Source organism: Corynebacterium sp. (assembly GCF_030152825.1).
GTDB lineage: Bacteria > Actinomycetota > Actinomycetes > Mycobacteriales > Mycobacteriaceae > Corynebacterium.
The window spans coordinates 1-57671 of record NZ_JASLIP010000006.1; the positions used below are offsets into that span (position 1 = coordinate 1).

A 57671-nucleotide genomic window follows, 5' to 3' on the forward strand; every position below is an offset into this window, starting at 1 on the left:
GTTCTCCGGGATCTGGGGAACGCGATGCCCTTCGACGTGGGTGACGTAGCGGTACGTCGGTTCGGTCACCCACCTGCGGCCCAGGTGCAGCATAAAAACCTGCATGCGGCCACTTTTCAGCTGCGGGCGGCTCATCGCCAACGGGGTGCCCGCCAGCTCGCGGGCGATCTCGCGGAGCTGGGAGACGACCGCGGCCTGCTGCCCAAGCTCGAGCCATCCCGGAAGGTGCACGACGCCAGGGGTGATGCGGGCGTCATCGCGCGGGAGGTCGTCGAAAAGCATGATTCCCGATTCTAGGACGCCTCGGCGTCCAGGCTCGATAACCACAATCCTGTTCCTCGACAAAAGGATGCGCGGCAGAAGTTAACGTCGTCACCCCTCGGCTAGGGTATGTGTCGTGACGCTACATACTCTCGAGGAATTCCTCGACACTGTCCCTGAAGGCGCCAAGCGCGAACGCATGGTGGAAGTCCTGGACTGGGTGAAGGAAAACTATCCCCAGCTGGGTTTCCGCATGGGCTGGAGCCAGCCGATGTTCACGAACAATGGCACCTTCATGGTCGGATTCTCGGTCTCGCAAAAGCACATGAACATCGGCACCGAGGGGGCCGTGGTTGAGCACTTCGCCCCGACCATGAAGGAGCGCGGCATCAAGCACGGGAAGATGATCGTGCCGATGCCCTGGAATAAGCCCTTCAACTACCAGCTGCTGGGGGAATTCATCGACTACCAGATCGCCACGAAGGAGGGGGTTAAAACCTTCTGGCGACCGAATGCGTAGTCATCGCTCCCCGGAGGTCATCGGCCACGGGTTCTTTGTGGGACGCCCTCTGTTTTAGGTTTAGGCCCACTCCGGGTTCTCGAGATCTACCCCATTCGCGGCGGCGACGTGCTCAATCGCGTCGGCGAGCCACTGCGCCAGGCCTTCCTGCTGGCGCTCGTAGTACTCCGTGAATCGCGGGTCCGTGATGTAACCGCGGGAGATTAGGTAGTGCTTTACGTAGCTGACCGGGAAGAACTCGCTCAGTACCTCTCGGTGCTCGGCGACCAGCTGGGCGGCCCCGTCGCTATCCGGGGCGACGCCACCAGCCACCGCTGCGGCGAGCCGGGCATCCACGGCGTCGAACTTCTGCTTGTTAACGGCCCAGTCCTGCGCGCCCCAGTTGCCGGTGCGCTGCTGGCTGATCTGCCAGTCGTCGGTGCCTTCGTATTGCTCCTTGGCCTCGGCCTGGTGCTCGGCGAAGTTCGCGTCGCCGATGATGCGGCCGATCTCGTTGAGATCTGGCTTGTTGTTTGTCATTTCCTTCTCCAATAGTTCGTCGATGGCGGTGAGCATGTCCGTGAGATGAGCGCGCTGATCGATCAGGCTTTCGCGCTGCCTTCGCAGGTGCTCGACGGCGGAGGATCCGCCGCTGAGCAGCTTCTTGATCTCAGCGAGCTTCATCCCAGTGGCTCGGTAAATCAGGATGTGCTGGATCCGGTCCACATCCTCAGGGGTGTAGAGGCGGTAATTGGACCAGCTTCTTTCGGTCGGAGTTACGAGCCCCTGGCTTTCCCAGTGGTGCAAGGTGCGCACTGTGATTTCCAAAGCCTCGGCTACCTCTCCGACGGTGTAGAGAGTGTCTTCTGTAGCCATGGACCTCATTGTGCTGCCTGACGCAGCGTAAGGGTCAAGCCTTCATCGCAAATATTTTTGCGCAACAGAAAACCCGTGGTGCCCGACTCTTTACAGTCAGGCCCCACGGGTTTTTAGCCTCGGTGGGCGGAACCGGGAACGGCAACCAGCTAGACCAGCCGGATGTTGCTCAGCGCTTCCTCAACGTCGATGTTCTCCGGCAGCTCGCGGTACAGCTGGAGCTGATCCTTCACGCTCGTGTTCTTCAGCTCCGCGCGCGGGTCGCGGAAAGCCTTGTACTTCCGGGACCCATCAGCCAGCACGAAACCAGTCATCAGGCCACGCACCGTCTCTTGTGCCGCGAACTCCGGCAGACCGGAGCCCATCACCAGGCGGCGGCCGTAGTTCTCGTGGAACCCAGCCTGGGAGGCCTTATCCATCCGGCGGTACACAACCTCGCCCTGCCAGTTCGCGGCCAGGCGCTCCGGGTTACCAGCCGGTGCGGCGTGAATACCGCCAGGGGAGAGTACCAGACCCGGGGCGTCCACGTGCTGCGCGGCGTCGTACGGGCTCGGGTTCGCATCGGCCGGGTACACGGCCATCACACCAGCAAGCCGCGGCTTGTCCCCATAAGAATCGAAGCCGTCGTTGACGTACTCGCGGGCCGTCGCCGCCAGCACCGCTGCCGCCGCACCCATGCCGTGGCCAGCCAGGTACAGCTTCGACGGGTGCACCGTCACATTGCCCTGACCCAGCTTCACGCCAGCCAGGATCTGCAGAGAGGTCTCCAGGTCGGAGGCGAAGCCGCGGTGGTTCGGCAGCACGCCGCGCTCCGTATCGGGAGCAGCCACGGCGAAACCCCAGCTCGCAAGGTGCCGCAACGTCGCGTGATAGGCCTTCACACCCACCCGCCAGTCGTGCCCGAACGCGATGCCCGGGATGCCCTTGCCCTCGGCAGGCGTGTACACGCGGCCCGGGATGCCAGCGAAATTAAGATCGCCGGTGAGCACCCGGTGCGGGCCACGCTTGCCGAGCCTTGAAACGAGGTTTTTCAAACTATCAGCCACGCAACTCACACTAGTAGAAACTGCTTCCGCATGGGCCAAGCGGGCGTGTATCGTTTCCATTTATGTGCGCAATCGTTGGATACGTAGGAAAGAAGCAAGCCCTGGAAATCGGGCTCGATGCACTGCAGAGGATGGAGTACCGCGGATACGATTCCGCCGGTATCGCCGTCAATAACGCAGAGGGTATCCGCGTAGAAAAAGCAGAAGGCAAGCTCAGTAACCTCGTCGAGCGCATCGACATCATTGGTCGCGACACCCTGACCGGAAACACCTGCCTGGGGCACACCCGGTGGGCCACCCACGGTCGCCCGAACGACGTCAACGCGCACCCGCACCTCTCCTTCGACGGCAAGGCCGCCATCGTCCACAACGGCATCATCGAGAACTTCGCCACCCTGCGCGACCAGCTCGAATCCCGCGGCATCGAACTCGTCTCTGACACGGACTCCGAGGTCGCCGCCCATTTGCTCGCCATCGAGTACAACGAGGGCGAGTTCGCCGGGGACGTCAAGGCCTCCGCGCTCGCCGTCCTGCGCCGCCTGGAAGGTGCCTTCACCGTCCTGTTCACCCACGCCGACGAGCCGGATCTCATCGTCGCCGGTCGCCGCAACACCCCGCTGATCGTCGGGGTCGGGGAGGACGGCATGTTCCTTGGTTCGGACGTCGCCGCCTTCATCGCCCACACCAAGAACGCCGTCGAGCTCGGCCAGGACAGCGCCGTCGCCATCACCGCAGATAACTACGAGATCATGGACTTCGACGGCGCCCCAGCCGAGGGCAGCCCGTTCACCATCGACTGGGACCAGGAGGCCGCCGAGAAGGACGGCTTCGACTCCTTCATGATGAAGGAAATCCACGAGCAGCCCGCCGCCGTCCGCGACACCCTGGCCGGCCGCTTCGTCGACGGCAAGGTCGTCCTCGACGAGCAGCGCCTCTCCGACGACGACCTCCGCAACATCCAGAAGGTCTACGTCGTCGCCTGTGGTTCCGCCTACCACTCCGGGCTGCTGGCGAAGTACGCCATCGAGCACTGGGCCCGCATCCCGGTGGAGATCGAGGTGGCATCGGAGTTCCGCTACCGCGACCCGGTGCTGAACCAGCAGACACTCGTCGTCGCCGTCTCCCAGTCCGGTGAGACCGCCGACACCCTGGAGGCCGTGCGCCACGCCAAGACTCAGGGCGCGCGCGTGCTGGCGGTGTGTAACACCAATGGTTCCCAGATCCCGCGCGAATCCGACGCGGTGCTCTACACCCACGCCGGCCCGGAGATCGGCGTGGCCTCCACCAAGGCCTTCCTCGCGCAGGTCGCGGCGAACTACGTGGTCGGCCTCGCCCTGGCCCAGGCGCGCGGCACGATGTACCCCGACGAGATCGGTGACATCTACGACACGCTGGCCGAGCTGCCCGCCAAAATCGAGAAGACCCTGGCGCTCGCCGAGCCGATCGAGCAGCTCGCCGAGGAGCTCGGACCGGTCAAGACCATGCTCTTCCTGGGCCGTCACGTCGGCTTCCCGGTCGCGCTCGAGGGCGCATTGAAGCTCAAGGAGCTGGCCTACATCCACGCCGAGGGCTTCGCCGCCGGCGAGCTCAAGCACGGCCCGATCGCCCTGATTGAGGACAACCTGCCGGTGGTCGTCGTCGTCCCGTCCCCGACGGGCCGCCCGGTGCTGCACTCCAAGATCGTGTCCAATATCCAGGAGATCCGCGCCCGCGGTGCGAAGACGATCGTCATCGCGGAGGAGGGCGACGAGGCGGTGCGTCCGTACGCCAACTGGCTGCTAGAGATCCCGGCGACGGGCACGCTGATGCAGCCGCTGCTGTCCACCGTCCCGCTGCAGTTCCTGGCCGCGGACATCGCCCGCCAGTGCGGCAACGAGGACATCGACAAGCCGCGCAACCTGGCTAAATCCGTCACCGTGGAGTAGTCCTTAGGCCACCCCGGGCTACTCCGGCATTAACTCACCACTCACCACCCAGGAGCTTCGCCCCATGCCGAATTTTTTGGACGACACCCCACCCGGCGAGCTGCTCGCCGCACGCGACTGCCTGGCCGCGGCCGGGGAAGTCTGGCCGTCCCCGCAACCACAAGAAGATAAGTACGCCGGTGTCGTGGGCATTTTCGCCGGCTCCGATACCTTCCCAGGTGCCGCGCTGCTGGCGCTCAAGGCGGCGGTGAAGTCCACCTCGCCGATGGTGCGCTACGCAGGCCCCGTGGACCCGCGCCTGATCGCCCTGGCCCTGCCCGAGGTGGTCAGCGCCCCACGCCCGGAGAAGGCCGGGAGGGTACAGGCCTGGGTCGCAGGCCCCGGGATCGACGAGGAGTCGCCGGAAGCGCTGAATATTCTGGACTGGCTGGTGCGCCAGCCCGAGCCCCTGCTGCTGGACGCCTCGGCGCTGCAGCTGGCGGCGAAGAATACGCATCTACTGCGCGGAATCATCAACCGCCACACCACGGGCCGGGCGACCGTCCTGACCCCACATGCCGGGGAGTTCGCCGCCCTCGCACGGGCACTGGGCAACGAGGCACAGGCCGAGGCCGCGGCCGTCGACCAGGACTTTGATCGCCGCCGCACCGCGTGCGCCTGGCTTGCCCGGCAGACCAAGTCGGTGGTTCTGCTCAAGGGCCGGCACACGATCGTCTCTGACGGTGATGTCGCCTGGGGCGTAGACGCAGGCCACTCCTGGTCCGCGACCCCTGGCTCCGGGGACGTGCTGGCGGGCATCGCTGGTGCTGTGATTGCGGCGGCCGAAGAGGCCCCGCTGCTGCACTGCATCCTCGGCGCGGTGGCGGTGCACGCCGTGGCGGCACGTCACGCTGCGGAGACCCCGGAGGGCTTCGCCCCGATTTCGGCATCCGACATCGTGGAGAGCATCCACGCCGTGGTCGCCGTCGCGCTCCGTCACGCCCATGAAGACGCCGACGGCGACTAGCCTGGAGGCCATGACCCACACCCCGAAGGACATAACGGGTCGCGGCGAGCTCATCCAGCTCATCGTCGATCTGGGAGCACTGGCCAATAACACCCGCTTCTTCGCAGACTTCGTCGCCCCCGCCCAACTCATGGCGGTCGTGAAAGCCGATGGCTATAACCACGGCGCGCTGCGTATCGCGCAGACCGCACTGGATCACGGTGCGGCCGTGCTGGGGGTGGCCACCGTCCCGGAGGCTCTGTTGCTGCGCGACGAGGGCCCGTTGAGGGACGGCGAGCCGGCCACCATCTTCGCCTGGATGTGGGAACCAGCCATGGACTTAAGCCCGGCCTTCGACGCCGAGCTGACCCTGGGCGTGCCCTCCCTGGCACACGCCCGCAGCCTCATCGACCAGGCCCGCCTCCGGCAGGCTAAGCCATGCCCCGTGGTGGGCGTGATGTCCGATACCGGTATGTCCCGCTCCGGGATCAGCCCGGCCGAATGGCAGGAAACCATCGCGCTGCTGGCCGCCGCAGAGCAAGAAGGCCTCATCGCGGTGGACGGGGTGTTCACGCACTTGGCCTCCGCGGACGAGGACGCGAAGCGCGCCGTGACGGACCGCCAGCACCAGCGCTTCCAGCAGGCCATCGCCGACTGCCGCGCTGCCGGCATGGCGGTGCCCCGCAACCACATCGCCAACACCCCGGCAACGCTAACCCGACCGGACATGCACCATGAGCTCGTGCGTCCCGGCCTCGGTGTGTATGGCGTGGACCCGGTGGCAGGCGGAACCCCGACCGGGGAGGCAGAGAACGCAGTACCGGGACTGCCGGACGTCCTGCCACTGGAGCGGACGATGAGCATGCGGGCGAAGGTCATCACCACCCGGGTGGTCCCGAAGGGGGAATCCGTCAGCTACGGCGGAATCTGGACCGCCCAGGAGGACACGCGCACCGCCGTCGTCGCCGCGGGGTACGCGGACGGGGTACCACGGTCGGCGTCCGGAAAGATGCAGGTCAGCATCAATGGCGAGAACTACCAGCAGGTCGGGAGGATCTGCATGGACCAGTTCGTCGTCGCCCTGGGGCCGGCCGAGAGCGCCGCCGCAGAGGCCGTGCAGCCCGGCGACTGGGCCGTAATCTTCGGCGACCCGGCAGCAGGGGAACCCGGCGTGGAGGACCTGGCTGCCGCCGCCGACACCATCCCCTACGAGATCATCACGATGCCACGCGGGCCACGCGTCCAGCGGGTCATCGTGGACGTGGAAGGGCAGGAACACGTTGTCGAACGCTAAGGCTGGCAGCGGGATGGACCTGGGTGAGGTGCAGGGTCACGCGCACGCCCGCACCCCGGAGGACATGCGCGTCATCGGCCGCGAGCTGGGCGAGCAGCTGGCGGCGGGCACCGTCGTGATCCTCACCGGCCCACTCGGGGCGGGCAAAACCACCATCACGCAGGGCATCGCCGAAGGGCTGGCGGTCAAGGGGCGTGTGCAGTCCCCGACCTTCACCATCGTGCGCACCCACAAGCCCGGGGCGCGTGGCATCCGGCTGCTGCACATGGACGCCTACCGCCTGCTCGGCGAGGGCGTGGCCGAGTCCATCGCGCCGGGCGAGCAGCTCTCCCGCGACGACGTCCTCGACACCCTGGAGTCCCTGGACATCGACGCCGACCTGGACGACGCGGTGCTCGTCGCCGAATGGGGGCGCGGGGTCGTGGAGGAGCTCGCGGACCGGGTGCTGGACGTGGAGATCACGCGTGCCGTGGGCGCCGAGGGAGACGGTGACGGCGACGTCGCGACCGCGGACGTCAAGGGTGATGGCGCGGACGTCGTAGATGGTGACCTCGCGGACGGCGGGGTCATCGACATGACCGACGGCGACGAGGACGACCCGCGCGAGGTCCACTGGCGCTGGCGCGAGTAGCTGGGGTCGCCGAGGGGGACGTCGGCGTCCTACCGTGCGCTGATGGAGCGCGAAAGGCGTGTCTGCGCGGGGTAGTACACTAACCCCCATGCTCGTGCTCACGATTGATACCGCCACGTCCTACGTTGTTTCTGGCCTCGTTGAGGTCAACCGTCGGGCGGGCAGTTGGGGCACGTTTGAGTACTCCGCGACCACGCTCTCGCAGCGGGTGCAGCGCAACCCGCGTGGCCACATGGAGTTGTTGGTCCCGCATATTCAGGAGTCCCTTGCGGAGGCGGGACTGCGGCCGCGGGACGTCGAAGCGGTGGTCGTCGGAACTGGTCCGGGGCCGTTTACGGGGCTGCGCGTCGGGATGGCGACGGGGGCGGCGTTCGCGGACGCGATCGGTGTTCCGGTGTTCGGGGTGGATTCGCTGTCCGCCACCGCCGCCAGTGTTGCGGCTGGTCACCAGGAATGTCTCGTTCTTTCCGACGCCAGGAGGCGCGAGTGGTACTCCGCCACCGCCACCGAGGCGGGTCGGCTGGTCGCTGGGCCGGCCGTGGGCAAGCCCGCGGACGTGCTGGCCGAGCACGGCTCCAAGCCCATCGCGGTGGCGCTGACTGCCGAGGTTGCGAGTGCGATCGAAAAGCTTGAGGGGGATGAGAAGGCCGCAACCGAAGCCTGGCGGATCATCACGGAGGATGCTTACCCCACGCCCGAGGGGCTGGCGCTGGCGGGCGCGGATCAGCTGTGGTGGCTCGAGGGGGAGGGGCACTTCGTTCAGCGGCTGCGCCGCCCGCTGGTGGCGCAGTATTTGCGCCGGCCGGATGCCGCGGAGCCGAAGCGCAAGGAGCGCACTGCCGCGGTGAACTTCGCCGCGGCGGCCGAGGACGTGGCGGCTTTCGATCGGCTGGAGGCCGAGCAGCGGGAAGCCGAGGCCACGCTGGAAGGAGATGCGCCGGAGAAGACTGCTGGTGCTGGGGGCTCGACGGGTGCTGCCGCGCAGGCGACCAGCGGGGCCGGGGCGGAAGAAGTGCCAGCTGAACCTGCGAATGCCGAACCTGCAAACGCCGAACCAACGGTGGAGCTGCTGACACTGGACAGCGCCTCCCTGGCTGACCTGGAGGCGATGGCGCGGATCGAGCAGGAGCTGTTCAGCGAGGAATCTCCCTGGTCCCTGGAGGCCTTCCGCGCCGAGCTGGCTAACCCCCGCAACTATTACGTCGCCCTGCGGGTGGCCGGTCAGCTGCTGGGCTACGCGGGCATCGCGCTCAACGGGCCGACCGCCGATCCCGAGTGGGAGATCCACACCGTCGCGCTGTCCCCGGAGCAGCAGGGCAAGGGCTACTCCCGGCTGCTGATGGACAAGCTCCTCGAGCCCCTGCAGGTCATCGGCGGGCCAGTGTACCTGGAGGTTCGCGACGGCAACGCCCCGGCCGTGGGGCTCTACGAAAGCTATGGCTTCGAGGTCACCGGCCGGCGCAAGGGCTACTACCAGCCCTCGGGCGCAGATGCCCTCACCATGTTCCGGCCCGACGAGAAGCGCCCGAGCCAGGCGGAAGGTGGGGCCCAGGACACGGGGACCCAGGACGCCGCTGCGCAGGGGAGCGCTACCGATGTCGCAGAGTCCATGCTGGTCATGGGCATCGAAAGTTCCTGCGACGAGACCGGCGTGGGCGTCGTCCGCATGAGCACGCCCGCCGCTGAGCAGGAGGAAGCAGGCAGCGCCCCGGTCGTCGAGGAGCTCGTCAACCAGGTCGCCAGCTCCATGGAGCAGCACGCCCGCTTCGGTGGCGTGGTCCCGGAGATCGCCAGCCGCGCCCACTTGGAAGCCATGCAGCCCACAATGCGGGCGGCGATGCGCAGCCTGCAGAAGCAGACCCGCATCGGGCAGCGCCCGGACGCCGTCGCCGTGACCATCGGCCCGGGGCTCGCCGGCGCGCTCATGGTGGGCGCCGCCGCAGCCAAGGCCTACGCCGCCGCCTGGGAGGTGCCGTTCTACGCCGTGAACCACCTGGGCGGGCACGTCGCCGTCGAGGCGCTCACGGAGGAGGGCCACGAGCCGCTGAAGAATGCCATCGCGCTGCTCGTCAGCGGCGGGCACACCCAGATCCTGCAGGTCGACGGCGTGGGCAAACCCATGACGGAGCTTGGCAGCACCCTCGACGACGCCGCTGGGGAGGCCTATGACAAGGTCTCCCGCCTCCTCGGTCTCGGCTACCCGGGCGGGCCCGTCATCGACCGCTTGGCCCGCCAGGGCAACCGCAAGGCCATCGCCTTCCCTCGCGGCATGATGCGCCCGCAGGACTCCCGCTATGACTTCTCCTTCTCCGGCCTGAAGACCGCCGTCGCGCGCTTCGTCGAGCGCGCCGAGGCCGCCGGGCAGGTGGGGGAGAACGCGATCCCCGTGGAGGATGTCTGCGCCTCCTTCCAGGAGGCCGTGGCCGACGTGCTCACCGCCAAGGCTCTGCGCGCCTGCGAGGACACGGGCGCGAATGTGCTGCTGCTCGGCGGCGGAGTTTCCGCGAACTCCCGGCTGCGCGGGCTGGCCGCCGACCGCTGCCACGACGCCGGGGTGGAGCTGCGCATCCCGCCGCTGCCGCTGTGCACCGATAACGGCGTGATGATCGCCGCCCTGGCTGCACAGCTCATCAGCGAGGGCGCCCAGCCAACCGCGATGTCCGCCGGTACCGATCCGGCCCTTGAGGTGGAGGTTCCGATCCTCACCGACTAGGCGGAAGGTGCGGGCCAGTCGAGGCGGGGACGTCGTCCGGGCGGGGCGTCGAACCCCACTGCCGAAACAGACGGACTAGCGGCGGTGGGGGCGTCGTCGTTAAAGCAAAAAGGGAGGGGGACAATAGACGGGATCTGGAGCGGCTGCGCCGTCGGTCGACGCGCGATGAGCGACCGCGGCGGCAAGACAGAGCGGGGCAGAGCAGGGCTGAGTAAGCCCGACTCAACCGGCGCTGTTGAGGGTTAGCACTTGGGTGGGTAGAGTGCTAGTTAGGTTGTTTGACACACAGTTGTTCACCCGCGACGACGGCTGTGCACGGAAAACAAACCGGCAGAAAAGAACCAAGCCCCAATCAACGGGGCGAAAAGAAAACCTTGAGGAATACACGGAGGTATTCAACGTGGCTAACGTCAACATCAAGCCGCTCGAGGACCGCGTTCTGGTCCAGATCGTCGAAGCAGAGACAACCACTGCATCCGGCCTGGTGATCCCAGATTCCGCACAGGAGAAGCCACAGGAAGCAACCGTCGTCGCAGTCGGCCCAGGCCGTTGGGCAGACGATGACGACCGCATCCCGATGGACGTCAAGGAAGGCGACACTGTCATCTTCTCCAAGTTCGGCGGCACCGAGCTGAAGTACGAGGGCCAGGAGTACCTGCTGCTCAACCAGCGCGACATCCTCGCCGTCATTGAAAAGTAAGCGGGTAACGCATGTCCAAACTCATCGCATTTGATCAAGAAGCCCGCCAGGGCCTCCAGAAGGGTGTCGACACGCTCGCTGACGCGGTGAAGGTGACGCTCGGCCCGCGCGGCCGCAACGTCGTGCTGGACCGTGCCTTCGGTGGCCCACTGGTCACCAACGACGGCGTGACCATCGCCCGCGACATCGACCTCGAAGACCCCTTCGAGGACCTCGGTGCACAGCTGGTGAAGTCCGTCGCCATCAAGACCAACGACATCGCAGGTGACGGCACCACCACCGCCACCCTGCTGGCACAGGCGCTCATCAACGAGGGCCTGCGCAACGTCGCCGCCGGTGCTAACCCGATCGCGCTGAACCGCGGCATCGCCACCGCCTCCGAGAAGGTCGTGGAGCTGCTGAAGGAGCGCGCGCAGGAGGTTTCCGACGCCGCTGCGATCGCCAATGTCGCGACCGTCTCCTCCCGCGACGAGTCCATCGGCAAGATGGTCTCCGACGCCTTCGAGAAGGTCGGACGCGACGGCGTGGTCACCGTCGAGGAGTCCCAGTCCCTCGAGGACGAAGCCACCGTCACCGAAGGCCTGTCCTTCGACAAGGGCTACCTGTCCCCGTACTTCGTCACTGACACTGATTCCGGTCAGGCCGTCCTTGAAAACCCGCTGGTCCTGCTGGTCCGCGAGAAGATCTCCAGCCTGCCGGACTTCCTGCCGGTCCTGGAGCAGATCGCCCAGTCCGGCAAGGAAGTACTGATCATCGCCGAGGACATCGAGGGCGAGCCCCTGCAGATGCTGGTGGTCAACTCCATCCGCAAGTCCCTGAAGGTCGTGGGCGTGAAGTCCCCGTACTTCGGTGACCGCCGCAAGGCATTCATGGATGACCTGGCCATCGTCACCGGCGCCACCGTCGTCGACAAGGAGCTCGGCGGGAAGCTGTCCGCCGTCACCCTGGACGACATGGGCACCGCGCGCCGCATCACCGTCACGAAGGACGAGACCGTCATCGTTGACGGCGGCGGTTCGCTGGACGCCGTGGCCGAGCGCCGCACCCAGCTGCGTCGGGACATCGAGAACACCGACTCGAACTGGGACCGCGAGAAGCTCGAGGAGCGCCTCGCGAAGCTGTCCGGCGGCGTGGCTGTGCTGCGCGTCGGCGGCGCGACCGAGACCGAGGTCAACGAGCGCAAGCTGCGCGTCGAGGATGCGATCAACGCGGCCCGTGCCGCGGCGCAGGAGGGCGTGATCGCCGGTGGTGGTTCCGTGCTCGTGCAGATCGCTGAGGAGATCGACAAGCTCGCTGCTGCCGAGACCGGCGACGAGGCCGTGGGCATGAAGACCCTGGCCAAGGCGCTGCGTCGCCCGGCGTTCTGGATTGCTGAGAATGCTGGTCTCGATGGGGCAGTGGTGGTCTCCAAGACCGCGGAGCAGGAGAATGGCTCCGGCTTTAACGCTGCGACCCTCGAGTACGGCAACCTGCTGGAGCAGGGCATCATCGACCCGGTGAAGGTCACGCACAGCGCCGTTGTGAACGCCACCTCCGTGGCGCGCATGGTGCTGACCACCGAGACCGCTGTGGTTGATAAGCCAGAGAAGGCTGAGCCTGCAGCCGGTGGCCACCAGCACTAGTTGCTAGGGCGCTCTGGGAAAGAGTGCTCGGAACGCGCGCTCTAGGAGCACGTAACCCGCGAGCGCGTAACCCCCGGGACTAGTTCAATCGCGAGCTGTCCCGGGGGTTTCGCTTTGCACATTGCTCCCGCCGGTGAGGCTTGGGCGGAGGGGATGCATGTTTTGCAGAGTTTGATGTCGGAAAATCGTGAAAAACCGGCATTAAACTCTGCAAAACATAAAGAGCGCCGGGGTTGGGGACCAGCGGAGGGGGGTGAGGGGCAGGCCCCGGGCACTTGTGCGGTTTTGGGCCGTGGCGTGCCAGGAAACGTGCGAATTGTGGCACAGCACAGCCCAAAACGGGGATCCTTGGGGCCCGGGCAGAGCGAAAGCCCCGCCAGGAAAGGTCGGGGCTTTCGGATAAGAACTACAGCCGCCCGGTCCAGGGGAAGCGGGCGCGCAGCTGCTCGTTGGCGAAATCCATCGCATCCGCGTAACCCAGGCAGTAATCCCAGGTCACATAATCCTGCGGGGATGGCGCAGCCGAAGGCTCGTGCACCGGCAGGTGCTGGTGGTTCAGCATCGAGAGGATATTCGACTCGATGATTCCCCAGTCGTAGTAGTGCTGCTCATCGCAGTCCTCGCAGAGCATCGCCACGCCCCGCACACCGTGCGGCTCCAGCAGCTCCCGGAAGACCCGCACGTTCGCAAGGTCTTCACGCAGCGCGGCTTCCTCAGCCGCGTCGATCGGCTCCATGACTTCATCGCCCTCGACGGGCCCCAAAAGGGACGCCGGATCGTTCGGATCATCCGCGAAGGGATCCGGCGGCATCTGATAGTTACTAAAGCTCACGAAACCCACCGTACCCGCAAGCCAACCCGGAAAACACATTCGCAACGTTTAGCGCTAAAGTAAGGACTAATAAAAGCTCGTAACCGAAGCTGCGCTAGCGAATCTGGCACAACCCGCAGGCAGGTGCGTGTCTCGCGGGGAAAGCGGAAGACCTTCGCCGGTGCGGATCGTGCGCTGACAACGCGATGGAAGGATCAGGCCTTATGGCAAACCCACAGTCCACTAACAACTCTCAGGCAGCCCAGCGCGTGGAGACCGGGGGCGACGATCCGAACAAGGTTGCTCTCACCGGACTCACTTTCGACGACGTCCTTCTGATCCCGGACGCTTCCGAGGTCATTCCTTCCGCTGTGGATACCGCGACCCAGTTCTCGCGCAACATCAAGCTGAACGTCCCGATCGCTTCCGCAGCGATGGACACCGTCACCGAGGGGCGCATGGCCATCGCCATGGCTCGCCAGGGTGGCATCGGTGTGCTGCACCGCAACCTCTCCGTCGAGGCGCAGGCCGAGCAGGTCGAGATCGTGAAGCGTTCCGAGGCCGGCATGGTCACCAACCCGGTCACCGCCAGCCCGGACATGACGATCGAGGAGGTCGACGAGATCTGCGGCCGTTTCCGCATCTCCGGCCTGCCGGTCGTCGACGAGGACCAGACCCTGCTGGGCATCATCACCAACCGCGACATGCGTTTCGAGCGCGACATCAACCGCCCTGTCCGTGAGGTCATGACGCCGATGCCGCTGATCGTCGCCGAGCAAGGTGTCTCCGCCGACGCCGCGCTGCGCCTGCTGTCGGAGAACAAGGTCGAGAAGCTGCCGATCGTCGATGGCGCGGGTAAGCTCACCGGCCTGATCACCGTCAAGGATTTCGCGAAGCGCGAGCAGTACCCGAATGCAGCGAAGGACTCCTCCGGCCGTCTCGTCGTCGCTGCTGGTATCGGTACCGGTGAGGACGCCTGGAAGCGCGCCACCGCACTCGTCGACGCTGGGGTGGACGCCCTCGTCGTCGACACCGCGCACGCCCACAACCGCGGCGTGCTGGACATGGTCTCTCGCGTGAAGAAGGAATTCGGCGACCGTGTGGACGTCATCGGCGGTAACCTCGCGACCCGCGAGGCTGCGCAGGCGATGATCGACGCTGGCGCCGACGGCATCAAGGTCGGTATCGGCCCGGGCTCCATCTGCACCACCCGCGTCGTCGCTGGTGTCGGTGCCCCGCAGATCACCGCGATCATGGAGGCAGCCGTTCCAGCCCGCGCTGCTGGCGTCCCGATCATTGCGGACGGCGGCATGCAGTACTCCGGTGACATCGCCAAGGCCCTGGCCGCTGGCGCATCCACCGTGATGCTGGGCTCCATGCTGGCGGGTTGCGCCGAGACCCCGGGTGAGGTCGTCACCGTCGGTGGCAAGCAGTACAAGCGCTACCGCGGCATGGGCTCCCTGGGTGCGATGCAGGGCCGTGGCCTGACCGGCGAGAAGCGTTCCTACTCCAAGGACCGTTACTTCCAGGCCGATGTGAAGTCCGAGGAGAAGCTGGTGCCGGAGGGCATCGAGGGGCGCGTGCCATTCCGTGGCAGCCTGGACCAAATTCTCCACCAGCAGGTCGGTGGCCTTCGCGCCGCCATGGGCTACACGGGTGCCGCCACTATCGAGGAGCTGAACAACGCTCGCTTCGTGCGCATCACCTCCGCTGGCCTGCGCGAGTCCCACCCGCACGACGTGCAGGGCATCGCCACCGCACCGAACTACGACCCGAACCGCTAATCCCACCGGTCGGCTTCGCACACAGCGGAAGCCGGCCACTACCGATTAGCCTCGTTCTAGAGATAAGCCTCCCCCCCCTGGCCAGCGGGGTGCGCCGCCCACACCACCGCAGCGCACCCCGCTGACCCACGAAATAAGGACCAACATGCAGGAATACAAGGACATCGGCCGCGGTCGCTCGGCACGCCAGGTCTTCGGCCTCAACCAGATCGACATCGTGCCTTCGCGGCGCACTCGTTCCTCGCGGGACGTGGACACCTCTTGGCGCATCGATGCCTATGATTTCGACTTCCCGATCATGACGCACCCGACTGACGCCGTGGTCAGCCCGGAGTTTGCCATCGAGTTCGGCAAGGCCGGCGGGCTGCCCGTCATCAACGCGGAGGGCCTGTGGGGCCGTGCGAAGGATCTTGACGCCGCCTTCGGCGAGATCGTTTCCGCGGCCGAGCGCGGTTACTTCGGCTCCTTCAATGAGGGTGCGGACGAGGACGTCGCGGCCGAGGCGCTGGAGACCCCGGAGTTCGCCGCGAACCAGGTGCTGCAGCGCCTGCACCAGCAGTCGCTGGATCTGGATCTGCTTCAGGAGCGCCTGCAGCAGGTGCGTGATTCCGGCGTGCGCTTCGCGGTGCGCGTTTCCCCGCAGCGTGCTCGCGAGCTCGCCCCGACGCTGATCGCCGGCGGGCTCGACCTGCTGGTTATCCAGGGCACCCTGATCTCCGCGGAGCACGTGGACACCGACGGTGAGCCACTGAACCTCAAGGAGTTCATCGGCTCCCTGGACGTTCCGGTCATCGCCGGGGGAGTGGTGGACTACACCACCGCCATGCACCTGATGCGCACCGGCGCGGCCGGCGTGATCGTGGGCGCGGGCCCGGTGACCAACAGCCAGTCCTTGGGTATCGACGTCCCGATGGCCACCGCCATTGCCGACGCCGCTGCTGCCCGCCGCGACTACCTGGACGAGACCGGTGGCCGCTACGTGCATGTCATCGCGGACTCCGAGCTCTCCTGCTCCGGCGATATCGCCAAGGCGATTGCCTGTGGCGCGGACGCCGTTGCCCTTGGCGCACCCCTGGCCGCGGCGGAGGAGGCCGGCGCCCCGAACTGGTTCTGGCCTTCCAGCGCGGCACACCCGAAGCTGCCACGTGGCACCGTGGACGCGCTGCTGCCGCCGACCTCCGTGCCGCTAAATCAGCTGCTCTTCGGTCCGACTCCAGACCCGCTGGGCCACGAGAACCTGGTGGGTGGCCTGCGCCGCTCAATGGCGAAGTGCGGCTACACCGAGGTCAAGGCCTTCCAGAAGGTGGATATCGCCGTCCGCTAGTCGCGAAGACAGCGCGCAGAAATGGCTGATTAAGCGCGCAGCGGCGCCTGACTAATGGCGCCACACGCTGCCGGAAAATCAGAAGAATAAAGCGGTCGAACTCCTGCTTGCGAGTTCGACCGCTTTATTCATGCTTAAAATGGCAATCGAATGTTCGCTCGGTAAGTTGAAAACTGTCTGCCTTATTGCAATGGGCGATTGATTCAACTTCTTTTGGAGGAACATTATGCAGCGCGCACACAAGCTCCGCCCCGCTGGAGGGCTACGAGAATGAGATGAAGAAGTCCACGGAGATCTCCCCGGAGGTCGCCACCGCCGAGCAGATCCGCACGGTGGACCCGGACGCCATCGTCTCCCCGTTCGAGTCTGTCTACACCGACGATGGTGCCGGCACCATCGAGGAGTGGAAGGATCTATCCGGTGCCCTGCTGTACTCCATCTTCGACGGCGCACCGTACGTCGGAGGCAAGCTCTCCATCGCACAGGACATCTTCGAGCTCACCGGTGTGAAGAATGTCTTCGACGACGCCAACGAGGCATGGCCGGAGCTCAGCTGGGAGGCTCTGGCTGACAAGGACCCGGACTTCATCGTCCTGGCTGACCTGCCGGGCCGCGGCGCACCGGGAGACAAGGCCGAGGAGAAGATCGAGATGCTGGAGAAGGACCCAGCAACCCGTAACCTCAAGGCCGTGAAGGAGAAGCGCTACGTCATCGTGAAGGGCATCGGCCTGTCCGGCTCCGTCCAGTCCTACGAGCCGCTCGAGGACGTCGCGGAGTACGTGAAGAACTGGAAGAACTAGGTATGGCATCGAGCACTGACACTCGCCGCGAGCCCGGAAAGGGCGCGAAGGCATCCCCCTGGAGGGCACGAAGCTCGCACCCGCGCGCCGCGTGCCCACCTGGGTGGCGTGGGTCGTCGGGCTGATCCTACTGGCCCTGGTCTGCTACATGGCCCTGTTCATGGGCGCGGCCACCCTGACTCGCGACGAGGTCTGGGGCTCGATCACCCACAAGCTCGGCATCCTCGCCAGCGATTCCCGCCCCGCACCCAGCCTGATCCGACAGTCGATTCTCTTTGACCTGCGCATTCCGCGCATCGTCATGGGGATCTTCGTCGGCGCGGGCCTCGCGGTCGCGGGTGCCTCGCTGCAGGCGATCACCCGCAACGATCTTGCGGAGCCGTACCTGCTGGGTGTCTCCTACGGTGCGTCCACCGGTGCGGTCGTGGCCCTGCTGCTCATGCCCGTCAGCTTCGCGCTGGGCCTGACCGGTGGTGCGGCCATCGGCGCCCTGCTGAGCTTCGGTCTGCTGATGCTTCTCCTGCGCGGCACGGGATTCGTTTCCACCCGCGTGGTGCTCACCGGTGTGCTGGTTGGCCAGTTCTTCTCGGCCATCACCAGCCTCATCCTGGTCGCCCGCGGTGACGCGGAATCCGTCCGCGGCATCACCTTCTGGCTGCTGGGTGCGATGGGTGCCTCCCGCGCCAACACGATGTGGATCGTGCTGATCACCGTGGTTATCACCAGCCTGCTGATCTGGATGATGTCCCGCTACCTGGATGCCATGAGCTTCGGTGACGAGACCGCGAAGTCGATGGGCGTGCCCGTCGTCGGCGTGCGCGCCACAGTGCTGATTCTGGTCGCCCTCATGACGGCAGCGACGGTCTCCGCCGTCGGTGCGATCGGCTTCATCGGTCTGCTCGTGCCCCACGCGGTGCGCATGATCGTGGGTTCTGCCCACGCGCGCCTCATCCCGCTGTCCGCGCTAGTCGGTGCGATCCTGCTGGTGTTCACCGACGCCCTGGCCCGCAGCGTGTTCCAGCCGCAGGAAGTCCCGGTCGGTGTGTTCACCGCGCTGCTGGGCGTGCCACTGTTCTTCTTCATCCTGAACCGGGGGCAGCGAGTATGAGCATCGTGGAAATCCAGAACGTCTCCATCACCTAGCACCGCAAGTCCACCCCGACGGTAGCCAACGTGGACGCCTCCTTCGATGCGGGGACGATCACCGCGTTGGTGGGGCCGAACGGTGCCGGTAAGTCCACCTTGCTGAAGTCCGTCGCCGACGTCGTCGACTTCGACGGCGAGGTCATGATCGACGGCGCCCCGCTGCGCAGCTACAGCCGACGCGAGAAGGTCAAGCAGGTCGCGTTCGTCGCCCAGCACGGTAACGCGAACTCCGAGCTGCTGGTCCGGCAGGTCGTCGAGCTTTCCCGGATGGCCTCCAAGGGGCCGTTCGCCCGGCAGACGGACGAGGACCACGACGCCATCTCGCACGCGGTGGAGCACGCGGACGTCGCCCACCTGATGGATCGGACATGGAATACCCTGTCCGGTGGTGAGCAGCAACGCGTCCAGCTGGCCCGCGCCATCTCGCAGAGCGCGAAGGTTCTGGTGCTGGACGAGCCGACGAACCACCTGGACATCCACCACCAGTTCCGCCTCATGGAGCAGCTGCGCCACCTCGCGGCCGATCACAATGTGTGCGTGATCGTCGCGATGCACGACCTGGGGCTGGCCTCGCGCTACTGCGATCAGATCGTGCTGCTCGAGGACGGCGAGCTCGTGAAGTCCGGCACCCCGCACGAGGTCTTCACCCCGGAGCGGCTGATGAGCGTGTTCGGGATCGACGCCGAGATCACCACGGTGGGCGGCCACTTGGACCTTGCGGTTAATAGCGCGGTGCCGAATTGGAAGCACCACCACGAACCGAAGGAAGACCTCGCGCACTAAGCTGCGCGCTAGGCGGTGCGCCGGCGCCCACTAAGCCACGCGCTAAGTGGCCAGCGAGGAAGGCGGCCGGCCTGCCGGCTACGCGGGCAACCGGGCTGCCGACCGCGCGGCCAATCGGGCCGGTCATGAAGCAGCCCGCCAAGTGGGGCAGGAAGTCCCCCACGGGTGTTACCCACCCCGTGGGGGACTAGCCATATATGCGATAGGATGAGCAGCGTGAATCACCAAAATCATCAGCCAGTCCTCGTGGTGGATTTCGGCGCGCAGTACGCACAGTTGATCGCGCGCCGCGTGCGTGAGGCCCGGGTCTACTCCGAGGTCGTTCCACACACCGCCACCATTGAAGAAATCAAGGCCAAGAATCCCGCGGCCATCGTGCTGTCGGGTGGTCCGAGCTCGGTCTACGCCGATGGCGCACCGGCTCTGCAGCCGGAGCTGCTGGAGCTGGGCGTGCCGGTGTTTGGCATTTGCTACGGCTTCCAGGCCATGACGCACGCGCTCGGCGGCACCGTGTCCGAGACGGGGCAGCGCGAGTACGGCCGCACCGAGGTTGAGCTCCTCGATGATGGCGGCGTGATGCACGCGGGCCTGGGCTCGCACAAGGCTTGGATGAGCCACGGCGATGCGGTCTCGCAGGCCCCGGAGGGCTTCACCGTCACCGCGAAGTCCGCCGGCGCGCCGGTCGCCGCCTTCGAGTGCCTGGATCGCCGCATGGCCGGTGTGCAGTACCACCCGGAGGTCATGCACAGCCCGCACGGCCAGGAGGTGCTGGAGCGCTTCCTCACGGAGGTTGCGGGCCTGGAGCAGAACTGGACCGCCTCCAACATCGCTGAGGAGCTCATCGAACAGGTTCGGGAGCAGATCGGCGAGGACGGTCGCGCCATCTGTGGCCTCTCCGGTGGCGTGGACTCCGCTGTGGCTGCCGCGATCGTGCAGCGCGCCATTGGTGACCGCCTGACCTGTGTGTTCGTGGATCATGGCCTGCTGCGCGCAGGGGAGCGCGAGCAGGTGGAGAACGACTTCGTCGCCGCGACCGGCGCGAAGCTGGTCACTGTGGACGAGCGCGAGGCCTTCCTGAAGCGCCTGGACGGCGTGACGGACCCGGAGGCCAAGCGCAAGGCTATCGGTGCGGAGTTCATCCGCTCCTTCGAGCGCGCCGTCGCTGGCGTGCTGGCCGATGCGCCGGAGGGGTCCACCGTGGACTTCCTGGTCCAGGGAACTTTGTACCCGGACGTCGTCGAGTCTGGCGGCGGTTCCGGTACCGCGAACATCAAGAGCCACCACAACGTCGGTGGCCTGCCAGATGACGTCGAGTTCCAGCTGGTCGAGCCGCTGCGCCAGCTGTTCAAGGACGAGGTCCGCGCGGTGGGCCGCGAGCTCGGCCTGCCGGAGGTTATCGTTGCCCGCCAGCCGTTCCCGGGCCCGGGCCTAGGTATCCGCATCATCGGTGCGGTCAACGAGGAGCGCCTGGAGACGCTGCGTGCGGCCGACAAGATTGCCCGCGAGGAGCTCAGTGCTGCCGGCCTGGACGGCGAGATCTGGCAGTGTCCGGTCGTCCTGCTCGCGGACGTGCGCTCCGTGGGGGTGCAGGGCGACGGCCGTACCTACGGTCACCCGATCGTGCTGCGCCCGGTCTCCAGCGAGGATGCTATGACCGCTGACTGGTCCCGCATTCCTTATGAGGTGCTGGAGAGGATCTCCACCCGCATCACCAACGAGGTGGCGGAGGTTAACCGCGTGGTACTGGACATCACCAGCAAGCCACCGGGAACCATCGAGTGGGAGTAATCCCCACCGCTTGAGGTGCCTCCCTGGCAGTGCTCCTCAAGCAGAAAAGCGCGTCGCACGATGAGGTGCGGCGCGCTTTTCTTATTCGTGGAGGCTGGAGTGTGGGCTAGCCAGGATCAGCGGGTAGTCCGCACTGTAGGGCAGGGGCACTGGCGTTGAGCTGGACCGTGCACCGGGCCAGAACGCAGAGTCTAAGCGTCGTCCCGAACCTGCCCGGTCCCAGGTTCGGCGAGATAGCGGGTGCCGTCGATGCTAGGGAAGGAGATCCACGCATAGGCCCCAGCCAGTGCGAGTACAATCAGCGCTGCGATCCAGGAGTGGATCTGGAAGGCGGGCAGGATCATCAGCGCGAGCCAGAGGGGGAATAGCGGCATGATCTGCGCGACGGAGGTCTTGTATTTCCGCCCCGTCGATTCCACGGCTGCGCGCACCTTCTTGCGGTAGGGGTGGCTGAAGGTCACGAGGAAACCCACCCCGATGGCGATGATCAGCACCATGACCTGCCAGGTCGTCGCCAGCGGCATGACCATCGCCGCCACGCCGAGCCCGAGCAGGAGGGACGCGGCGGCACGCACGCCCTCGGGGGCGCGGACGAGGATGGTCGCCTCGCTGGGAGCGCTGCCCTCCTTGTTCCGCGCTGCGCTGTTCTGTGATGCGCTGTCCCGTGGTGCGCTGTTCTGCCGCGCTGCGCGATTCTGCTCAGCGCGCGAGGAGCGCTGTGGGGTGGGGCGCTGGGCGTTCTTGCGGGGCTGGTTCTTTTTGCTCATATGTGACGAGTCTAGTTCCTCGCGGCTGCGCGGTCTTTTTCGGCGGTGAGCAGGGCGTTGGTGAACCGCGCCAGGTGGGGCTAGAATCCCTGAATTAGAACATATGTTCGACTTGTCTGGTCTGTTTTCTATCTTTTAGGACGTCAATCCGGTCGGCCTGGCCGGAGCAGTGAACTTAACTTTGATTCCCGGCGGGAGCGGGCTGGCCTGCATGTTTCCCGAGCTGATGGTGCCGATGTAGAGGAGGGAGCGCCGTGCCCATGCTGATCGATGAGAGCAATGTTGTTCATGCGATTGAGAAGCTCAAAAGCAACCGTGCGGCGGCGCGGGCTGCAGCCACGACTCGGCGTGCGCCGGAACCTCGGGGCATGGCGGAGCCACAGAGCGCAGCGGAGCCACGGGGTGTGGCTGGGCTGCAGAGTGTGGCGCAGCCTCAGGTTGCGGGCCAGGAGGCGGAATCTGCCCGGGCGGCCGCGCCGTTGCGCGCGGTTGCGTCCGAGCCCGCGACGGTGGGGCGGGCGCGGACGCTCGGCATGCCCGAGTGGCTCGCGGGCCAGCTTGCTGGCGGTGGGCTGGCGCGCGGGGCGGTGACTGCGATGGCGGATTGTCCCGCCGCGGTCGTCGATATTCTTGCGCATGTCACCGCGAACGGCGGGTGTGCGGCGGTGGTGGGCTACCCGAAACTCGCGCTGGCGGCCGTCGCCGCGGCGGGTGGAGAGCTCTCCCGGCTGATCATCGTTCCGGATCCCGCGCCACACGTCGGGGCGGTGCTCTCGACCCTGGCGGAGGGCTTGGATCTGGTGGTTTACGTGCCCGTCCAACGGGTCACGCCCACCTTCGCACGCCCCGTGGAGGCGCGGCTGCGCAAGAGCAGCTGCGCGCTGCTTAGCTGTGGGACGCCCTGGCCGGGTGCACGGCTGAACCTCGACGTGCAGGTGGCTGGCGTCCACGGGCTGGGCCGGGGGAGCGGCCGCATCCGCTCTATCGACGTGACCGGGCGCGTCTGGGGCAAGGGGCAGCCGCCGCAGCGCATCACGGCGGAACTGACGGGCCGCCGCGATGGTGCTGGCAGTCAGGCTGATCGGGGTCGGATCGAGGTGGCGCTGTGAGTGGCCTGGGGAAAGCGGGAAGTGCCGAGGCGGGCGCTGTCGCGGCCGAGCGCGTGACCGTCCTGTGGTTCCCGGATTTCCCGGTCTATGCCGTGGGGCTTGCCCGCGGCTGGGATATGCTGCAGCCCGCTGCCACGATCGCGGATTATCGCGTCCAGGCCTGCAACGCCGCCGCCCGGGCACAAGGGGTGCGCCAGGGGATGAAGCAGCGTCATGCGCTCGCGACTTGCCCGGAGCTCTGGCACGCGCCCGCTGACCCGGTGCAGGAGGCCACGATCCACGAGGACATCGTGGACGCCCTGATGGACGTAGCTGCCGGAGTGGAAACACTACGCCCCGGCCTCGTCGCGCTGCCCACCCGCCCGCTGGCGAACTACTACGGTGGGGAGGCTGCGGCCGTCGAGCTCTTGCTGGACTCCGCGGCCCGGCTGGGGGTGGAGTGCCTAGCCGGCACCGCGGACGACCTGATGCCCGCCGTGTGGGCATCACGCCGTGGGGTGCACGTCCCGCCCGGCGGGAACTCCAGCTTCGTGCCCACCCTGCCCATCGGGTTTTTGGCGGTGGAGTCTGTGCTGAGCGCCCCCGCTGAGCTGGTCAGCACCCTGCAGGAGCTGGGGGTGCGCAGCCTGCGGGACTTCGCGGCGTTGGGTCGGAAGCACGTGGCGGGGCGCTTCGGTGCCGAAGCCGTGTACTGGCACCGAGTGGCCTGCGGCGAGCCCGGCCGGGAGGTATCCCCGCAGCGCCCCGCCCAGCCCGTCGAGGTGCTGCATCAGGTAGGGGAGCCTATTCGGAGCACCGAAACCGCGGCCTTCGTTGCCCGCCAGGCAGCTGCCCGGCTGCACGGGGAGCTCTTCCGGCGCGGGGAGGCCTGCCTCCGGCTGACCGTGCGGGTTCACCTCAACCCGCCTGCGGAGTACACCGGCCCCACCGTGGTGGAGCGCGCCTGGCGCTGTCGCGAGCCCCTGACGGAAGAAGACACCGCCCAGCGGGTCCGCTGGCAACTCGACGGCTGGATCACCCGGCTGCGCGCCAAGGTTGGCGAGCCGGAGCAGGAGGACTTCGAGGACGCCGCCGCCGGCGTGGTTGCCATCGAGCTGCTCCCGGTCGAGACGGTGCCAGCGGGTACCATCGCCGAACCGCTCTGGGGTGGGGCGGACGAGGGGCTACGCGCGGCTCGCGCCGCCGCTGGGCGAGCGCAAGCCCTCATCGGTATGGCCGCCGTTCAGCAGGTCGTCCACCGGGGTGGGCGGGCCATCGGTGGGCGCGTGCTCACGCTGCCCTATGGCGAGGAAGTGCCCGAGGAGATTTCCGCGCAGCCCACGACCCAGTGGCGGGGGGAGCTGCCCGCGCCGCTGCCCGCGACCGTGGGGGAGGCCGCTAACCCCAGCGCGGGGCACCCGGCCGCATCGATCGCGGTGCTCGGCGAGCGCGCACAGCCCGTGCACGTGACCGGCCGGGGCCTGATGAGCGACTCGCCTCAACGGCTGCGGTGGGGTAACCGGACACTACCCATCCGGGGGTGGGCTGGCCCCTGGCCCGTGGATGAGCAGTGGTGGGCCGAAGGAAAGCGCTACGCGCGCCTACAGGTCGCCACCGACGAGGGCGCCTACCTGTTGGTATGCAAGGGGCAGAAGTGGCGAATCGAGGCGACTTACTGAGGGCTGACTGAGTTGCGTTAGCGCTGGAAGGTGGGGTGAAAACGGTGGTGAGGAAAATAAACCAGAAATAGTTTTCCAAAGAAATGTACTGGTGCTAAGAAAATAGTAAGCTGCCAGACACTGAGATTGAACCGGGGTCATTCCAGAGAGCGAGATGCCTCGGCAAGCGACAGGCGGGACCGCCCAGCGCACCCAGCTCCCAGTCCTCAAAGACAAAAAGACCAGCGCATTCGCGCGGGTCAGCATGAAAGGGGCCAAAGAAATGGCGACCAAGAAGATCAACGCAATCGGCAAGGCCACCATTGCCCTCACCGCAGCGACGGCCGTCGCCATGGGCGGCGTCACCGCCGCAGGTGCAAGCCCGCTGGGCAGCCTGGGCAGCCTCGGTTCCTCCGCTCCGGGAGACCTGGAGCAGGCTCAGGGCAAGGAGTACAAGCTCGGTAACGTCGGCGGTCCTGCCTGGAACGTGGACGTCTACAAGCAGCTCGTCACCGGCGCTGAGACCGTGCGCCCGGGCGCGACCGTCAAGACCCGCATCAAGATCCAGGGCGTGAAGGGCGAGACCAAGGTTAGTGACCTCATCGAGCGCATGCCGGAGAGCTTCCAGCTGGTCAGGGTCGAGACCGTCGAGAACGGCCTCCTCGGCCGCAGCATCAAGCAGCTCGACCAGAGCCAGTACGGCGTGACCACCAAGGATGGCGTCAAGCAGGTCAACGTCGGCCTGAAGGAAGGCCTGATCTTCAAGGGGGACAGCACCGTCAGCACCCACAAGTCCTTGGTTGTCGACTTCACCTGGAAGGCCGGCTCGGAGGAAGGCGCCTTCGCCACCGGTGGTGGTGCAAAGGTCGGCGCAGCCTTCAACAACCACAAGGTCTTCGACAATGGTCCGAAGATCACCGTGAAGAAGGGTGCGTCCAAGCCATCCGGCAGTGTTTCCCTCAGCTCCTAAGGGCACCCGCGGGTCTTTCACCCATCCCACGGGCGTGAGCCCGTGAACCCTTAAGCGGCCGCGATCAACCGATCCGGCCGCTTAGGTCTGCCTAAGGCCTTCCATTTGGTACCTTGTCAGTTATGGCTACCAGCAGAAATCCACTCGCGGGAGTCTCGCCACACGAGTTCACCACCGAACAGCTCGACGACGCCCCCACCATTTGCTCCACCTTCACCGGAGAGCAGCTCGCTGGCACTGCAAAACCCGGAAAAATCGTCCTCTGCCTGGAGTTCTACACCGGCTGGGGGCACGACATCCTCGACGGCACCGCCTTCGGCGCCGAGCTGAATGCGAAGATCAAAACCTTCCTCAAGGACAACGGGGCCGAACTCCAGTTCATCCGCCGCCCCGGCCGGGAAGGCCAGGACCGCCGCCAGAACAACACCCGGGTGCTCTATATCGCCTGGGCCACCGGCACCGAACCCATCCTCGAAAGGATGGACCTGCCCAACGTCGAGGCCCTCCTGGACGTCGACCTGAGCACCCCGGGCAACACCCCGGGCGCCCGCCGCGTCGAGCACCCCATCCTGCTGGTCTGCACCCACGGCCGCCGCGACCGCTGCTGCGCCGTCCGCGGCCGCCCGCTCGCCGCCGCGCTGAACAAGCACTTCGCCGACGCCGCGACAGGGGAAAACCGCACGTCCGGGGCCGGGGAACGCAGTGCTCTCGCCCAGAACCACGCCGATGCCGCCGGAGTGGGAGCCGGGCCGGTGGATCCCAAGCGCACCGGATTCGAGGAATTCGACGACCACCCCTCGGTGGACCCCATCGACCCGATCATCTGGGAGTCCTCCCACACCAAGGGGCACCGCTTCGCGCCTTCCATGCTCCTGCTGCCCGCCAACTACTCCTTCGGCCGCATGGCCGAGGGTGGGGCGCGCAGCATGGTGGAGCACGCCCAACGCGGGGAACTCTGGCTGCAGGGTAATCGCGGCCGTGGCTGCCTTGACCCCGCCAGCCAGGTCGCCGAACTCCGCGTGGCACACGAGCTCCATGACCGCGGGCTGCCCGTCGGCCTCGCCACGCTGACGTCCTGGGAGGAAACCCCAGAAGGCAGTGACGAGGAAAACACGCAGGCAGTCGCCGACGTCGCCGTCCGCATCGTGGAAGACACCGCCTCGGGCCTGCGCTTCCGGGTCCGCATGGAGCGCCGGGACAGCGTCATGGTCGTGTCCTCCTGCGGCGATAAGCCCAAGCGCGCGAAGTCCTGGATCGCGGTCGACTGCGAGGAGATTCTTGGGTAGCTCGCGGCGTCCCGAGCGGAGTCAACCCGATCAGGGCAGCACTCAGCCGGGCAACGCCTCGCACGGGACGCCGGAATACAACGGCGCAGCCGGACACGACACCCAGAACGACCGCACCACGCCGCACGAGCACAACAGCGAGCAGAAAATCGATAACCAGCACAATCCCGACCAGGGGAGCATCCGGCACGCCATCGGTCTGGCCATGCCGGTGGGCCTCGGCATGGTTCCGCTCGGCCTGGCCTTCGGCATCCTGCTGACCCAGATGGGCTTCGCGTGGTTCTGGGCGCCGATCTTCTCGTTCGTGATTTACGCCGGTTCCATGGAATTCCTGGCACTCAGCCTCGTCACCGGGGGAGTGGGGCCGCTCTCAGCCGCGCTCTACGGGCTGCTGGTGAACTTCAGGCATGTCTTCTACGCCCTGAACTACCCGCTGCACGTCATCCGTAGCCGACTCGCCCGCGCCTATGGCATCTACGCGCTGACGGACGAGACCTATGCGATCGTCAGCGCCAACCCCAATCAGCGCTTCACCGGCCGCCAGGTCATCGCCATCCAGATCGTCCTGCAGTGCGCCTGGGTCGGTGGGGGAGTTCTCGGCGCCCTCTTCGGCGACGCCATCCCCTGGAAGCTCGAGGGCATGGAGTTCGCGCTCACCGCCCTGTTCGTCGTGCTGCTGATCGAGTCCTTCCTCGCCACCAGGGACGTCTCCCTGGTCCTCACGGCCGCGGTGACCGCCACGGTGGCGCTGCTGGTCTTCCCGGGCAACATGCTGATGATCGCGATGCTGCTCTACTTCGCCGTGCTGCTCGCCCGTTTCTACCTCCCGGGCCTGGACCGCGCCCTCCAGCTGCGCTGGCGCACCGGGGACGAAAGGCAGGAAGTATGAGCACCCAGCCCACTGTTCTGGCTACCGAGGCTGTCCACGCTGCCGAAGCTGAGGCCACCGGCAGCTACGGCCTGCCCGCCGGCGTGAGCCTCGGCACCACCATCGGCGTGCTGCTCCCGCTCTGCATCGTCACCGTCGCCCTACGCGGCCTGCCCTTCGCCGCCCTGCGTTCCTTCCGGGAATCCAAGCTCGTCGCCTGGCTCGGCATGGGCATGCCCGTGGGCGTGATGAGCATCCTTGTGATCTACACCGCTGCCGACCGGATGGACGCCCCCGGCGGCCTGGCCTCCCTGCTCATCGCGGTGGCCTTCACCACCATCTGGCACCTGTGGCGTCGCTCCGCCACCCAATCCATCCTGCTGGGCACGGTGTTCTACGTGCTGCTCGTCAACCTCGTTTTCTAGACGACGACGTCGCGACCGTCACCGGCGCCTCGTTCGTCACCGTCGCCTGCCCCAACAAGGCATAAAAAGAACGCCGCCCCCGGCACCGAAGTGCAAGGGGGTGACGTCCTAAAAAGGAGGACAGAAAGCCCGGTGAAGGGTGAGCTCCTAGCGGCGCATAACCTTCTTAGCCAGCCAGTTACCGAACAGCTGAGCAGCCTGGACGATTACGATGATGACCAGCACGGTGATCCACGTGACCTCGTCGTTGAAGGCGCGGTAACCGTAGACAATCGCGAAGTCACCCAAACCGCCAGCGCCGATGTAGCCAGCCATCGCGGACATATCCACGATCGCGATGAACATGAACGTAAAGCCCAGGATCAACGGCCCCAGGGCCTCCGGGATGATCACCGTGAAGATGATCCGCAGCGGGGAAGCGCCCATGGACTTCGCCGCCTCGATCACGCCCGGGTCGATGGTGACCAGGTTCTGCTCCACGATGCGGGCCGCGCCGAAGGTTGCGGCGATCACCATGCCCAACACCGCGGCCTTGAGTCCGATACGGCTGCCCACCAGGGCGTCGCTCAACGGGCCGATGGCGGTGAGCAAGATAATGAACGGGATCGGGCGAACGAAGTTCACCAGGAAGTTGATCACCCAGTAGATGGGCCTATTCGACAGCACCCCGCCCGGGCGGGTGGTGTACAGCAGCATGCCGAACACCAGGCCCAGCAGGCCACCGATGACGAGGGTGGCCAGCACCATCGTGAGAGTGTCGTAGATCGCCTGGGTGAAGGTACCGCCCAGCCGGTCCCAGTCCATCGCGGCGAGTACGAGGGTGTCCGGGGACGCGGCGGTTGCGGAGCCGGAGGCGGTGGAGCCCGCGGCGGTCGGGAAAGTAGTCAGCGCGCTCATCGGATCTCCTCAATATCGGTTCGCTGGGCCAGGTCGGCGTAGAATTTCTCGATCGCGGCCTCGCCGGCGGCGTCCTGAGGGGTCACGCGCACGGTCAGGCGGCCGAAGGAGTGATTCTGCAGGGTGGTGACCCCGCCGTGGACGATGTTCACGCTCACATCCGCAGCCGAGAGCTCGGAGACGGCGTCGAAGAAGCCCACGCCCTGGTTCATCGTGATGGTGAACAGGCGGCCATCGCCGGCCTGCAGGGCGTTCGCCTCCACGTTGTCCGGGGTGTTGCGCAGGGAGGTGGCCACGAAGTTCTTCGCGACCTCCGTCTGCGGGTTGGAGAAGACCTCGTAGACCGAGCCCTGCTCCACCACGCGGGCGTTGGACATGACGACGACCTGGTCGGCGATGGAACGCACGACCTCCATCTCGTGGGTGATCACCACGATGGTGATGCCCAGCTCCTCGTTGACGCGGCGCAGCAGCGCGAGCACGTCACGGGTGGTGGAGGGGTCCAGCGCGCTGGTCGCTTCGTCGGCGAGCAGCAGGCTCGGGTTTGTCGCGAGCGCACGGGCGATGCCCACGCGCTGCTTCTGGCCACCGGAGAGCTGCTCCGGGTAGCTGAGGCCTTTATCCGCCAGCCCCACGAACTCCAGCAGCTCGGCGACGCGCGCCTCGCGCTCGGCCTTCGGCATGCCCTGCAGCTTCAGCGGGTAGGCGATGTTGCCGGCCACGGTGCGGGAGGAGAACAGGTTGAACTGCTGGAAGATCATGCCGATATCGGAGCGCAGCTTGCGCATCTCCGGTTCCTTCAGCGGGACGACGTCCTGCCCGTCGAGCAGGATCTCGCCGCTGGTCGGCTTGTCCAGTCCATTGATCTGGCGCACCAGCGTGGACTTGCCTGCGCCGGAGTAGCCGATGATGCCCACGATGGAGCCCGGCTGGATGGTGATGTTCACGTCCTCCAGCGCAGTGACGGACTTGCGCCCCTGCTTGAAGACCTTGTGGACGTTGCGAAATTCGATTCCCGTTCCCGTGCGGTCGCCCCGCGGGGTTGCGGGGGCGGCCGCGTCGGGGGCGGCGGATGTGCCTTGGGCCATTGGAGTGCCTTCCGGTTTAAAAGGCGTGCCTCGGCAGGCGGGCTGGTGAGCCGGCCATGCGAGACACGCCTTTTGGGGTTGGGTTTACTGCTCCTTGAGCTTCTGCTGGGTGTTGTCCAGCACCTTCTGCAGCTCATCGCCGGACATGGTCACGGCGACGGAGGTGCCCTTGGTCTGCTCGTTGATGGCGTCCTGGACCGGCTTGGAGTGCCAGATCTCGACGAGCTTCTTCAGGTCCTCTTCGTCCTTGCGGTCCTTGGTGGTCACGAAGCCGTTGATGTACGGCTGTGCCTCCTCCTTCTCCGGGTCATCCTGGAAGATGGCGGTCGCCGGGTCGATGTCCGCGCGGTCCAGGAAGGAGTTGTTGACGATGGCCGGGGTGCCGTCGAGCCAGGAGGTTGCGGTCTGGGCTGCGTCGACCGGGGTGACCTTAACCTTGGACTTCTCGGTGTCGATGTCAGCCGGGGTCGGGGTCAGCAGACCCTCCTTCTTCAGGGTGACCAGCTCTGCCTGGACGAGGACGTTGATGGCGCGGCCCTGGTTGGTGGAGTCGTTCGGGATGGCGACCTCGCCGGCCTTCTCGACGTCCTTCAGCTCGGAGTGGTCCTTGTAGTACAGGCCCAGCGGCAGGATCTCGGTGGCGCCGACCGGTGCGAGGTCGGTGTTGTTGCCGTTGTTGTACTCGGCCAGGAACATCATGTGCTGGAAGTTGTTGACGTCGATCTCGCCGTCGGTCAGCGCACGGTTCGGGATGGAGTAGTCATTGAAGGACTTGATCTCGGTCTTCAGGCCGGCGTTATCCAGCTCCTGCTTGAAGACCTGCCACTGCTTCTGCTCGGAGTCAGTGGTGCCGATGACGATGGTGTCGTCGTCGTTGCCGCCGGAGCAGGCCACGAGGCTGAAGCTGGTGGTCAGGGCGATCGTCGCGGCCAGAGCCTTGTGTCGAAGGGACATGGTGATCCTCCTAGATCTGAGGGTGCCCGCCGTGTGCCGTAGTTGGCGTGGGTGTTTTCTTAGGTTTTGCGGGTCACTATTTGTTGAAGGCAAATTTAGCACCGCTGGGCGGTGGTGGACAACTTGGTCTATTTTCTTGTCATTTACGCACGTGGTGTCGTCGATTCCGGTCCCGACTGAATGGGGTTCTGGGGTGGTGGGGAAGAGGGCTAGCTTTCGTACGGTATCGAATAGGTGTTCGATTTAGGGTAGGGTTCTGGCCGTGACGTATACGCGCGGATTCAACAACCCCAAGGCCCTCAGCTGGTCGCGGATCGAGCGTATCCTTTCGGGAAAAACCACAGGTGAGTGCGTTGAAGTTCGCTCGCGGAACGAGGCGCGGCGCGACGAGCAGCTCGGTGGCCGACATGGCGATTACCCCGGCGAGCTCCGGCACGGCGAACAGTTCGATGGTCGAAACGGGGAGCGGCCAGGCGGGCCCCGCGGAGAGCGAACCGCGGCGGGGGCACCGCGCGCAGCCGGGACACGCGTGGAGTTCGCGGAGCTGCGCGCCGCCAGCAGCTATCACTTCCTCCACGGCGCCAGCGAACCCGAGGAACTAGTGGAGCAGGCCAGCGCGCTCGGGCTCAGCGCGCTGGCCTGCCTCGACCGGGACGGCATGTACGGGGCCGCGCGTTTTGCCACCGCCGCCGCAGAGACAGAAGGCGAGCTCCAGACCGTCTTCGGGGCGGAGCTCAGCATCGACGGGCCACGGGCCCCCGGCCTGGCGGTGCTTTGCCGCGGCCAGGAGGGCTATCGGCGGCTCAGCCGCAGCATCACCGCCGCCCGGATGGCCCACCGGGACAAGGACGCAGTTGAATACCCCAGCTTCAACTCTCTCGCCGAGGCCGCCGGCGGGCACTGGCTCGTCCTCATCGACGCCGCCCAGCTCGCCATCCCCGGCCGCGCCGCCGAACTACTCGACGCCTTCGGCGCGCAGTGCTGCCTGGTGCAGCTGCAGCTGAGCATGGACCCGGCCGACGTGGACCATAACGAGGCCCTGCACGCCTTCGCCACCACCCACGGGCTGCGCGAGATCCTCTCCTCACAGCCCACCTGCGCGACCCCCAGCCAGGCCCGCCTGGCCGGGGCCAAGGCTGCCCTGCAGCGGCGCTGGGACGTCGCTCGCGCCGAGCCCGTCACCCACCCCGTGGGCGGATCCTGGCTGCGCTCCGGGGCGGAACTGCGGCAGCTCGCCGGGGACTGCGCCTGGCTCGCGGAAGCCGCCGCAACCAGCGTGGGCGTCGCCGAAGAATGCGCATTCACCCTGAACCTCGTCGCCCCAGAACTACCGCACTTCCCCGTGCCGGAAGGCCACAGCGAGATGTCCTGGCTCCGCGAGCTCGTGGAAAGAAACGGCACCCACCGCTACGGGCGGCGCGGCTCCACCGCGGCAGCGCAGAAGGCCTGGGAGGTCATCGACCGGGAGCTCGACGTCATCGAAAAACTGGGCTTCCCCGGCTACTTCCTCATCGTCCACGACATCGTCGACCACTGCCACAGCAACAACATCCTCTGCCAGGGGCGCGGCTCAGCGGCGAACTCCGCCGTCTGCTTCGCGCTCGGCATCACCTCGGTCGACTCCGTCGCCGCCGGCCTACTCTTCGAGCGCTTCCTCTCCCCGGAGCGCGAAGGCCCGCCCGATATCGACCTGGACATCGAGTCCGGCCGCCGCGAGGAGGTCATCCAGTACGTCTACCGCCGCTACGGGCGGGAGAACGCCGCCCAGGTCGCGAACGTCATCACCTACCGGCGCAAGGGGGCGCTGCGCGATGCCGCCCGCGCGCTCGGCTACCCGGCAGGCCAGGTGGATGCCTGGACCCGGGGGACCGCGGAGGCCCCCGAGCGGGTCCGCCAGCTCGCCGAACAACTGATCGGCCAGCCCCGCCACCTCGGCATCCACTCCGGCGGCATGGTCATCTGCGACCGCCCCATCGCGGACGTCGTGCCCACCGAGTGGGCGCGCATGGAGAACCGCTCCGTGGTGCAGTGGGATAAGGACGACTGCGCGGCCGTCGGGCTAGTGAAATTCGACCTGCTGGGCCTGGGCATGCTCGAGGCCCTGCACCACGCCATCGACCAGGTGGCCACCCACCGTGGCCGCCGTATCGAGCTGTGGCGCCTGGCCCCGACCGAGGAAGCGGTCTACGAGATGCTCAGCCGCGCCGACGCGGTGGGCGTGTTCCAGGTGGAGTCCCGCGCCCAGATGAACACCCTGCCCCGCCTGCGACCCCGGCGCTTCTACGACCTGGTGGTGCAGGTCGCGCTGATCCGCCCCGGCCCCATCCAGGGTGGGTCGGTCCACCCATTCATCCGGCGGCGCAACGGCCTGGAGCCGGTGACCTTCGACCACCCGTGCCTGGAACCCGCGCTCAGCAAGACCCTCGGCATCCCACTGTTCCAGGAGCAGTTGATGCAGGTCGTGGTGGACGCCGCCGGGTTCACCGCCGCGGAGGCCGATACGCTGCGCCGCGCGATGGGGTCCAAGCGTTCCCCGGAGCGGATGGCGCGGCTGAAGGAACGCTTCTACGAGGGCCTGGAGCGCACCAACGGCATCACTGGGGAGGTCGCGGACCGGCTGTGGGAGAAGATCACGGCGTTCGCAGCCTATGGCTTCCCGGAGTCCCACTCCCAGTCCTTCGCCGCGCTGGTCTACTACTCCGCCTGGTTTAAGTACCACTATCCGGCGGAATTCTGCGTGGCCCTGTTGCGCGCCCAGCCGATGGGCTTCTACTCGCCGCAGTCGCTGATTGCGGACGCCCGCCGCCACGGGGTGCGGATCCTGCCGGTGTGCGTCAACGCCTCCGGGGTGCAGGCGGACACGGATCTCTCGGCCGGTTCTGCTGCGTCTTCTTCCTCTTCTTTTAAGGACGTCAACCGTGCCCGCGGGGTGCACGGGCTGGGGCGGGGCACCGCGGAGCCCATCGGCGCGATCCGGCTGGGGCTGGCATCCATCGCGGGGATCAGCGAGGAGGCGGCCGAGCGGATCGTTGCCACGCGGGAAGAGCAGGGGGAGTACCGGCAGGTCAGCGACCTCTCCCGAGAAGCCGGGCTCAGCGTGGCGCAGGTGGCGGCCCTAGCGCGGGCTGGTGCCCTGGAGAGCCTCGGGCTGGATCGGCGGCAGGCGGTGTGGGCCGCGGGGCTGGCAGCTACGGAGCGGGACGGCATGCTGCCGGGAACGTCCTCGCCTTCGGTGCCCGCGCTGCCCGGCATGAGCGCCTTCGAGCTGGCCGCCGCGGACCTCGCGGCCACGTCGGTGACCCCGGACGGCCACCCCGTGGAGCTGCTCCGGGGTCAGCTTTCCCAGTGGCACGACCTGCCGGTGCGCGCCGGGGTGCGCCGCGGGCAGCGCCGGGGCGGGGCGGCGGTGGTGCCCGCCGTGGACCTGCTGCATGTGGCAGATGGTTCGCGCATCCGGGTGGCCGGGGTGATCACGCACCGGCAGCGCCCGGCGACCGCAGGCGGGGTCGTCTTCCTCGGGGTGGAGGACGAGACCGGCATCGCGAACGTGATGCTCACCCAGGGCTTATGGAAGAAGCAAAGGCAGGTGGCGATGACAGCACGCATCGTGGTGGTCCGCGGGATCGTGCATAACGCGGAAGGCGCGGCCAGTGTTACCGCCGATCTGCTGGAGGCCGTGGAGCCGGAACTGGGCGGTGCCGCGGCGCTGGGCAGCCCGTCGCGGGATTTCCGCTGACGTGCCCCGGAGCCGGCCACCGGGTCGGCAGTGGGCGCGACCCAGGTGGGTGGCTGCGACGGTGAGGAAAGGCATGCGGCCGGGGAAGGCGGGGCGATCAAAACGTGGGGAATAACACTTATGCGATTCACCGATTGACAATCACCGCGCCCACCCTCCAAGATCGGGGGAATGACCACCCCTGGCCCTTCCTGGCGCCCCACCAGTCAGCGGCGCTATATGCTGCGGCGAATCATCGCCCTCGCACTGGCGGCCGTGGCCATTCTTCTCGCGGCCGGGGCCGGGGTGTGGCTGCAGAAAAACACCGGCTGGAGCGTCGAACACCTCACCCGAAAAAGTCGGCACAGCCTGGTCAGCGAGCGCACCGAGCACGAATCCGCCGTGGCCATCCCGGAGCGCTCAAGCCGGGCCACGGGAACCAGCAACGACCGCACCCCAGGGGCAGGCGGTACCGGGGAGGACCAGGCCGGCGCGGGCGGCGAGCCCAGCGCTCGCGGCGATCGCGGGGGAGACCCCGGCCAGGGAGCTGCCGCGGATCCCGCCACCAGCACCAGCCCCGCGCCCGTGCTGCGCAATACCCAGCACTCCGCCCCGCTGAGGGGCACCCCACGCCCCGGAAATAAAGGGCTGGTCAAACTGAAGTCCGGGGGACTCAACCGGCAGGCGGTGCTGCAGGTGCCCGCCGACGTGGTGCCTCGCCAGTCCCAGGCCACCCGGCCCAAGCCGCTGATCCTCGCCTTCCACGGCTACGGGCAGTCCGGTGAATCCATGGCCCGCTTCGGCGACCTCGCCCGGGACGGTGCCATCGTCGCCTACCCCGACGGAATCGACAAGGCCTGGGCGGGCGCGCCTTATACCACGGCCACCGGAAAACAGGACCTGGCCCTGGTCCGGGACCTCATCAACCGCATCGCCGCCACCTACCAGGTCGACGACCTGCGCATTTATGCCGCAGGCATGAGCAACGGCGGTGGCTTCGTCGCGAAGCTCGCCTGCGAGATGCCCCAGGAATTCGCCGCCTTCGCCTCCGTGGCAGGCGCCTATTACAAGGGCACCTGGCAGGGCTGCGCAACACGGGCACAGCGTGGCAAAGAACACCCACAGTTCCGTGGCAGCAGGGCGACGTCCTTCCTCGAAATCCACGGGGAGGCCGACAGCCGCATCCACTACGACGGCGGCTCCCGCTACGGCACCCCCTACCTCGGGGCGATGAGCTTCGCCTCCGCGTACGCCCACCGAGCCTCCTGCTTCGGCGCGCCTGCGGTTCGCAACGTCACCCCCGTCGTTCGCCGCTACCAGTGGCGCGACTGCGCGGCGGACAAGGACGTCATGCACATCGCCGTGAATGGGATGGGGCACACCTGGCCCGGCGAGGGCGAGGCAGCCCGGCCGGGCGAGTCCGGGATCGCTGGGGTGCGTAACGACGGGGGACAGCAGAACGCGAACCCCACTCGCGCGGTCAATGCCGGGGCGGAGATCTTGAGTTTCTTCACCCGGCACCGGAAATAGGGCTGTCCGGGGCGACTGCTAGGGTTAAAGCCGACCAACGCGGGAGTCCGGGAGAAAGTCCGGGCTGAGAGGGCGCCAGCATCGTGGTGCCGACCGTCAAACCTGATCCGGATCATGCCGGCGATAGGGAGGCTAACCGTGAGCATCACGCCCGAAAATCCACCACAGAACAGTGCCACCAGTGGCTTCGCGGGGGAGCAGCAGGCCACGCAGCACAGCAAGTCCTGGCGCGTCGTGGACATCATCGTCGCCGCCGTGCTGGGTGTGGCCTGCGGCCTGATCTTCTGGGTCTGGAATGGCATCGGGGGCGCGGCCTACGGTGTCTTCGACGCCGCCACCCCGGGTCTCGGCGGGCTCGCGGTCGGCATCTGGCTGCTCGGCGGCGTGCTGGGTGGGCTGATCATCCGCAAGCCAGGTGCGGCACTCTTCGTTGAGGTGCTCGCCGCCGTGGTCTCCGCGCTGCTGGGTAACCACTGGGGCATCGAGACCGTGTACTCCGGCCTGGCCCAGGGGCTGGGCGCGGAGCTAGTCTTCGCGATCTTCGCCTACCGCCGCGCCGGGCTGGGTGTGGCCATGGCCGCCGGTGCCGTGGCCGCCATCTTCGAGTTCATCCTGGAGCTGGCGACCAGCGGAAACTACGCGAAGTCCCTGGCCTTCAATGCCACCTACCTGTCCACCATGATTCTCTCCGGCATCCTGCTGGCAGGGCTGGTGGGCTGGCTGCTCGTCCGCGGCCTGGTCGCCACCGGGGCGCTCGACCGCTTCCCGGCGGGCAGGCAACGCCAACAACTGGTCTAGGCCGATAAGGGGAGAGGGCCATGACGAGCCACGGGCGGCCGCCGGGCGGGGCGGTCGTGGAGATCACCGACTTCGGCTGGCGCCACGCCGGCCGGAAGAACCCGGCCATCGCGAACATCACCGCACGCTTTGAACCCGGAGAGCGCGTCCTGTTGCTCGGGGCCTCGGGCGCGGGCAAATCGACCCTGCTCGCAGGTATCGCCGGGGTGCTGGGGGACGCCGAGGACGGCGAGCAGCGCGGCGCCATCCGCGTGGGCGGCAAGGATCCCGCCCAGGCGCGCGGGCTGGTCGGCATGGTGCTGCAGGACCCGGATTCGCAGGTCATCGCCGCCCGGGTGGGCGACGATGCCGTCTTCGGTTGTGAGAACCTCGGCATCCCCCGGGAGGAGATGTGGCAGCGCGCCGCGGATTCCCTGCGCACCGTCGGGCTGGGGGAGCTGGACCTCGACCGCTCCACCCACCGGCTCTCCGGTGGGCAGAAGCAACGGCTCGCGCTGGCTGGGGTGCTGGCCATGCGACCTCGGGTGATCGTGCTGGACGAGCCCACCGCCAACCTCGACCCGGAGGGTGTGGCCGAGGTGCGCGACGCCGTCATCCGCGCCTGCGAGGAGACCGGCGCCACGCTGATCGTGGTCGAGCACCGCGCGGCCACCTGGGCCGGGCACGTCGACCGCATCCTCGTGCTCGGGGAGACCAACCCCAGCGGCGTGGGGGAGCAGGTTAGCGGTGGTCGGCAGGCCGGGGGAGTGCTCGCCGACGGCCCGGCCGGGGAAATCCTGGACGCGCACGCCGACCGGCTTGCTGCGGCTGGCATCTGGGTGCCGGGAGTTTCGCCCGCACTGCGCCGCATGGGCACCCCGCCGCCCGAGCTGGGCGCGATGAACGCCGCGCCTGGTTCAACTGGCAGCCAGGGCCGCGCCGATCATCAGAACCATGCTGGCAACCGAGGCACCGTTGGTCACCCGACCGACGCTGAAACGCTAATCGACGCTGCGCCCGCGCCCGCGGGCTCCCACCTGAGCGGTGCGCCGCTGCTGCGCACCTGCGACCTCACCATCGGCTGGGGCGACCACGCCATCCGCACGGGCATCACCGCTGCCCTGGAGCCGGGGTCGACCTGCCTGACCGGCGGCAACGGCACCGGAAAATCCACCCTGGCCCTCACCCTCGCGGGCCTCGTCCCCGCGGCGGGCGGGGAGCTGGACGCCAGCGGGCTCCAGCCCGCCAAGCCCAGGCGTCGGGAAACCCCGGATCCCCGCAGCTGGCGCTCGAAGGACCTGGTCCGCCGCATCGGATATGTCTTCCAAAGCCCGGAACACCAGCTCGCCGCCCGCACCGTCCGCGACGAGCTGCTGCTCGGCCCCAAGGCCGCCGGGATGGACGCCGCCGCAGCCGAGCGGCGCGCCGATGAGCTGCTGGGCACCCTCGGACTGCCCCACCTCGCGGCGGCCAATCCCTTCACCCTCTCGGGCGGGGAGAAGCGCCGGCTCTCCGTGGCCGCGGTGCTGGCCACCGAGCCGCGCCTGCTGATCCTGGACGAGCCCACCTTCGGCCAGGACCTCAACACGTTCACCGCCCTGGTGGGGTTGCTGCAGAAGCTGGCGGATAGCGGCATGGGCCTGCTGTCCATCACCCACGACGCGGACTACTTCGCCGCCCTGGGCCAGCACCACTGGCACCTGCCCCACGGCCCCGGCCTGGAGGTGCGGGCATGATCCTGGAACGCATCGACCCATCGACCCGGCTGCTCGCGCTCGCGTTGCTGACCACCCCGCTGCTGATCAGCATCGATATTGTCAGTGCCAGCGTGTCTTTCGCGCTGACCCTGCTCGTCGTCGCACCCTTGTGCGGCGTCGGGCCCGCCCGGCTGTTCCGCCGGGCCTGGCCGCTGCTGCTCTTAGCCCCGCTGACGGGTGTGAGCATGCTCTTCTACGGTCGGGCCAGCGGGCAGAGCTACCTGGAATGGGGCTTCATCCACATCACCGAGAACTCGGTGCAGCTGGCCATCGCGGTGATGATCCGCGTGCTGGCGGTGGGCGTGCCAGCCGTGGTGCTCACCGCGGACATGGACCCCACCCGCCTGGGCGACGGCCTTGCCCAGCTGTGGAAGCTGCCCACCCGCTTCGTCATCGGCGCGGTGGCGGGCGTTCGCCTCGTCAGCCTGTTCCGGGAGGACTGGACAGCCGTGGAGCGCGCCCGCCGTGCCCGCGGTCTGGGGGACGAGGGCAAGCTGAAGCGTGCGGTGCAGCAGTCTTTCAGCTTGCTGGTGTTGGCGCTGCGCCGCGGTTCCAAGCTGGCCACCGCGATGGAGGCCCGTGGCTTCGGTGCCACGCATAACGCCGAGGGGCAGCCCATCGAACGCACCTGGGCCCGGCAGGCCCGCTTCAGCGGCTGGGACTGGGCCGTGGTGGCAGGCTCGCTGGCACTGAGCCTGCTCTCCCTGGGCATCGCGGTGTGGACCGGCCACTTCGTGCTGCTGGGAGTGCAGAATGGCTAGCGCTCCGCAGCTCTCCCCGGCGGCCGCCATCAGCGAGCTAGCCGCCTGGATAGCCGGGCAGCAGAGCCACCGAGCGGCACCGGCAGGGCCAGCCCAGCAGACCGGCCCCCGCGCGGGCCGCGACCCGCAGTGGGTGATCCTCATCGACGGTCGCAGCGGCTCTGGCAAGACCCACTTTGCGGCACACCTCATGGCCACACTCGGTGCCTCCAGCCAACAGACCGGCGCATCACCGAGCACGTCCCCAACCCCCGGCACCGCACCCCAACTGGTGCACCTGGAGGATTTCTACCCCGGCTGGGGTGGGCTCTTCGCCGCGGCCCGCATGCTCGCCGCCGAGGTGCTGCAGCCCAATTGCCCGGGCTTTCGCCGCTGGGACTGGGTGAAGAACGCCCCCGCGCAGTGGCAGCCCCTGGACCCCGGCCGCCCACTAATCGTCGAGGGCGTCGGTGCCCTAAGTCCTGAGTCCCTGGCCGTGCTGCGCCGCCGCGGCGTCCCGCACCTCACGCTCGTCATGGACGCCCCCACGCAGCTGCGCAAGCAGCGTGCGCTTGGCCGAGACCCCTACTACGCCCCCTGGTGGGCGATGTGGGCCGCCCAAGAGCGCGCCCACATCGCTCGGCGTCCCGCCCCGGACCTCGTCGTCGCCAACGGCCCCGCCCGGATAGAAAGCTAAACCACCGGCACCGGACTCGTTCACACCGGCCCCGTCGACACGGCGGGACTGCACGACCCCGCCCGACCGCTGCACTCCGCAGCTACTGCGGCGTGGAGGTGCGGTAGAGCCCGCCCCGTGCCACGTCCAGTCGCATCCCGGACTCGCGGAGGCGGCGCACGTACACCATGCCCAGGCCCGTCGCTGGGGTCAGCACGCCGCCTTCATCACCCGGCAGATCCGCCTCGTCCTTGAGCAGAGTGAGCGCCGCGGTGCCCAGCATCCGGCAGGTCGAGCGGTAGCCCGGATCTCCCTGGGAGTACAGGGTGGCGATGTAATCCGGCTCTACGTTCGGCGCCGGGTTCGGCTTCACGAATCCGTGGAACACGCAGCGGAAATAGCCATTCTCCTGTGCCTTGCTCGTCGGACCCTCGCCCGGCTCGGGTGCCCACTGGGAGATGAAGTCCCGCAGCTTCGGCGCCTTCATCGCGGTCAGCATCGTCTGCTGCACCCCGCCGAGTGCATAGGCCTGAACGCGGCCCTTCAGCCCCGGCCCGGTGGTCTGGAACTCTCGGTAGCGCAGAGACTTGCCGTACTTGAAGCCGCTCAGCGCATTGGAGCGGCGCACCACGCGGGTGTTCACCGAGGCCATGAGGAAAGGACCTGCCCAACCCTCCGGGGCGCCGACGGTCTCGGTCTGTAGCACGCCATAATCCGGCTGCTCACCCAGCTCAGGCTCCGCCTCGCGCGCCGGGCTCAGGGAGTACGGGTCAGCCAGCACGCGCCCCTGCTCCGGGTCGCGCTGTGCAGCCTGGAACTGCTCGCGTGCGGATTCCACGGTGCCGCCGGACATGGCCCCGCGCATGCTGACCAGGTTCGTCACCTCGGCCAGCTTCTTGCCATCCTTGGCTGCGGCCTCGTTGATCAGCAGCATGCCGATATCCGAGGGCACGGAGTCGAAGCCACAGGCGTGGATGATTCGCGCCCCGTTGGCCTTCGCCACGTCGTCGTACTTGTCGATCATCTTGCGCATGAACAGCACCTCGCCGGTGGAGTCCACGTAATGGGTGCCGGCCTCCGCGCAGGCGCGCACGAGGTCCTCGCCGTAACGAACGAACGGTCCCACCGTGGAGATCACCACGCGGGTGTTCTTCGCCAGCTCGGTCATGGCGTCCTCGTCGAAGGCATCGGCCTCCACGATCTGCCAGTCCATCACTCCCTGGTGGATGGTCAGCAGCTGCTGCTTGAGGAAGACGAGCTTCTCGCGGTTGCGGCCGGCCAGCGCGATGGTGACATCCTTCGGCGCGTGTTCTGCCAGCCAGGCTGCGAGGATCTTGCCGACGAATCCGGTCGCGCCGAACAGGGTGATGTCCACCGGGCGCTGCTTTCCGCCATTCGCGGTCTTCTTACCTTGCGGTGTTGCGTCCTTCGGTGCATCAGCCATGCCTGATCGACCTCTTTCATCGTCTGATGGGCTTCGTGCCCGATCGTCGGGTTCTTCCCCTCCATTCTTACCGTGTTCCGGTGCCGTGAGTCCCCGCGGGCGCGGTTAAGGTGAGTGGCGTGTCTTCGCAGCCTTCCACTCCCGCTTCCGCCGCAGGTCGCTCTTCTTCCTTAACGACGTCACCCCGGCCGGCCGCCGAGCCGCCCTTCCATATCCTGTTCGATCAGCCGCAGATCCCGCCGAATACGGGCAACGCGATCCGCATGTGCGCGGGCACCGGGGCGGCGTTGCACCTGGCGGGCCCGCTGGGTTTCAACTTCGAGGAGAAGCACGTCCGCCGCGCCGGGCTGGACTATCACGACTTGGCGGATGTGCAGCTCCACGAGGATTTCGAGGCCGTGGCCGCGCACTTGACTGGGTTGAGGCGGAAGCAGGCGGCGGGTGGCGCCCAACCCCGGGCGAGGGTCTTCGCCTTCACGACGCACGCGGAAACTTGGTTTACGGACGTGGAGTTCCGCCGCGGCGACGTCCTCCTCTTTGGTCCCGAACCCACCGGCCTGGACGAGGACACCCTGGCCGATCCCCGGATCACCGCGCAGCTGCGGATCCCGATGCTGCCGGCCCGGCGCAGCATGAACCTCTCGAACGCGGCGGCGGTGGCGGCCTACGAGGCCTGGCGGCAGCTGGGGTTCCCGGGTGGGCAGTAATAAGCGATAGACAATAAGTGCGCTGCCTCCCGCCCTGAAGTGGGGGAATCGGGGCGCACGCCGGTTGGGCAGCGGTAGGCCTGTGGAATAATGGCGGGCATGGCTGCGATTACCCTGGATGGAAAGAAGTACCGCGACGAGATCTTCGCGGACCTGAAGCAACGAGTCGACGCTCTGCGGGCCAAGGGGATCACCCCGGGCCTGGCAACGGTCCTGGTCGGTGACGACCCGGCGAGCCACTCCTACGTGCGGATGAAGCACAAGGACTGCGAGCAGATCGGCGTGAAGTCCATCCGCAAGGACCTGCCGGCGGACGTGAGCCAGGAGGAGCTCAACGCCGTCATCGACGAGCTCAACGCGGACCCGGAGTGCACCGGCTACATCGTGCAGCTGCCACTGCCGAAGCACCTCGACGAAAACGCGGTGCTGGAGCGCATCGACCCGGCCAAGGACGCCGACGGCCTGCACCCGGTGAACCTCGGCAAGCTGGTGCTCAACGAGCCCGCGCCGCTGCCGTGCACCCCGAATGGTGCGATTAGCCTGCTGCGCCGTTACGACGTCGAGCTGGACGGCGCGAAGGTCGTCGTCATCGGCCGTGGCGTGACCGTTGGCCGCCCGATCGGCCTGATGCTGACCCGCCGCAGCGAGAACGCCACCGTCACCCTCTGCCACACGGGCACGCAGGACCTGAAGGCGGAGACCATCAACGCCGACATCATCGTCGCCGCTGCAGGTAAGCCGCACATGCTGACCAAGGACATGGTCAAGCCGGGCGCGGCGATCCTCGACGTCGGCGTGTCCCGCCTGGACGGCAAGCTCGCCGGCGACGTGCACCCGGACGTCTGGGAGGTCGCGGGCGCGATCTCGCCGAACCCGGGTGGCGTTGGTCCGCTGACCCGTGCCTTCCTGGTCCACAATGTCGTGGAGCGCGCCGAGCTGCTCGCCGAGCAGGGCGAGAACTAGGGGATTAGAGCTAGAGGAGCTGGGCACGATGCCGGACACCCCGGAGGAGCGGGCGGAGGCCGCGCAGATCGGCACCTACCGCCGCGAGCTGCTGGCCAACCCGCACGACCGGGACGTGCCCGCCTCGCCGCTGCCGGTGATCACGCAGCGGGCGCTCATCGGGGTGTTTTTGCTGCTTCTGGCGGTGGGGGTGTTCTTCATCGCGGCGGATCGTTGGCGCCGCGGCACCACGGCGATGGGGGCCAGCCTGGTGTTCTTGGCCGCGATCCGGTGGGTCGTGGATTCCGACGTGCTGGGGATTTTCGCGGTCCGCAGCCGCAAATTTGATTGCCTCTTCGCCGGAGGCGTGGGGCTGTTGATGATGTACCTGGCGATCAGCGTGGACACGCTGGGCAGCTAGGGGCATCCGGACCGAGTCCCTGCGCGGGGGTCGCGCGAAGCTGGGTATGCCGCGACGCTGGGTATCCCGTGACGCTGGGCGTGGGGGTTGGGGGGCGGTTGTTCGGTGGCCACCCGTAGCGGGTCCTAGCGGTTGTGGTGCTGCAGGATCTCCGCGCGCCGCTCCGGATTCTCGGCCAGCTCCTCGGCGGCCGTGAGGAATTTCTCAAGCACATTGCCCATCTGGCGCGCCTCGATGAGGAAGCCATCGTGGCCGGTGGGAGAGGTGATCTGGGACAGCCCCAGGAAGGCTCCCAGGTTGCGGGAGAGGTGCTCCTGCTGGTGATAGGGGTAGAGGATATCTGTGTCGATGCCGCAGACCATCGTGGGGACCGTGGAGTTACCCAGGGCGGCGTTCATGCCGCCGCGATCCCGGCCGACGTCGTGGCGGTTCAGGGCATCGGTCAGGGTGACGTAGGAGCCGGCGTCGAAGCGGTTGCGCAGCTTCATCGCCTGCCGGTCCAGGTAGCCCTCGACCGAGAAGCGCTGATTGGGGGAGCGGAACTTACCCAGCGGGTTCTCTCCCCGCTGCGGCTCAGCGCCGAAGCGCTCGTCGACCTCCAGCTCGCCGCGGTAGGTCAGGTGCGCGATGCGGCGCGCCTCGCCCAGGCCCCAGACCGGACCCATGCCGGCCTCGTAGTAGTCCCCGCCGTGCCACAGCGGGTCGGCCTCGATCACGCGGATCTGCGCGGACTGGATACCAATCTGCCAGGCGGAGGCGCGGGCGGAGACGGCGATGAGAAGCACAGCGTCCATCATCTCCGGGTAGAGCAGCGACCACTCGAGGCTGCGCGCCCCACCCATGGAGGCGCCGACCACCACGTGGACCCGTGGGATCTCCAGCACGTCGAGCAGCTGCTTTTCGGCCTGCACGAGGTCGCGGATCGATAGCCCCGGGAATCGGGAGCCCCAGAACCCACCCTCCGGGTGCAGGGAACCGGGGCCGGTGGAGCCCGCGCACCCGCCCAGCGCGTTGGCGCAGAGCACCAGGTACTTAGAGGTGTCGATCGCCTTGCCCACGCCGACCATGTCAGCCCACCAGTCGGTGGCGTTGCCGTCGCCGGTGAGGGCGTGCTCGATCAGTACGATGGGGCGCTCCTCCGGCGGCGTGGGTACCGCCGCCTGCTCGGCTGCGTCGTAGAAGGCATACAGCCGCAGTGAGGTTTCGGGAATGCTTGCGCCCGCCTCGGTGAGCACCTCACCGATGGGAATATCGGTGTAGGAACCGGAGGCGGGCAGCAAGTCGGAGCGCATAGAAAACCTCGTGAGTTAAATCTGCTCGAAGCCCTGCTCGAGGTCGGCGATGATGTCGCGGACGTCCTCGATACCGACGGACAGGCGAACCGTTGCCTGGGAGATGCCCGCGTTGCGCAGGTTCTCCTCGGTGGACTGCGAGTGCGTGGTGGTCGCCGGGTGGACGACCAGGGAGCGTACGTCACCGACGTTAGCGAGGTCGGAGTGCAGCTTCAGGGAGTCGATGAACTTCCAGGCAGCCTCGCGCGGGTCGGCGTCGCCGGTGGCCAGGTCGAAGGCGAGAACGGAGCCAGTGTACTCCAGGCCCAGCTTCTCCTTGACCTTGTTCCACGGGCTGGACTCCAGACCGGCGTAGGCGACGCTGGCGACCTTCGGGTGCTTGTCCAGGAACTCGGCGACCTGCTTGGCATTCTCGTTGTGCTGCTTGACGCGCAGGTTCAGGGTGTCGAGGCCCTGGACGGCCAGCCAGGCGTTGAACGCGGAGAGGGTGGCGCCGGTGTCGCGCAGCAGACCCGCACGAGCCTTCAGGCCGAAGGCCGGCTCGCCGAGGTCGGCGTACTTCAGGCCGTGGTAGGCCGGGTCCGGGGTGACGAAGCCCGGGAAGACCGGCTTGCCGTTGCGCTCCTGGGTCCAGTCGAACTTGCCGCCGTCGACGAGGATGCCGCCGATGGCGGAGCCGTTGCCGGTGTAGAACTTCGTCAGGGAGGAGACGGAGACGTCGGCGCCGAGCTCCAGCGGCTTGACCAGTGCTGCGGTGGCCAGCGTGTTGTCGATGATCAGCGGGACCTTGTTCTCGTGGGCGACCTTGCTGATTTCCGGGATGTCCAGGACGTCTGCCTGCGGGTTGGCGAAGGTCTCGCCGAAGAAGGCGACCGTGTTGTCCTGAACAGCATCCTGCCAGGACTGCGGGTCATCCGGGTTCTCGACGAAGGTGGTGGTGATGCCCAATCGCGGCAGGGTAACCAGCAGCAGGGTCTCGGTGCCGCCGTAGAGGCGCGGGGAGGCGACGATGTGGTCACCGGAGTTCGCGACGTTGATCAGCGCGGCGGTGATGGCAGCCATGCCGGAAGCGAAAGCGACGGCGTGAACGCCGCCCTCGAGGGTGTTGATGCGGTTCTCGAGAACCTCAACGGTCGGGTTCGTCAGGCGGGAGTAGATCGGGCCTGGATCCTCGAGCGCGAAGCGTTGCTTGGCGTGCTCGGCGCTGTCGAAGACGTAGCTGGTGGTCATGTGGATCGGCAGGTTACGGGAACCGGTCGGGTCCACGGTCTGTCCGGCGTGGATCTGCTGGGTAGCAAAGCCCCAGTTAGCGACGTTCGAATTGTCGTACTTCGTGCTCATGAATCTCCCCGTCTCGTTGGAGGTGGTGATGGTGTTGTGAATCGTGGCGATCTCGGTGGCTTGTGCGTCTCGATCGCTGTGTGGTGAGTCAGTTTATAGAAGCCGCGAGAAAAAGTAAACCGCTCTGTCTATTGTTGGGCGCTTTGTGTGCTGTATGTGCTGGTAACGGCATTATAAAAATTTATACCGCTTGGTCTGTTTTGGCGGTGTTTTGAGCGGTTATGAGTGCCGCTATGAGCCTTGTTTTGTGGCGCTTTTGGCGGCTGCGCTTGGGGCGGGGTAGAGGTTTTGTGGCGAGAAATATTCGCTGCGCCCGTCAGGAAGTCCAAGGAGTCGTTAGGCTGGGTGGTTAAGAGCGCTGACGTGCAAAAGCGCCAGCGTATAAGCCACGACAGGGCCCGAAAGGCACCGGAAAGGACCCGCACCATGGTGAACGAAGATGCTGCATTCCTGCTCGATCCTCAGCCGAGCGTGCTGCAGGTGGGCGTGGCTCGCCCACAGCCCAACGCCGCCGGCACGTACGAGGTCACTGGCATCGAGAAGCTGCCGACATCGCACATCGACGTCTTCGCGCCGGGGCCGAACTATGGCGACGGCAGCGGCGTGGTGGGGGACACCATCGGCGATAGCAAGCACCACGGCGGCGCAGACAAGGCAGTCTACGCGTTCGCACGCGAGGAGCTGGACTACTGGCAGGATCAGCTCGGCCGCGAGCTCGTTTATGGCAGCTTCGGCGAAAACATCACCTCTGCTGGCGTGAAGTGGTCCGAGGTCTACATTGGCCAGCGGGTGGGCATCGGCTCCGCGGTGCTGGAGGTCAGCGTCCCGCGCACCCCATGCGCGACCTTCGCCGCCTGGCTGGAGGAGAAGGGCTGGGTCAAGCGCTTCGCGCAGCACGGCGACTGTGGCGCCTACTTCCGCGTGATCACTGCGGGTCGCATCCGCCCGCTGGACGAGATTCGCTTCGGGCCGGTGCCGGAGCACGGCGTGACGATGGGGGAGGCCTTCGCTGCCAAGCTGGGCAATAAGGAAGCCGCCCGCAAGGTTTTCGACGCCGGTGTGCTTCCAGGCCACCACCACGAGCAGCTGGGCCGCCTGCTGAACTGAGACCGCCAGGCCGGGGCCCGGTGTCCCGGCCGGTAGAAAAGAAAAACTGAGCCTAGCAGCGCTATCTCTAGCGCGCTAGGCCCAGTCGGCTATATCCCTCCGCTGCCCTCTGGGGGCGGAGCCTGATGCAGGCCCAGCGGGGGAGGGGGTACTAGCCCTCCAGGGAGTTATCCGCTGCAGCGAGATCGTCGATGATCTTGTTGAATGCAGCGACCGGACGCATCACAGCGTTCGCCTTCTCTTCGTCCAGGTGGTAGTGGCCACCCAGCTCCACGGACTTGCCCTGGATGTCGTTGAGCTCCTTGACGACCTCGTCCTCGGCGCCCTCCAGTGCCTCGGCGACCGGGGCGAAGAGCTCAGCCAGGTCGGCGTCGTCCTTCTGATCGGCCAGGGCGCGTGCCCAGAACATCGCCAGGTAGAAGTGGGAGCCGCGGTTGTCGAGGGTCTTGACCTCGCGCTGCGGGGACTTGCCCTCTTCCAGGATCCGCTCGGTAGCAACGTCCAGCGCGTCGCCCAGCACCGGGGTGCGCGGGTTGTTGTCGGTGTCCGCCAGCTTGCGCAGGGACTCAGCCAGTGCCAGAAACTCGCCCAGGGAGTCCCAACGCAGGTGGTTCTCCTCGGTCAGCTGCTCGACGTGCTTCGGCGCGGAACCGCCAGCACCGGTCTCGAAGAGGCCGCCGCCTGCGATCAGCGGAACGATGGAGAGCATCTTCGCGGAGGTGCCCAGCTCCAGGATCGGGAATAGGTCGGTCAGGTAGTCACGCAGAACGTTACCGGTGACGGAGATGGTGTTCTTGCCCTCGCGGATGCGGTCCACGGAGAGCTGGCAGGCCTCGACCGGGGAGAGGATGCGAATATCCAGGCCCTCGGTGTCGTGGTCCTTCAGGTACTTCTCGACCTGGGTTGCCATGTTGCGGTCGTGGGCGCGCTCGGGGTCTAGCCAGAAGACGGCCGGGTCGCCGGTCTTGCGGGCACGCTCGACGGCCAGCTTCACCCAGTCCTGAACCGGGATGTCCTTGGCCTGGCAGGCGCGCCACAGGTCGCCCTCGGAGACCTCGTGCTCCATGAGTACGTCGCCGGCCTTGTTGAGGACCTGGACCTTGCCGTCCGCCTCGATCTTGAAGGTCTTGTCGTGGGAGCCATACTCCTCAGCCTTCTGCGCCATCAGGCCGACGTTCGGGACGGTACCCATCGTGGTCGGGTCGAATGCGCCGTTCTTGCGGCAGTCGTCGATGACGACCTGGTAGACGCCTGCGTAGGAGGAGTCCGGCAGCACGGCCAGGGTGTCCTGACGGGCGTCGTCCTTGTTCCACATCTTGCCGGAGTCACGGATCATGGCCGGCATGGAGGCGTCGACGATGACGTCGGACGGGACGTGCAGGTTGGTGATGCCGCGGTGGGAGTTGACCATCGCCAGATCCGGGCCGTCCTCCAGGCCCTTGTCGAATGCAGCGCGGATCTCCTCGCCGTTGTCCAGCTCGGACAGGCCGTCGAGGATGGCAGCCAGGCCGTCCTCACCGTCGAGGCCAGCACCCAGCAGCTGCTCGCCGTACTGCTCGTAGACGTCGGAGAAGTAAGCGCGCACGGCGTGGCCGAAGATGACCGGGTCGGAGACCTTCATCATCGTGGCCTTTAGGTGGACGGAGAAGAGCACGCCCTCAGCCTTTGCGCGGGCGACCTGGGCACGCAGGAACTCGTCGAGTGCCGCAGCGCGCAGAACGGTGGAGTCCACGATCTCATTCTTCTGGACCGGCAGGGAGTCGCGAAGCACGGTGGTCTCGCCGTTGGCCTTCACCAGCTGGATGCGCAGGTCATCCTCAGCCGGCATGATGACGGACTGCTCGTTGTGGCGGAAGTCGTTGGCTTCCATGGTCGCGACATTGGTCTTGGACTCGGACTTCCACTCACCCATGGTGTGCGGGTGGGTGCGCACGTAGTTCTTCACGGCCTTCGGCGCACGGCGGTCGGAGTTGCCCTCACGCAGCACCGGGTTCACGGCGGAGCCCATCACGGAGCTGTAGCGGGCGTAGGCGTCCTTCTCCTCCTCGGTGTTGACCTCGAGAGGGAAGTCCGGCAGGTCGTAGCCAGCCTTCTGCAGCTCGCTGATGGCTGCGCGCATCTGCGGAACGGATGCGGAGATGTTCGGCAGCTTGAGGATATTGGCCTCAGGGGACTGGGTCAGCTCGCCGAGCTCCTTGAGGGCGTCGTTGACCTGCTGCTCCTTCGGGAGCTTATCGTTGAAAGTGGCCAGAATACGACCTGCCAGCGAGATGTCACACGTTTCCACGTCCACGCCACAAGTCGATGCAAAAGCTTCCACGATCGGCTTCAGCGAATACGTGGCCAGAAGTGGGGCCTCGTCGGTACGGGTGTAAATGATCTTGGCCATAAGGCGGTATCTCCCTGCTTTCACTTCGTTCTCGGTGAACCGTTAAAGTCACTCGATTTTTATCGTGCCACCCAGCTTACGTGAAGTAGGGAAATCATGAATCATACGGGTACTGTCGCAACTTCGCTTGCGAAAGGCGAAAAAGTTATTAAAAATATTGATTCTTTTTCGTTACTTCGTATTCATCCAGCCCAGCCGAACGATTTTCAGAAAGCGTGCCCCGTGAGAACCATGCCGAACCGGCGCCCCGTCCCGACACAAACCACGATGGGCAGCCGTAGGAGGATCATCACCATGCTGGCCATCGCGCTCGGTGGCTTCGGCATCGGCACCACCGAGTTCGTGGCGATGGGGCTACTGAACCTTATCGCCGAGGACTTCCAGATTTCGGAGTCCACCGCCGGGCACGTCATCTCCGCCTACGCCCTCGGCGTGGTGGTGGGCGCACCGCTGATCACCACGCTGACCAGTACTGTGCCACGCCGCCGACTGGCGCTGGTGCTCATGATCGCCTTCACGATCGGTAACGGTCTGACTGTACTGGCCAGCAGTTATAACATGCTGCTGCTCAGCCGCTTCATCGCCGGCCTGCCGCACGGCGCCTACTTCTCCGTCACCGCGCTCATCGCCGCCTCGATGGCCCCGCCGGGGCAGCGCGGCAAGGCGGTGGCCTTCTCCGGGCTGGGCCTCTCCGTAGCCACCGTCGCGGGTGTGCCCGCAGCACAGTGGCTGGGCAACCACTTCGGCTGGAACTTCGCTTTCCTGCTGGTCGCCGTGATCGGCCTGGTGACCTTCGTGGCGCTGTATATTTCTCTGCCGCACATGACTCTCATGCCAAAAAGCAACCCGATCACCGAGCTCGGCGCCCTGATCAACCCGCAGGTGCTGCTCACCCTGGCGATCGGCACGGTCGGCTTCGGTGGCATGTTTGCGGTCTATACCTATATTTCCTGGACGCTGACCGAGCGCGCCGGGTTCAATGAGACCCTCATGTGGATCCCGTTGATGGCCTACGGAATCGGCATGGTCCTCGGCACGTGGTTCGGCGGAGTGCTGGCCGACCGGAACCTGGAATATACCATTGCCGGCAGCCTCATCTGCCTCATCGTGGTGCTTGCCGCGTTCTATTTCACTTCCACCAATGCCATCACAGGCATCGCCAACTTCGGTCTCATCGGGTTCCTGGGATCCTGCCTGGTCCCAAGCCTGCAGACCCGCCTGATGGACGTCACCCGGGACGCTCAGAACCTCGCCGCGGCCCTCAACCATTCCGCGCTGAACATGGCCAACGCTGCTGGTGCAGCGATCGGTGGCGCGGTTGTTGGCGCTGGCTTCGGCTACGCCGCCCCAGCACTTGCGGGCTCGGCGCTGGCTGCCACCGGTGCGGTGGTCTGGCTGCTGGCCTTTCTGCTACGACGTCGCCAGCTCGCCGCCGACTAGTCCGTCCGCTACGCTGCTGCTGGTGTGTCCGGGCCACGGCCTATATTGGTGGGCATGGGTTTTACAGTCGCTACGGTTAACGTCAATGGAATCAGGGCCGCCGCGAAGGTGCGCCACGAGAACAACCAGGGCATCCTCCCGTGGTTGGCCAGCCACCCGGCGGATGTGGTGCTGATGCAGGAGGTCCGCGCCGACGAGGCGCAGACCGCCAAGGCCATTGCTCCCGCCCTGGAGGACGGCTGGCACCTCGCCCAGGCCCCCGCCGCAGCCAAGGGCCGGGCCGGGGTGGCGATCCTCTCGCGCCTGCCGCTGCGGGACGTGCAGATCGGCTTCGGCCACCAGGCCAACCCGGAGCACCCGGGCGCCGAGGACGCCGCCCGCGAATTCGATGATTCCGGCCGCTACATTGAGGCCACCGTAAACGCCGAGGTTGGGGGCACAACCCAGCCGATCACCGTGGCCTCCCTCTACCTGCCCAGTGGCGCCAGCGGCACCGAGAAGCAGGACGAGAAGTTCCGCTTCCTGGACGCCTTCGCGCCCTTCATGCATCAGCGCGCCGCCGCTGCCGAGGCCGGCGGCCAGCAGATGCTCATCGGCGGTGACTGGAACATCTGCCACCGTCGCGCGGACCTGAAGAACTGGAAGCCCAACCGCAACAAGTCCGGCTTCCTGCCCGCCGAGCGTGCCTTCCTCGACCACGTGCTCGGCACCTACCCGGACGGTGCAACCCAGGTGGGCGATGCCGAGGACTCCGGTCGGGTCGGTAACCCCGCCGGGGCAGCCGAGGACTTCTTCGGCGCCGTGGACTACCAGCCCGGCGAGCTCGCCCAGGCGCGCCTCGCCGCGGGTGCCGCCACCCAGCCGGGCTGGCACGACGCCGTGCGCCACCTCCACCCCGAGGAGGACGGCCCGTACTCCTGGTGGAGCTACCGCGGCAAGGCCTTCGACACGAACGCGGGCTGGCGCATCGACCTGCACGCCGTCACCGGCGGGCTGCTGGAACACGCTGCCCAGGCCCGGGTCGACAAGGCGACCACCTACGACCAGCGCTGGTCCGACCACAGCCCCGTGATCCTCGAGTTCCGCTAAGCCCACCGGGAGACGGCATGTTCCTGATCGTCCTCTTCGTCATCGGCATCACCGCCGAAGGCGCGACCGGAGCCCTGGCCGCCGGCCGCGAGCGCATGGACCTCTTCGGCGTGGCCATCATCGCCTGCGTGACCGCCATCGGCGGCGGCTCCGTCCGCGACGTGCTGTTGGGGAACTACCCGCTGGTGTGGGTAGAAAACCCGATGTACCTGGTCTTCGTGCTCGTCGCCGCGTTCATCACCGTGGCCATCCCCGTGATGATGACCTACTTCCACTGGGTCTTCCTCATCCTCGATGCCGTGGGGCTCTCCGTGTTCACGGTGCTCGGCACCCAGATCGCCCTGGGGGCAAGCCATGGGGCACTCATCGCGATCGTCGCAGCGGTGCTCACCGGCGTGTTCGGCGGCGTGCTCCGCGACATCATGAGTAACCGCGTCCCCCTGGTTTTCCAGGGCGACCTCTACGCCTCCGTCGCGGTCTCCGGGTCTATCCTCTACCTGGCGCTCAACGCCGCCGGGGTGTACGACAACCTCAACGCGATCATCGTCCTCGCGTTCACCTTCGGCCTGCGGCTGTGCGCCATCTTCTTCCACTGGTCACTACCCGTTTTCGAGTACCAGGAGCGCGAGTTCACCCGCGACCGGGAGCACAGCCTGTCCAACCGACTGCTGAACAAGGCCCGGGAGCTGCGTCCCGCAGGCCCCCGCCAGCTGCGCATCACTGAAGGCATCGCTGGGCTGCGGCACCGCCACCGCGGCGAAGACCCGGGGGCGAGCGCCACGGGAGAGGACCCACGCACCGGGGGACAGGCCGCGACCGAGGGCGACGTCGATAAGGGATGCGGCTGCGATTGCCACGGACAGGGGGACGGGGACACGCAGCCGAAACCCGGTGAGTAGCATTAGAAGACATGACAAGCAGCGAAAACCCACAGCACAGCGATAGCGGCGCGAAGAAGCATCGCGTCGTCTCCGGCCTCCAGCCCACCAGCGACTCCTACCACCTGGGCAATTACCTCGGCGCGGTCAAGCAGTTTATTACCCTGCAGGATGATTACGACGCCTTCTACTTCATCCCGGACCAGCACGCCATCACCGTGCCGGGATATAGCCCGAAGGACCTGCGCAACCGCACCCTCGCCGGTGCCGCGCAGCTGCTCGCGCTCGGCATCGACCCGGAGCGCTCCACCCTGTTCGTGCAGTCGCACGTCCCGGAGCACAGCCAGCTTGCGTGGGTGCTGATGTGCATCACCGGCGACGGCGAGGCCCGCCGTATGACCCAGTTCAAGGACAAGTCCAGCAAGCAGGGCAACGAGAACACCACCTCCGGACTCTACGCCTACCCGATGCTCATGGCCGCGGACATCCTGCTCTACCGCCCGCACCTCGTGCCGGTGGGGGAGGACCAGCGCCAGCACCTGGAGCTGACTCGCAACCTCGCGGAGCGTTTCAACTCCCGCTACAAGAAGACCTTCGTGGTGCCGGAGGGCATGATTCCGCAGGGTGCGGCGAAGATTTACGACCTGCAGAACCCGACCGCGAAGATGAGCAAGTCCACCGACAACCCACGTGGCCTGGTGAACCTGCTGGACGACCCGAAGGTTTCTGCCAAGCGCATCCGCAGCGCGGTGACGGATAACGACAACGAGATCCGCTACGACGTCGAGAACAAGCCGGGTGTGTCCAACCTCCTGGTCATCCAGTCCGCCCTCGGTGACAAGAGCATTGACGAGCTCGTCGCCCAGTACCAGGAGGCCGGCTCTGGCTACGGCGACCTGAAGAAGGACACCGCTGAGGTACTCGAGGCCTTCTGCTCCCCGCTGCGCGAGAAGTACAACGAGTACATGGACGACCGCGCGGAGCTGGAGCGCGTCCTGGCCAAGGGCGCGGAGCGCGCCCGCGAGATCGCTGCGAAGACGGTGGAGCAGGTCTACGACCGCGTCGGCTTCCTGCCAAAGCCCTAAACCGGCACACCGCGACCCCTAAAAGACATAATGAGGTGCGTGCCCAGGCCGGCCACCAGCCGTCCGGCGCGAGCCACAGAATGATCCGACCCCGGATCAAGAACCCGAAGCCCCGAAAGCCTGCCTAAGGAAGGATGGACGCGCTGATGGCGAAAACATCAACGACGCCCGACTATGACAAGCTCGACGCCTACGGCGTGGAACGCAGCCGCAAAGACGACGAAGGGGCACTGGTTAAGCTCCGCGACAAGTGGCCGTGGTTCGACCACATCATGCGGATGAACGAGCGCTACGGCGAGCAGGGCGGTAACCAGTTCGCCGCGGGCATTACATACTTCTCCGTGCTGTCCATCTTCCCGCTGACCATGCTCGTGCTGGCCACGGTCGCGATCATCCTGGCCAATAACCAGGATCTGCTGGACAAGGTCATGGACCAGGTGACATCCATGGGCAGCGGCGAGATGGGCGACACCCTGGGCATCATCGTCGAGGGCGCGATCGATCAGCGTAAGTCCGTGTTCTCCATCGGTCTTCTGCTGGCCCTGTGGTCTGGCCTGAGCTGGATGAACCACCTGCGCATTGGCGCCTCCGAGATGTGGAAGGTCGATAACAGCCCGGAGAACTTCGTCAAGGGCAAGCTCTCCGACCTGCTGGGTCTGCTGGGCCTGATCCTGGCCCTGGTGGTGGCCTTCGCCGTGACCACCATCGGTAACTCGGGGCTGACCGAGAAGCTGCTCGGCCTGGTCGGGCTGGACGAGGTCCCGGGCATCCGCTTCATCACCTTCCTCGTCGCGCTGTTGGTCGCGCTGCTGGCCAACCTGCTGGTCTTCTTCTGGCTGATGGTCTACCTGCCGCGCGCCAAGGTGCCGCGCAAGTCCGCCTTCAAGGCGGCCATCATCGGCGCGGTCGTGTTCGAGATTTTCAAGCAGTTCGCCACGATGTTCTTCTCCAACGCGCTGAGCAACCCGGCGGGCGCTGCCTTCGGTCCGATCATCGGTGTGATGGTGCTGTTCTACTTCATCTGGCGCATCACCCTGTACTGCTCCGCGTGGGCAGCCACCACGCCGGAATCCCTGGCTATGATGACTCCGCCGGTGCCGCCGGCCGCGGTCATCCGCGTTCGCCAGGAGGTGCGCACCGGCTCCACGGACGCCGGCCGCGCCGGGCTGGTCGGCCTCGGGGCCGCCGCGGGTGTGGTCCTGGGTGGGGCCATCCGCTCGATCTTCAAGTAATCCGCCGGTTTTCGCCGGGCTTCGACGGCGGGGTTGATGACCCTCCCCGCCCGCCACCATGGGGCACAGCTGCCGAGTAAGCTGTGCCCCATGATTGATTCGGACGTCATTGCATCCCTGCCCAAGGTCGAGCTCCACGACCACCTGGACGGCGGCCTCCGGCCCGCCACGATCGTGGAACTGGCCGCCGAGATCGGCTACGAGCTGCCCACCACGGACCCGGCGGAGCTGGAGAAGTGGTTCTACGACGCTGCGAACTCGGGCGACCTGCCGACGTACCTGACCACCTTCGGCCACACCACCGCCGTTATGCAGACGAAGGAGGCGCTGGTCCGGGTGACCCGTGAGGCCGTCGAGGACCTGGCTGCAGACAACGTGGTCTACGCCGAGCTGCGCTACGCCCCTGAGCAGCACCAAGCCAACGGGCTGAGCCTGCAGGAGGTCGTGGAGGCCACCGTGCAGGGAGCGAAGGAGGGCGAGCGCGCCGCCGCTGCGAAGGGTAAGCGCATTCACGCCCGCCTGATCCTGTGCGCCATGCGGCACGCCGACCGCGCCACCGAGATCGCCCAGCTGACCGTGGATAACTACCCGATCTCCAGCCCAGGCGAGGGCTACGTGGTCGGCTTCGACATCGCAGGCGCGGAGGCTGGCTTCCCGGCCGCCAACCATGCCGAGGCCTTCCAGCTGCTTCGCGAGAACCTCGTTCCCTTCACCATCCACGCTGGCGAGGCCGCGGGCGTGGAGTCCATCAAGGACGCCCTGGTCCAGGGCACCCTGCGCCTGGGCCACGGCGTGCGCATCTACGAGGACTTGAACGCCACCCTTTCCGGCATCGAGCTGGGCCCGGTGGCCCGCCACGTGCGAGACCGGGGCATCCCGCTGGAGATCTGCCCAACCTCCAACACCCAGACCGGTGTTGCTGACGAGATCGCCGACCACCCCTTCAACCTGCTCTACGAGCTGGGCTTCGTGTGCACCGTGCACACCGATAACCGCCTGGTCTCCGGCACGACGATGACCCAGGAGTTCGAGCGCCTCGCGGAGGTCTTCGACCTGGAGTACTGGCAGATGCTGGAGCTGACCACCAACGCGTTGGACCATGCCTTCTGCGATGCCCCGCTGCGCGCCGAGCTGGAGCAGACCGTGATCTACCCGGCTTTTGCGAAGCTGGGGGAGGAGCTCGGCCTGAGCACCGTGGCTGGTGCGGGTGCCGGTCATGAGCACATTGGCGGGCCGGGGCAGAGCATCTCCGCGGGCCTGCAGGGCCTGCACAACCCGCACGATGCAGCCGGGGCACTCGGGGAGGATGCCAACCTGGAGCTGTCCATGGAGAACCTCAAGGCGGAGCTGGAGCAGCTCGGCCTGAGCCTCGACGACGAGCCCGGTAGCGACGAGGACTCCGCGGACGAGGGCTCCGCGGAGAAGGAGTAACCACGACGCCCCGCCGCCTCCGCCCGACTCGCGCGGGGCGGGTCGCAGCAGCGCGGTATCGCTGCAGTACAGCGCGTCTTGAAGGATTCAGAAGGCCGGCTTCCGGTTTGACTTAGGCCTCTGACCTGCGAAAAATCGGGAAACGTGCAGAAAAATAATCCCCGAATCAACACCGCGTTCAAGCGCGCCCTCGCGCTGCTCATGGCGCTCTCGATGGGCGCGGTCGCGGCATGCTCCGCCACCGGTGGCCGCCCGCGCGAGAACGCGAACGGCGAGGGCGGTGCGGCCGGCGGCGTCGACACGCCCCGCTACACCGTCGCGATGATCAGTCACGGCGCCCCCGGCGATACCTTCTGGGACCTGGTCCGCCGCGGCGCGGAAGACGCCGCGAAGAAGAACAACATCGAGCTGCGCTACGCCAGCTCCCCGCAGGCGCCCGACCAGGCCAACCTCGTGCGCAACGCCATCGACTCCCAGGTCGACGGCATCGCGCTGACCATGCCGACCGCCGAGGCGCTGGGCCCCATCGCCCGCCGCGCCACCGAGCAGGGGATCCCCACCGTCGGCCTGAACTCCGGCATGGGCCACTACGAGCGCTACGGGGTGTCCGCCTTCTTCGGCCAGGACGAGCACGTCGCCGGTGAGGCCGCGGGCGAGCGGCTGGCCAAGGACGGCGCGAAGAAGGTGCT

48 protein-coding genes, 1 pseudogene and 1 riboswitch (1 of these 50 running past the window's edge) are annotated in these 57671 nt (G+C 66.9%); of the genes and pseudogenes, 37 read left to right on the top strand and 12 right to left on the bottom strand.

Translation table 11 applies throughout. The annotated features are described in order from the left end of the window. A pseudogene (locus Q1V78_RS00460) lies at positions 1 to 282 on the bottom strand (alpha-ketoglutarate-dependent dioxygenase AlkB); the annotation flags it as partial. Positions 283 to 397: 115 nt separating this feature from the next. Here Q1V78_RS00460 and Q1V78_RS00465 point away from each other — a divergent pair. Then, positions 398 to 781 (top strand): DUF1801 domain-containing protein, encoded by a 384-nt coding sequence (locus tag Q1V78_RS00465; RefSeq protein WP_300610400.1) that lies wholly within the window; start codon positions 398 to 400, stop codon positions 779 to 781. A 60-nt stretch (positions 782 to 841) separates the two neighbouring features. Here Q1V78_RS00465 and Q1V78_RS00470 read toward each other — a convergent pair whose 3' ends face one another. Together Q1V78_RS00470 and Q1V78_RS00475 are read right to left on the bottom strand one after the other, a co-directional pair. Continuing rightward, on the bottom strand, positions 842 to 1636 hold the full coding sequence (locus Q1V78_RS00470; RefSeq protein WP_300610402.1) for a MerR family transcriptional regulator: 795 nt from the start codon (positions 1634 to 1636) through the stop codon (positions 842 to 844). 149 nt (positions 1637 to 1785) lie between these two features. Further along, positions 1786 to 2742, bottom strand: coding sequence for an alpha/beta hydrolase (locus tag Q1V78_RS00475; RefSeq protein WP_300610405.1), 957 nt, complete (start codon positions 2740 to 2742; stop codon positions 1786 to 1788). A gap of 2 nt (positions 2743 to 2744) precedes the next feature. Here Q1V78_RS00475 and glmS point away from each other — a divergent pair, with 2 nt between their 5' ends. From glmS to groL, 7 genes are all read left to right on the top strand, one after another. After that, complete coding sequence (gene glmS / locus Q1V78_RS00480; protein WP_300610408.1) at positions 2745 to 4607, top strand: glutamine--fructose-6-phosphate transaminase (isomerizing); 1863 nt, start codon at positions 2745 to 2747, stop codon at positions 4605 to 4607. A gap of 64 nt (positions 4608 to 4671) precedes the next feature. Next, the gene (locus Q1V78_RS00485; RefSeq protein WP_300610410.1) at positions 4672 to 5613 is read left to right on the top strand and encodes an ADP/ATP-dependent (S)-NAD(P)H-hydrate dehydratase; all 942 of its coding nucleotides are present in this window, start codon (positions 4672 to 4674) and stop codon (positions 5611 to 5613) included. Between the two features lie 10 nt (positions 5614 to 5623). Then, a complete protein-coding gene (gene alr, locus Q1V78_RS00490) occupies positions 5624 to 6886 on the top strand; it encodes an alanine racemase (RefSeq protein ID WP_300610412.1) in 1263 nt (420 codons plus the stop codon). Beyond that, positions 6873 to 7517, top strand: coding sequence for a tRNA (adenosine(37)-N6)-threonylcarbamoyltransferase complex ATPase subunit type 1 TsaE (gene tsaE, locus Q1V78_RS00495; RefSeq protein WP_300610414.1), 645 nt, complete (start codon positions 6873 to 6875; stop codon positions 7515 to 7517). Before alr ends, tsaE begins: the two co-directional genes overlap by 14 nt. A gap of 88 nt (positions 7518 to 7605) precedes the next feature. Continuing rightward, complete coding sequence (gene tsaD, locus Q1V78_RS00500) at positions 7606 to 10230, top strand: tRNA (adenosine(37)-N6)-threonylcarbamoyltransferase complex transferase subunit TsaD (protein WP_300610416.1); 2625 nt, start codon at positions 7606 to 7608, stop codon at positions 10228 to 10230. Between the two features lie 400 nt (positions 10231 to 10630). After that, the gene (gene groES, locus Q1V78_RS00505; protein WP_041628457.1) at positions 10631 to 10930 is read left to right on the top strand and encodes a co-chaperone GroES; all 300 of its coding nucleotides are present in this window, start codon (positions 10631 to 10633) and stop codon (positions 10928 to 10930) included. A gap of 11 nt (positions 10931 to 10941) precedes the next feature. Beyond that, on the top strand, positions 10942 to 12552 hold the full coding sequence (gene groL / locus Q1V78_RS00510; protein ID WP_300610425.1) for a chaperonin GroEL: 1611 nt from the start codon (positions 10942 to 10944) through the stop codon (positions 12550 to 12552). Between the two features lie 406 nt (positions 12553 to 12958). On the opposite strand, the gene Q1V78_RS00515 is transcribed toward groL, so the two are convergent. After that, positions 12959 to 13384 (bottom strand): DUF5319 domain-containing protein, encoded by a 426-nt coding sequence (locus Q1V78_RS00515; protein ID WP_300610427.1) that lies wholly within the window; start codon positions 13382 to 13384, stop codon positions 12959 to 12961. A 203-nt stretch (positions 13385 to 13587) separates the two neighbouring features. On the opposite strand from Q1V78_RS00515, the gene guaB reads away from it, so the two are divergent. The 6 genes from guaB to guaA all read left to right on the top strand — a co-directional run bounded on the left by guaB (position 13588) and on the right by guaA (position 20988). Next, positions 13588 to 15147 carry an IMP dehydrogenase gene (guaB, locus tag Q1V78_RS00520; RefSeq protein WP_300610429.1) on the top strand — a complete coding sequence of 520 codons (1560 nt, stop codon included), beginning with the start codon at positions 13588 to 13590 and terminating at the stop codon, positions 15145 to 15147. Between the two features lie 145 nt (positions 15148 to 15292). Further along, a complete protein-coding gene (locus tag Q1V78_RS00525; protein ID WP_300610431.1) occupies positions 15293 to 16471 on the top strand; it encodes a GuaB3 family IMP dehydrogenase-related protein in 1179 nt (392 codons plus the stop codon). Between the two features lie 275 nt (positions 16472 to 16746). Then, a complete protein-coding gene (locus Q1V78_RS00530; protein WP_300610433.1) occupies positions 16747 to 17271 on the top strand; it encodes an ABC transporter substrate-binding protein in 525 nt (174 codons plus the stop codon). Between the two features lie 91 nt (positions 17272 to 17362). After that, complete coding sequence (locus Q1V78_RS00535) at positions 17363 to 18379, top strand: iron ABC transporter permease (protein ID WP_300610435.1); 1017 nt, start codon at positions 17363 to 17365, stop codon at positions 18377 to 18379. Positions 18380 to 18444: 65 nt separating this feature from the next. After that, positions 18445 to 19200 (top strand): ABC transporter ATP-binding protein, encoded by a 756-nt coding sequence (locus Q1V78_RS00540; protein ID WP_300610436.1) that lies wholly within the window; start codon positions 18445 to 18447, stop codon positions 19198 to 19200. Between the two features lie 207 nt (positions 19201 to 19407). After that, positions 19408 to 20988: a glutamine-hydrolyzing GMP synthase gene (guaA, locus tag Q1V78_RS00545; RefSeq protein ID WP_300610438.1), complete on the top strand. Its 1581-nt coding sequence runs from the start codon at positions 19408 to 19410 to the stop codon at positions 20986 to 20988. Between the two features lie 191 nt (positions 20989 to 21179). Here guaA and Q1V78_RS00550 read toward each other — a convergent pair whose 3' ends face one another. After that, positions 21180 to 21755, bottom strand: a complete 576-nt coding sequence (locus Q1V78_RS00550; protein WP_300610440.1) for a hypothetical protein — start codon at positions 21753 to 21755, stop codon at positions 21180 to 21182. 368 nt (positions 21756 to 22123) lie between these two features. On the opposite strand from Q1V78_RS00550, the gene Q1V78_RS00555 reads away from it, so the two are divergent. The 6 genes from Q1V78_RS00555 (at position 22124) to Q1V78_RS00580 (ending at position 28050) form a co-directional block, all read left to right on the top strand. Continuing rightward, positions 22124 to 22864, top strand: a complete 741-nt coding sequence (locus Q1V78_RS00555) for a hypothetical protein (protein ID WP_300610443.1) — start codon at positions 22124 to 22126, stop codon at positions 22862 to 22864. Then, the gene (locus tag Q1V78_RS00560) at positions 22861 to 24522 is read left to right on the top strand and encodes a DNA polymerase Y family protein (protein ID WP_300610446.1); all 1662 of its coding nucleotides are present in this window, start codon (positions 22861 to 22863) and stop codon (positions 24520 to 24522) included. The genes Q1V78_RS00555 and Q1V78_RS00560 overlap by 4 nt, the downstream gene beginning before the upstream one ends. Positions 24523 to 24784: 262 nt before the next feature. Continuing rightward, complete coding sequence (locus tag Q1V78_RS00565) at positions 24785 to 25471, top strand: hypothetical protein (protein ID WP_300610448.1); 687 nt, start codon at positions 24785 to 24787, stop codon at positions 25469 to 25471. 122 nt (positions 25472 to 25593) lie between these two features. Continuing rightward, positions 25594 to 26757 carry a sucrase ferredoxin gene (locus Q1V78_RS00570; protein ID WP_300610450.1) on the top strand — a complete coding sequence of 388 codons (1164 nt, stop codon included), beginning with the start codon at positions 25594 to 25596 and terminating at the stop codon, positions 26755 to 26757. Positions 26758 to 26962: 205 nt separating this feature from the next. Continuing rightward, a complete protein-coding gene (locus Q1V78_RS00575; RefSeq protein ID WP_300610680.1) occupies positions 26963 to 27646 on the top strand; it encodes an AzlC family ABC transporter permease in 684 nt (227 codons plus the stop codon). After that, the gene (locus tag Q1V78_RS00580) at positions 27643 to 28050 is read left to right on the top strand and encodes a branched-chain amino acid transporter permease (protein ID WP_300610452.1); all 408 of its coding nucleotides are present in this window, start codon (positions 27643 to 27645) and stop codon (positions 28048 to 28050) included. Before Q1V78_RS00575 ends, Q1V78_RS00580 begins: the two co-directional genes overlap by 4 nt. 147 nt (positions 28051 to 28197) lie before the next feature. Here the strand turns inward: Q1V78_RS00580 and Q1V78_RS00585 are convergent, their stop codons facing one another. From Q1V78_RS00585 to Q1V78_RS00595, 3 genes are all read right to left on the bottom strand, one after another. Continuing rightward, positions 28198 to 28854, bottom strand: coding sequence for a methionine ABC transporter permease (locus tag Q1V78_RS00585; RefSeq protein ID WP_149121818.1), 657 nt, complete (start codon positions 28852 to 28854; stop codon positions 28198 to 28200). An 89-nt stretch (positions 28855 to 28943) separates the two neighbouring features. Continuing rightward, positions 28944 to 30035, bottom strand: coding sequence for a methionine ABC transporter ATP-binding protein (locus Q1V78_RS00590; RefSeq protein ID WP_300610454.1), 1092 nt, complete (start codon positions 30033 to 30035; stop codon positions 28944 to 28946). A gap of 84 nt (positions 30036 to 30119) precedes the next feature. Further along, the gene (locus tag Q1V78_RS00595) at positions 30120 to 30989 is read right to left on the bottom strand and encodes a MetQ/NlpA family ABC transporter substrate-binding protein (RefSeq protein WP_300610456.1); all 870 of its coding nucleotides are present in this window, start codon (positions 30987 to 30989) and stop codon (positions 30120 to 30122) included. Positions 30990 to 31251: 262 nt separating this feature from the next. On the opposite strand from Q1V78_RS00595, the gene Q1V78_RS00600 reads away from it, so the two are divergent. The 6 genes from Q1V78_RS00600 to Q1V78_RS00625 all read left to right on the top strand — a co-directional run bounded on the left by Q1V78_RS00600 (position 31252) and on the right by Q1V78_RS00625 (position 40205). Then, positions 31252 to 34725, top strand: a complete 3474-nt coding sequence (locus Q1V78_RS00600) for an error-prone DNA polymerase (RefSeq protein WP_300610458.1) — start codon at positions 31252 to 31254, stop codon at positions 34723 to 34725. Positions 34726 to 34896: 171 nt separating this feature from the next. Beyond that, on the top strand, positions 34897 to 36234 hold the full coding sequence (locus Q1V78_RS00605) for a PHB depolymerase family esterase (protein WP_300610460.1): 1338 nt from the start codon (positions 34897 to 34899) through the stop codon (positions 36232 to 36234). A gap of 29 nt (positions 36235 to 36263) precedes the next feature. Then, positions 36264 to 36382, top strand: a riboswitch (TPP riboswitch). Further along, positions 36373 to 37032: an ECF transporter S component gene (locus tag Q1V78_RS00610; protein ID WP_300610461.1), complete on the top strand. Its 660-nt coding sequence runs from the start codon at positions 36373 to 36375 to the stop codon at positions 37030 to 37032. Its footprint overlaps the riboswitch before it by 10 nt. Positions 37033 to 37052: 20 nt before the next feature. After that, positions 37053 to 38747 carry an ABC transporter ATP-binding protein gene (locus Q1V78_RS00615; RefSeq protein ID WP_300610463.1) on the top strand — a complete coding sequence of 565 codons (1695 nt, stop codon included), beginning with the start codon at positions 37053 to 37055 and terminating at the stop codon, positions 38745 to 38747. After that, positions 38744 to 39529 carry an energy-coupling factor transporter transmembrane protein EcfT gene (locus Q1V78_RS00620; RefSeq protein ID WP_300610466.1) on the top strand — a complete coding sequence of 262 codons (786 nt, stop codon included), beginning with the start codon at positions 38744 to 38746 and terminating at the stop codon, positions 39527 to 39529. Before Q1V78_RS00615 ends, Q1V78_RS00620 begins: the two co-directional genes overlap by 4 nt. Beyond that, positions 39522 to 40205, top strand: a complete 684-nt coding sequence (locus Q1V78_RS00625) for a hypothetical protein (RefSeq protein WP_300610467.1) — start codon at positions 39522 to 39524, stop codon at positions 40203 to 40205. Before Q1V78_RS00620 ends, Q1V78_RS00625 begins: the two co-directional genes overlap by 8 nt. An 82-nt stretch (positions 40206 to 40287) precedes the next feature. On the opposite strand, the gene Q1V78_RS00630 is transcribed toward Q1V78_RS00625, so the two are convergent. Next, a complete protein-coding gene (locus Q1V78_RS00630) occupies positions 40288 to 41628 on the bottom strand; it encodes a trans-acting enoyl reductase family protein (RefSeq protein WP_300610469.1) in 1341 nt (446 codons plus the stop codon). 119 nt (positions 41629 to 41747) lie between these two features. Between Q1V78_RS00630 and Q1V78_RS00635 the strand changes: the two genes are divergently transcribed. From Q1V78_RS00635 to Q1V78_RS00645, 3 genes are all read left to right on the top strand, one after another. Further along, on the top strand, positions 41748 to 42335 hold the full coding sequence (locus Q1V78_RS00635; protein WP_300610472.1) for a tRNA (cytidine(34)-2'-O)-methyltransferase: 588 nt from the start codon (positions 41748 to 41750) through the stop codon (positions 42333 to 42335). Positions 42336 to 42434: 99 nt separating this feature from the next. Then, entirely contained in the window at positions 42435 to 43298 is an 864-nt protein-coding gene (locus Q1V78_RS00640; protein WP_300610475.1) for a bifunctional methylenetetrahydrofolate dehydrogenase/methenyltetrahydrofolate cyclohydrolase, read from the top strand. A gap of 28 nt (positions 43299 to 43326) precedes the next feature. Then, positions 43327 to 43698, top strand: coding sequence for a DUF3017 domain-containing protein (locus Q1V78_RS00645; protein WP_300610477.1), 372 nt, complete (start codon positions 43327 to 43329; stop codon positions 43696 to 43698). A gap of 125 nt (positions 43699 to 43823) precedes the next feature. Here Q1V78_RS00645 and Q1V78_RS00650 read toward each other — a convergent pair whose 3' ends face one another. Both Q1V78_RS00650 and Q1V78_RS00655 read right to left on the bottom strand, forming a co-directional pair. Beyond that, on the bottom strand, positions 43824 to 44990 hold the full coding sequence (locus Q1V78_RS00650; protein ID WP_300610479.1) for a homoserine O-acetyltransferase: 1167 nt from the start codon (positions 44988 to 44990) through the stop codon (positions 43824 to 43826). Positions 44991 to 45005: 15 nt separating this feature from the next. Beyond that, positions 45006 to 46331, bottom strand: a complete 1326-nt coding sequence (locus Q1V78_RS00655; protein WP_300610482.1) for an O-acetylhomoserine/O-acetylserine sulfhydrylase — start codon at positions 46329 to 46331, stop codon at positions 45006 to 45008. A gap of 426 nt (positions 46332 to 46757) precedes the next feature. Here Q1V78_RS00655 and Q1V78_RS00660 point away from each other — a divergent pair, with 426 nt between their 5' ends. Then, positions 46758 to 47438 (top strand): MOSC domain-containing protein, encoded by a 681-nt coding sequence (locus tag Q1V78_RS00660; protein WP_300610485.1) that lies wholly within the window; start codon positions 46758 to 46760, stop codon positions 47436 to 47438. A gap of 151 nt (positions 47439 to 47589) precedes the next feature. Here the strand turns inward: Q1V78_RS00660 and Q1V78_RS00665 are convergent, their stop codons facing one another. Then, positions 47590 to 49827 carry an NADP-dependent isocitrate dehydrogenase gene (locus Q1V78_RS00665; protein WP_300610488.1) on the bottom strand — a complete coding sequence of 746 codons (2238 nt, stop codon included), beginning with the start codon at positions 49825 to 49827 and terminating at the stop codon, positions 47590 to 47592. A gap of 231 nt (positions 49828 to 50058) precedes the next feature. Here Q1V78_RS00665 and Q1V78_RS00670 point away from each other — a divergent pair, with 231 nt between their 5' ends. From Q1V78_RS00670 to Q1V78_RS00700, 7 genes are all read left to right on the top strand, one after another. Then, positions 50059 to 51267, top strand: a complete 1209-nt coding sequence (locus tag Q1V78_RS00670; RefSeq protein ID WP_300610685.1) for an MFS transporter — start codon at positions 50059 to 50061, stop codon at positions 51265 to 51267. 54 nt (positions 51268 to 51321) lie between these two features. Beyond that, the gene (locus tag Q1V78_RS00675) at positions 51322 to 52356 is read left to right on the top strand and encodes an exodeoxyribonuclease III (protein WP_300610491.1); all 1035 of its coding nucleotides are present in this window, start codon (positions 51322 to 51324) and stop codon (positions 52354 to 52356) included. A gap of 17 nt (positions 52357 to 52373) precedes the next feature. Further along, the gene (locus tag Q1V78_RS00680) at positions 52374 to 53255 is read left to right on the top strand and encodes a trimeric intracellular cation channel family protein (protein WP_300610494.1); all 882 of its coding nucleotides are present in this window, start codon (positions 52374 to 52376) and stop codon (positions 53253 to 53255) included. Between the two features lie 11 nt (positions 53256 to 53266). Then, positions 53267 to 54319 carry a tryptophan--tRNA ligase gene (trpS, locus tag Q1V78_RS00685; protein ID WP_300610497.1) on the top strand — a complete coding sequence of 351 codons (1053 nt, stop codon included), beginning with the start codon at positions 53267 to 53269 and terminating at the stop codon, positions 54317 to 54319. Between the two features lie 146 nt (positions 54320 to 54465). Continuing rightward, positions 54466 to 55551 carry a YhjD/YihY/BrkB family envelope integrity protein gene (locus tag Q1V78_RS00690; RefSeq protein ID WP_300610500.1) on the top strand — a complete coding sequence of 362 codons (1086 nt, stop codon included), beginning with the start codon at positions 54466 to 54468 and terminating at the stop codon, positions 55549 to 55551. Between the two features lie 90 nt (positions 55552 to 55641). Then, positions 55642 to 56982, top strand: coding sequence for an adenosine deaminase (locus tag Q1V78_RS00695; protein ID WP_300610503.1), 1341 nt, complete (start codon positions 55642 to 55644; stop codon positions 56980 to 56982). 201 nt (positions 56983 to 57183) lie between these two features. Next, a protein-coding gene (locus Q1V78_RS00700; protein ID WP_300610687.1) for a substrate-binding domain-containing protein crosses the window boundary here: on the top strand, positions 57184 to 57671 show its 5' portion. It continues 487 nt past the right edge of the window; the window shows 488 of its 975 coding nt (coding positions 1–488); its start codon is at positions 57184 to 57186; the stop codon falls past the right edge of the window.

Bases quoted from the DNA above. Each gene is read 5' to 3' on its own strand.
- Q1V78_RS00485 (WP_300610410.1), top strand. From the start codon at position 4,672: ATGCCGAATTTTTTGGACGACACCCCACCCGGCGAGCTGCTCGCCGCA.
- Q1V78_RS00615 (WP_300610463.1), top strand. From the start codon at position 37,053: ATGACGAGCCACGGGCGGCCGCCGGGCGGGGCGGTCGTGGAGATCACC.
- Q1V78_RS00585 (WP_149121818.1), bottom strand. From the start codon at position 28,854: ATGGACTGGGACCGGCTGGGCGGTACCTTCACCCAGGCGATCTACGAC.
- alr (WP_300610412.1), top strand. From the start codon at position 5,624: ATGACCCACACCCCGAAGGACATAACGGGTCGCGGCGAGCTCATCCAG.
- trpS (WP_300610497.1), top strand. From the start codon at position 53,267: ATGACAAGCAGCGAAAACCCACAGCACAGCGATAGCGGCGCGAAGAAG.
- Q1V78_RS00660 (WP_300610485.1), top strand. From the start codon at position 46,758: ATGGTGAACGAAGATGCTGCATTCCTGCTCGATCCTCAGCCGAGCGTG.
- Q1V78_RS00695 (WP_300610503.1), top strand. From the start codon at position 55,642: ATGATTGATTCGGACGTCATTGCATCCCTGCCCAAGGTCGAGCTCCAC.
- Q1V78_RS00525 (WP_300610431.1), top strand. From the start codon at position 15,293: ATGCAGGAATACAAGGACATCGGCCGCGGTCGCTCGGCACGCCAGGTC.
- Q1V78_RS00670 (WP_300610685.1), top strand. From the start codon at position 50,059: ATGCCGAACCGGCGCCCCGTCCCGACACAAACCACGATGGGCAGCCGT.
- Q1V78_RS00630 (WP_300610469.1), bottom strand. From the start codon at position 41,628: ATGGCTGATGCACCGAAGGACGCAACACCGCAAGGTAAGAAGACCGCG.
- Q1V78_RS00475 (WP_300610405.1), bottom strand. From the start codon at position 2,742: ATGGAAACGATACACGCCCGCTTGGCCCATGCGGAAGCAGTTTCTACT.
- Q1V78_RS00580 (WP_300610452.1), top strand. From the start codon at position 27,643: ATGAGCACCCAGCCCACTGTTCTGGCTACCGAGGCTGTCCACGCTGCC.
- guaB (WP_300610429.1), top strand. From the start codon at position 13,588: ATGGCAAACCCACAGTCCACTAACAACTCTCAGGCAGCCCAGCGCGTG.
- Q1V78_RS00605 (WP_300610460.1), top strand. From the start codon at position 34,897: ATGACCACCCCTGGCCCTTCCTGGCGCCCCACCAGTCAGCGGCGCTAT.
- Q1V78_RS00595 (WP_300610456.1), bottom strand. From the start codon at position 30,989: ATGTCCCTTCGACACAAGGCTCTGGCCGCGACGATCGCCCTGACCACC.
- tsaD (WP_300610416.1), top strand. From the start codon at position 7,606: ATGCTCGTGCTCACGATTGATACCGCCACGTCCTACGTTGTTTCTGGC.
- Q1V78_RS00665 (WP_300610488.1), bottom strand. From the start codon at position 49,827: ATGGCCAAGATCATTTACACCCGTACCGACGAGGCCCCACTTCTGGCC.
- Q1V78_RS00620 (WP_300610466.1), top strand. From the start codon at position 38,744: ATGATCCTGGAACGCATCGACCCATCGACCCGGCTGCTCGCGCTCGCG.
- Q1V78_RS00675 (WP_300610491.1), top strand. From the start codon at position 51,322: ATGGGTTTTACAGTCGCTACGGTTAACGTCAATGGAATCAGGGCCGCC.
- Q1V78_RS00650 (WP_300610479.1), bottom strand. From the start codon at position 44,990: ATGCGCTCCGACTTGCTGCCCGCCTCCGGTTCCTACACCGATATTCCC.
- Q1V78_RS00655 (WP_300610482.1), bottom strand. From the start codon at position 46,331: ATGAGCACGAAGTACGACAATTCGAACGTCGCTAACTGGGGCTTTGCT.
- Q1V78_RS00625 (WP_300610467.1), top strand. From the start codon at position 39,522: ATGGCTAGCGCTCCGCAGCTCTCCCCGGCGGCCGCCATCAGCGAGCTA.
- Q1V78_RS00645 (WP_300610477.1), top strand. From the start codon at position 43,327: ATGCCGGACACCCCGGAGGAGCGGGCGGAGGCCGCGCAGATCGGCACC.
- Q1V78_RS00575 (WP_300610680.1), top strand. From the start codon at position 26,963: ATGCCGGTGGGCCTCGGCATGGTTCCGCTCGGCCTGGCCTTCGGCATC.
- glmS (WP_300610408.1), top strand. From the start codon at position 2,745: ATGTGCGCAATCGTTGGATACGTAGGAAAGAAGCAAGCCCTGGAAATC.
- Q1V78_RS00555 (WP_300610443.1), top strand. From the start codon at position 22,124: ATGGCGGAGCCACAGAGCGCAGCGGAGCCACGGGGTGTGGCTGGGCTG.
- Q1V78_RS00690 (WP_300610500.1), top strand. From the start codon at position 54,466: ATGGCGAAAACATCAACGACGCCCGACTATGACAAGCTCGACGCCTAC.
- Q1V78_RS00470 (WP_300610402.1), bottom strand. From the start codon at position 1,636: ATGGCTACAGAAGACACTCTCTACACCGTCGGAGAGGTAGCCGAGGCT.
- Q1V78_RS00640 (WP_300610475.1), top strand. From the start codon at position 42,435: ATGGCTGCGATTACCCTGGATGGAAAGAAGTACCGCGACGAGATCTTC.
- Q1V78_RS00565 (WP_300610448.1), top strand. From the start codon at position 24,785: ATGGCGACCAAGAAGATCAACGCAATCGGCAAGGCCACCATTGCCCTC.
- Q1V78_RS00550 (WP_300610440.1), bottom strand. From the start codon at position 21,755: ATGAGCAAAAAGAACCAGCCCCGCAAGAACGCCCAGCGCCCCACCCCA.
- Q1V78_RS00680 (WP_300610494.1), top strand. From the start codon at position 52,374: ATGTTCCTGATCGTCCTCTTCGTCATCGGCATCACCGCCGAAGGCGCG.
- groL (WP_300610425.1), top strand. From the start codon at position 10,942: ATGTCCAAACTCATCGCATTTGATCAAGAAGCCCGCCAGGGCCTCCAG.
- Q1V78_RS00590 (WP_300610454.1), bottom strand. From the start codon at position 30,035: ATGGCCCAAGGCACATCCGCCGCCCCCGACGCGGCCGCCCCCGCAACC.
- guaA (WP_300610438.1), top strand. From the start codon at position 19,408: ATGAGCAGCGTGAATCACCAAAATCATCAGCCAGTCCTCGTGGTGGAT.
- Q1V78_RS00530 (WP_300610433.1), top strand. From the start codon at position 16,747: ATGAAGAAGTCCACGGAGATCTCCCCGGAGGTCGCCACCGCCGAGCAG.
- Q1V78_RS00570 (WP_300610450.1), top strand. From the start codon at position 25,594: ATGGCTACCAGCAGAAATCCACTCGCGGGAGTCTCGCCACACGAGTTC.